The organism is Roseovarius aestuariivivens, from assembly GCF_004761875.1.
Classification (GTDB): domain Bacteria; phylum Pseudomonadota; class Alphaproteobacteria; order Rhodobacterales; family Rhodobacteraceae; genus Roseovarius; species Roseovarius aestuariivivens.
The window spans coordinates 220,758-264,877 of record NZ_SJEY01000006.1; the positions used below are offsets into that span (position 1 = coordinate 220,758).

The 44,120-nt window shown below is 59.6% G+C and carries 39 protein-coding genes and 1 tRNA gene (1 of these 40 only partly in view); 20 read left to right on the forward strand and 20 right to left on the reverse strand.

The features are described from left to right. Together EZV60_RS11765 and EZV60_RS11770 are read right to left on the reverse strand one after the other, a co-directional pair. A protein-coding gene (locus tag EZV60_RS11765; protein WP_135505677.1) for a DUF6902 family protein crosses the window boundary here: on the reverse strand, positions 1 to 791 show its 5' portion. 295 nt of this gene lie to the left of the window's left edge; only the first 791 of its 1,086 coding nucleotides appear in the window; it begins with the start codon at positions 789 to 791; its stop codon lies off the left edge, out of view. A gap of 42 nt (positions 792 to 833) precedes the next feature. Further along, on the reverse strand, positions 834 to 1,184 hold the full coding sequence (locus EZV60_RS11770; RefSeq protein ID WP_135505679.1) for a DUF6749 family protein: 351 nt from the start codon (positions 1,182 to 1,184) through the stop codon (positions 834 to 836). 321 nt (positions 1,185 to 1,505) lie between these two features. Between EZV60_RS11770 and xth the strand changes: the two genes are divergently transcribed. After that, positions 1,506 to 2,288: an exodeoxyribonuclease III gene (gene xth / locus EZV60_RS11775; protein ID WP_135505681.1), complete on the forward strand. Its 783-nt coding sequence runs from the start codon at positions 1,506 to 1,508 to the stop codon at positions 2,286 to 2,288. 131 nt (positions 2,289 to 2,419) lie between these two features. Here the strand turns inward: xth and EZV60_RS11780 are convergent, their stop codons facing one another. Continuing rightward, entirely contained in the window at positions 2,420 to 2,686 is a 267-nt protein-coding gene (locus EZV60_RS11780) for a hypothetical protein (protein ID WP_135505683.1), read from the reverse strand. Further along, positions 2,679 to 5,474: a bifunctional [glutamate--ammonia ligase]-adenylyl-L-tyrosine phosphorylase/[glutamate--ammonia-ligase] adenylyltransferase gene (locus EZV60_RS11785; RefSeq protein WP_135505685.1), complete on the reverse strand. Its 2,796-nt coding sequence runs from the start codon at positions 5,472 to 5,474 to the stop codon at positions 2,679 to 2,681. The genes EZV60_RS11780 and EZV60_RS11785 overlap by 8 nt, the downstream gene beginning before the upstream one ends. A 189-nt stretch (positions 5,475 to 5,663) precedes the next feature. On the opposite strand from EZV60_RS11785, the gene EZV60_RS11790 reads away from it, so the two are divergent. The 3 genes from EZV60_RS11790 to EZV60_RS11800 all read left to right on the forward strand — a co-directional run bounded on the left by EZV60_RS11790 (position 5,664) and on the right by EZV60_RS11800 (position 7,521). Beyond that, positions 5,664 to 6,095, forward strand: a complete 432-nt coding sequence (locus EZV60_RS11790; RefSeq protein ID WP_135505687.1) for a DUF2852 domain-containing protein — start codon at positions 5,664 to 5,666, stop codon at positions 6,093 to 6,095. 70 nt (positions 6,096 to 6,165) lie between these two features. Continuing rightward, positions 6,166 to 6,615, forward strand: a complete 450-nt coding sequence (locus EZV60_RS11795; RefSeq protein WP_135505774.1) for an RDD family protein — start codon at positions 6,166 to 6,168, stop codon at positions 6,613 to 6,615. Positions 6,616 to 6,690: 75 nt separating this feature from the next. Further along, positions 6,691 to 7,521, forward strand: a complete 831-nt coding sequence (locus tag EZV60_RS11800) for an arginyltransferase (RefSeq protein WP_135505689.1) — start codon at positions 6,691 to 6,693, stop codon at positions 7,519 to 7,521. Between the two features lie 6 nt (positions 7,522 to 7,527). Here the strand turns inward: EZV60_RS11800 and EZV60_RS11805 are convergent, their stop codons facing one another. From EZV60_RS11805 to EZV60_RS11815, 3 genes are all read right to left on the reverse strand, one after another. Next, positions 7,528 to 9,882, reverse strand: coding sequence for a TRAP transporter large permease (locus EZV60_RS11805; RefSeq protein ID WP_135505691.1), 2,355 nt, complete (start codon positions 9,880 to 9,882; stop codon positions 7,528 to 7,530). Between the two features lie 14 nt (positions 9,883 to 9,896). Continuing rightward, complete coding sequence (locus EZV60_RS11810; protein WP_135505693.1) at positions 9,897 to 10,790, reverse strand: TRAP transporter small permease subunit; 894 nt, start codon at positions 10,788 to 10,790, stop codon at positions 9,897 to 9,899. Positions 10,791 to 10,878: 88 nt separating this feature from the next. After that, the gene (locus EZV60_RS11815; protein WP_135505695.1) at positions 10,879 to 11,961 is read right to left on the reverse strand and encodes a TRAP transporter substrate-binding protein; all 1,083 of its coding nucleotides are present in this window, start codon (positions 11,959 to 11,961) and stop codon (positions 10,879 to 10,881) included. Positions 11,962 to 12,424: 463 nt separating this feature from the next. On the opposite strand from EZV60_RS11815, the gene EZV60_RS11820 reads away from it, so the two are divergent. The 6 genes from EZV60_RS11820 (at position 12,425) to EZV60_RS11845 (ending at position 18,620) form a co-directional block, all read left to right on the forward strand. Beyond that, positions 12,425 to 14,179: an acetolactate synthase 3 large subunit gene (locus tag EZV60_RS11820; protein WP_135505697.1), complete on the forward strand. Its 1,755-nt coding sequence runs from the start codon at positions 12,425 to 12,427 to the stop codon at positions 14,177 to 14,179. 34 nt (positions 14,180 to 14,213) lie between these two features. Further along, positions 14,214 to 15,101, forward strand: a complete 888-nt coding sequence (locus tag EZV60_RS11825) for a class I SAM-dependent methyltransferase (RefSeq protein WP_167853516.1) — start codon at positions 14,214 to 14,216, stop codon at positions 15,099 to 15,101. Positions 15,102 to 15,128: 27 nt separating this feature from the next. Continuing rightward, a complete protein-coding gene (gene ilvN, locus EZV60_RS11830; protein ID WP_135505701.1) occupies positions 15,129 to 15,689 on the forward strand; it encodes an acetolactate synthase small subunit in 561 nt (186 codons plus the stop codon). Between the two features lie 626 nt (positions 15,690 to 16,315). Next, positions 16,316 to 17,140: a helix-turn-helix domain-containing protein gene (locus tag EZV60_RS11835; RefSeq protein WP_342588793.1), complete on the forward strand. Its 825-nt coding sequence runs from the start codon at positions 16,316 to 16,318 to the stop codon at positions 17,138 to 17,140. Positions 17,141 to 17,247: 107 nt separating this feature from the next. Continuing rightward, on the forward strand, positions 17,248 to 18,408 hold the full coding sequence (locus EZV60_RS11840; RefSeq protein WP_135505703.1) for an aromatic ring-hydroxylating oxygenase subunit alpha: 1,161 nt from the start codon (positions 17,248 to 17,250) through the stop codon (positions 18,406 to 18,408). Then, positions 18,408 to 18,620 carry a hypothetical protein gene (locus EZV60_RS11845; protein ID WP_135505705.1) on the forward strand — a complete coding sequence of 71 codons (213 nt, stop codon included), beginning with the start codon at positions 18,408 to 18,410 and terminating at the stop codon, positions 18,618 to 18,620. The genes EZV60_RS11840 and EZV60_RS11845 overlap by 1 nt, the downstream gene beginning before the upstream one ends. 7 nt (positions 18,621 to 18,627) lie before the next feature. On the opposite strand, the gene EZV60_RS11850 is transcribed toward EZV60_RS11845, so the two are convergent. The 3 genes from EZV60_RS11850 to guaB all read right to left on the reverse strand — a co-directional run bounded on the left by EZV60_RS11850 (position 18,628) and on the right by guaB (position 23,736). Beyond that, positions 18,628 to 20,970: an ATP-binding protein gene (locus EZV60_RS11850; RefSeq protein WP_245306285.1), complete on the reverse strand. Its 2,343-nt coding sequence runs from the start codon at positions 20,968 to 20,970 to the stop codon at positions 18,628 to 18,630. A gap of 93 nt (positions 20,971 to 21,063) precedes the next feature. Then, positions 21,064 to 22,242, reverse strand: coding sequence for an RsmB/NOP family class I SAM-dependent RNA methyltransferase (locus EZV60_RS11855; protein ID WP_135505707.1), 1,179 nt, complete (start codon positions 22,240 to 22,242; stop codon positions 21,064 to 21,066). Between the two features lie 45 nt (positions 22,243 to 22,287). Beyond that, positions 22,288 to 23,736 carry an IMP dehydrogenase gene (gene guaB / locus EZV60_RS11860; protein ID WP_135505709.1) on the reverse strand — a complete coding sequence of 483 codons (1,449 nt, stop codon included), beginning with the start codon at positions 23,734 to 23,736 and terminating at the stop codon, positions 22,288 to 22,290. A gap of 128 nt (positions 23,737 to 23,864) precedes the next feature. Between guaB and EZV60_RS11865 the strand changes: the two genes are divergently transcribed. From EZV60_RS11865 to EZV60_RS11875, 3 genes are read left to right on the forward strand one after another with little or no spacing between them, the layout of a single operon-like run. Next, positions 23,865 to 24,335 carry a hypothetical protein gene (locus EZV60_RS11865; RefSeq protein WP_135505711.1) on the forward strand — a complete coding sequence of 157 codons (471 nt, stop codon included), beginning with the start codon at positions 23,865 to 23,867 and terminating at the stop codon, positions 24,333 to 24,335. Between the two features lie 2 nt (positions 24,336 to 24,337). Beyond that, complete coding sequence (speB, locus tag EZV60_RS11870) at positions 24,338 to 25,291, forward strand: agmatinase (protein ID WP_135505713.1); 954 nt, start codon at positions 24,338 to 24,340, stop codon at positions 25,289 to 25,291. A 4-nt stretch (positions 25,292 to 25,295) separates the two neighbouring features. Then, positions 25,296 to 26,231 carry a cation diffusion facilitator family transporter gene (locus tag EZV60_RS11875; RefSeq protein ID WP_135505715.1) on the forward strand — a complete coding sequence of 312 codons (936 nt, stop codon included), beginning with the start codon at positions 25,296 to 25,298 and terminating at the stop codon, positions 26,229 to 26,231. Here the strand turns inward: EZV60_RS11875 and yidD are convergent. Genes yidD through rpmH form a run of 3 tightly spaced genes read right to left on the reverse strand, consistent with a single transcriptional unit; the run spans position 26,228 to position 27,019 of the window. Further along, on the reverse strand, positions 26,228 to 26,467 hold the full coding sequence (gene yidD, locus EZV60_RS11880) for a membrane protein insertion efficiency factor YidD (RefSeq protein WP_135505717.1): 240 nt from the start codon (positions 26,465 to 26,467) through the stop codon (positions 26,228 to 26,230). The two genes, EZV60_RS11875 and yidD, sit on opposite strands and share 4 nt — an antisense overlap. After that, positions 26,464 to 26,859 (reverse strand): ribonuclease P protein component, encoded by a 396-nt coding sequence (gene rnpA / locus EZV60_RS11885; protein WP_135505719.1) that lies wholly within the window; start codon positions 26,857 to 26,859, stop codon positions 26,464 to 26,466. The genes yidD and rnpA overlap by 4 nt, the downstream gene beginning before the upstream one ends. Before the next feature lie 25 nt (positions 26,860 to 26,884). Next, positions 26,885 to 27,019 (reverse strand): 50S ribosomal protein L34, encoded by a 135-nt coding sequence (gene rpmH / locus EZV60_RS11890; protein ID WP_012177012.1) that lies wholly within the window; start codon positions 27,017 to 27,019, stop codon positions 26,885 to 26,887. A 306-nt stretch (positions 27,020 to 27,325) separates the two neighbouring features. On the opposite strand from rpmH, the gene EZV60_RS11895 reads away from it, so the two are divergent. From EZV60_RS11895 to EZV60_RS11910, 4 genes are all read left to right on the forward strand, one after another. After that, complete coding sequence (locus tag EZV60_RS11895) at positions 27,326 to 28,057, forward strand: TVP38/TMEM64 family protein (protein ID WP_135505721.1); 732 nt, start codon at positions 27,326 to 27,328, stop codon at positions 28,055 to 28,057. Between the two features lie 2 nt (positions 28,058 to 28,059). After that, entirely contained in the window at positions 28,060 to 29,478 is a 1,419-nt protein-coding gene (locus EZV60_RS11900) for a dihydrolipoyl dehydrogenase family protein (protein ID WP_135505723.1), read from the forward strand. Between the two features lie 17 nt (positions 29,479 to 29,495). Then, the gene (locus tag EZV60_RS11905; protein ID WP_135505724.1) at positions 29,496 to 30,890 is read left to right on the forward strand and encodes a sensor histidine kinase; all 1,395 of its coding nucleotides are present in this window, start codon (positions 29,496 to 29,498) and stop codon (positions 30,888 to 30,890) included. A gap of 81 nt (positions 30,891 to 30,971) precedes the next feature. Beyond that, positions 30,972 to 31,048 (forward strand) — tRNA-Arg (locus EZV60_RS11910). A gap of 51 nt (positions 31,049 to 31,099) precedes the next feature. Here the strand turns inward: EZV60_RS11910 and EZV60_RS11915 are convergent. The 6 genes from EZV60_RS11915 to EZV60_RS11945 form a co-directional block, all read right to left on the reverse strand. Further along, positions 31,100 to 32,155 carry a site-specific integrase gene (locus EZV60_RS11915; RefSeq protein ID WP_135505726.1) on the reverse strand — a complete coding sequence of 352 codons (1,056 nt, stop codon included), beginning with the start codon at positions 32,153 to 32,155 and terminating at the stop codon, positions 31,100 to 31,102. Positions 32,156 to 32,354: 199 nt separating this feature from the next. After that, complete coding sequence (locus tag EZV60_RS11925) at positions 32,355 to 33,431, reverse strand: tyrosine-type recombinase/integrase (RefSeq protein WP_245306289.1); 1,077 nt, start codon at positions 33,429 to 33,431, stop codon at positions 32,355 to 32,357. Positions 33,432 to 33,436: 5 nt separating this feature from the next. After that, positions 33,437 to 35,134 (reverse strand): site-specific integrase, encoded by a 1,698-nt coding sequence (locus EZV60_RS11930; protein ID WP_167853517.1) that lies wholly within the window; start codon positions 35,132 to 35,134, stop codon positions 33,437 to 33,439. 163 nt (positions 35,135 to 35,297) lie between these two features. Beyond that, positions 35,298 to 35,528: a MerR family transcriptional regulator gene (locus EZV60_RS11935; RefSeq protein ID WP_167853518.1), complete on the reverse strand. Its 231-nt coding sequence runs from the start codon at positions 35,526 to 35,528 to the stop codon at positions 35,298 to 35,300. 208 nt (positions 35,529 to 35,736) lie between these two features. Next, the gene (locus EZV60_RS11940) at positions 35,737 to 36,504 is read right to left on the reverse strand and encodes a hypothetical protein (protein ID WP_135505734.1); all 768 of its coding nucleotides are present in this window, start codon (positions 36,502 to 36,504) and stop codon (positions 35,737 to 35,739) included. A gap of 2,123 nt (positions 36,505 to 38,627) precedes the next feature. Further along, complete coding sequence (locus EZV60_RS11945) at positions 38,628 to 39,020, reverse strand: ester cyclase (RefSeq protein ID WP_135505736.1); 393 nt, start codon at positions 39,018 to 39,020, stop codon at positions 38,628 to 38,630. Positions 39,021 to 39,345: 325 nt separating this feature from the next. Between EZV60_RS11945 and EZV60_RS11950 the strand changes: the two genes are divergently transcribed. The 3 genes from EZV60_RS11950 (at position 39,346) to EZV60_RS11960 (ending at position 43,661) form a co-directional block, all read left to right on the forward strand. Further along, positions 39,346 to 40,053, forward strand: a complete 708-nt coding sequence (locus EZV60_RS11950; RefSeq protein WP_135505738.1) for an IS6 family transposase — start codon at positions 39,346 to 39,348, stop codon at positions 40,051 to 40,053. 438 nt (positions 40,054 to 40,491) lie between these two features. Beyond that, positions 40,492 to 42,108 (forward strand): hypothetical protein, encoded by a 1,617-nt coding sequence (locus tag EZV60_RS11955; RefSeq protein ID WP_135505740.1) that lies wholly within the window; start codon positions 40,492 to 40,494, stop codon positions 42,106 to 42,108. A 14-nt stretch (positions 42,109 to 42,122) separates the two neighbouring features. Further along, positions 42,123 to 43,661 carry a Dyp-type peroxidase gene (locus tag EZV60_RS11960; protein ID WP_135505742.1) on the forward strand — a complete coding sequence of 513 codons (1,539 nt, stop codon included), beginning with the start codon at positions 42,123 to 42,125 and terminating at the stop codon, positions 43,659 to 43,661. A 151-nt stretch (positions 43,662 to 43,812) separates the two neighbouring features. On the opposite strand, the gene EZV60_RS19560 is transcribed toward EZV60_RS11960, so the two are convergent. Next, positions 43,813 to 44,016, reverse strand: coding sequence for a transposase (locus EZV60_RS19560; protein WP_425353566.1), 204 nt, complete (start codon positions 44,014 to 44,016; stop codon positions 43,813 to 43,815). Between the last annotated feature and the right edge of the window lie 104 nt (positions 44,017 to 44,120).

Sequence of the window (44,120 nt, forward strand, 5' to 3'; positions counted from 1 at the left end):
GCCCAGTTCACCATCAGGTACGGATGGTAGTCATCCTGTGCCCATCCCAACTCGCCCGCTTCGACAACGAACCGACGCGCCTGGGAAAAAAGCCAGTCTTCCCATTCGAATGGTGGCGTCTCACCCGCAAAACGCAGGGCGATGCAGAATTCCGACAACAGATCAGTGTTCAGCTCAAGGAATGCAAGCGTTCCGGCATGAAGAAGGCTTGCGACAGTACCCGGGGCAAGATCCGGCATCGCGCGACCATATTCGGACAGGTAAAAAACGATGTGGGTCAGTTCGTACGCCGCTTTCTTATTCGGAAGTGCGAACGTCTCTTTTTGCGAAGCAAATCGGCGCAGTCGCGTGTCAAGAGCACCGTCCCCGTTAACTGGGTCAATACCGCGGCGAAGGCAAAGCCGTCGCGCTTCGGCGCGCTGTAGGTCGGACAGTTCGGCTGTAACCAGACCCTGCTTTGCGACCCACGCAACGGCTTCCTCGCCTTTCCCGCCAGGCAGTCCAAGGTCCTCCAGATCGAGGCACAGTGACAACAGGAAGCGGTAGTACTGAGGAAAAAAGCCGAGGCGCTTTTCAAAATCACCGTAGAATGCCTCAAGTGGAGCAAGCGCGAAATCATCGAGCTTGGCGTTGGTGCAATCCAGCAGATTTAGCAGTTCGGCATTTTCCTTAAGCCAGAACACATCATTGTCCACGCGGCGTTCCTGCGCAAAACGCTGGATCATGGCCGATTTACGCGCCGCAGGAGTGGTTTGGCGGAACGGAACGTCAAGGTGAAGAACGGATCCCATATCACTGACCTTTCTTTTGAATTTCCATTCCGCCGGAAGCGCTCAGAGGCTAGAAGTGAACATCTGCACCGCATCACCTGCATCGCTTTGCGCGGCACGGACCGGGCCGAGGCTCGAGGTGAAAAGTTCTACGGCGTCGCCTTCCGTTCCGCTGGTTGCGGCACGCACCAAGCTCGAGGTATACATCTCGACCGCTTCACCGGTCGCGATTTCGGTTGAACGCGGTGTAAGGCTCGAGGTGAAAAGACCGGCCGCGTCGCCGTCCATAATGTCGGATCCGGCGCTCGGCATAAGCGATGACGTGAACGCCTCGACAGCAGTCCCGTCATGAAGGTTTGCAAGCGGTGCAGAAGCAGTATCGTGGAAGGTCTTGATCTTGAGGTTCGAGCTCATTGGAGCACTCCGTTTAAGGTTAACAGTTCCAAAACGGTTACACGCTATGCGGGTTTTTCCAAGGTAGTTTTCTCGCTTAAGAATTATCCACAAAGCTATGCACACCCCGGTTCCGGCCCGCCGGTCCTGAATTGCGGATCGCCCACTCAGATTTCCACAGGGAGAAAAAATGTTATCCCCAGATGCTCTCAACTCATTTCGAACGGTTCGCGCGAGTTCAAATTAAGAAATCAACCTTAAGATGATTCGCCTGAAGCAACTTCTCGCCTCTTGCCTAAGCCGCCGCGCTGCGCGACAAGACACCAACGACGGGAGACAATCATGAAAATCGCCAGTTTCAACATCAATGGCATTAAGGCCCGTTTGCCCGCTCTGACCGACTGGTTGGACGAGGCGCAACCCGACATCGCGCTTTTGCAAGAGATCAAATCTGTGGACGACGGGTTTCCGCATGAACCATTCGAGGACCGCGGATACCACGTGCATACCCACGGTCAGAAAAGCTTCAACGGGGTTGCGATCCTGTCAAAATCCCCGCTCGAGGACATAAGCCGCGGACTGCCCGGCGACGACGAGGATGAGCAGGCCAGATGGATCGAGGCGACTGTCGTGCGTGACAAAGCCGCCTTGCGGATCTGCGGGCTTTATCTTCCGAACGGCAATCCCGCCCCTGGGCCAAAATACGACTACAAACTCGCATGGATGGACCGTATGCGCGCCCGAGCGCAGCAGCTTCTGGACGCCGAAGAGCCGTTCTTGATGGCCGGTGACTACAACGTCATCCCTCAGGACGAAGACGCCAAGCGACCCGAAGCTTGGAAAGAAGATGCGCTTGCCCTGCCCCAAAGCCGCGCCGCGTTCCGCCGTCTGCTGCACATGGGTTTCACCGAGGCGTTCCGCGCAACGATCACGGCGGGCGGGCATTACACATTCTGGGATTATCAGGGCGGAGCGTGGAACCGAGACGACGGCATCCGCATCGACCATTTCCTTCTTAGTCCGCAAGCCGCCGATCACATGACCGGATGTGGCATCGACAAGGAAATCCGCGGACGGGAAAAGCCGTCGGATCATGTACCGATCTGGGTCGAAATGGATATCTGACGGCCCGATCCGGGCCGAATTCGGATCATGGCGCGTGATCATTTTGATCGCGTTGACGGGACATGCGACGAAATTGAACGGCGGCGCGCTTTTGACACTTCGCCATGTTCGATGGCTATTCCCCTACCGCGTCATTCTGAACGTGGCCGGGAACGCCATCCGCCGCGCCGTTTCGGCGCCTGCGAAGCCTGAAGCCCCTCCTGCAAAACCTTGGTCATAGGATGGTCCGGATGGTCCTCGCCGTAGCGCGCGATCAAGCCTGCGATATGACCGAGATGATCGTCGGCCTCAATCGACAGCGCCCAATCCAGAAACACCGACCGGCATTCCCCCGCCGAAATTCCTTCCATGCGATAGGCCTCGCGGATCAGGCCCTTCGGATCAATCGGGTCAGCCATGGCCTTCTTTCCCTTTGGGCAGACGCGCGAGACACGCATCTATGACATCTGCTGCGCGTTTCGTCACTTCACCCAGTCTGTCTTCCAGTGCTGACAAGGTTTGGCACCCGGTCTGGCGGAGCAGGAAAGCCTGCCCTCCTTCGCCAAGAGTCTTAGCCTCCAGCGGCTTGTCGCTGAGAAGGCGCGCCACCTGCAGCAGAGTCCAGCAAAGCGCATAAGCCTCTACAAGCGCTGTGCCATCCGCGTCGCTCAGCCAACCGATTGCGACGCCCGCATCAATGCCTCGAGAGACGCCCCGATCGGGAATACCGGCCATAAGCGCCCCGGCTTGCGCCACAAGCTCGATCTCCTGCAGTCGCCCCGACCCAAGCTTGGTGTCCCAGAAGCCCGCTGGAGATTTCGCCTCGTTGATCCGTGTGCGCATCTCCACGACCTCTTCAAGAACGCGTGCAGGCGTCCCTTTCCGGGTCATCAAGTGTCGGCGAAAGGTTTCCACATCTTCGGCAAGATCGGGCGGACCGGCCATCACCCGCGCACGCGTGAGCGCCAAGTGTTCCCAGACCCAGGCTTCCGATTGCTGATAGGACTGAAACGCGGCCCAGCTCGTGGCCACCGGCCCCTGATTTCCGGACGGACGAAGCCGCATGTCCACCTCATAAAGCCGGCCCTCGGCCATGGGCGCAGTCAACGCGGTTATAAGCGCCTGCGTCAGGCGCGCATAATAGGCCCGTGCATTGAGCGGCCTGCGCCCCTCTGATGTAGAATCGCCCGGTGCGTCGTAGATCACGATGAGGTCCAGATCCGATCCGGCATTTAGCTTGCCCGCGCCAAGCGATCCCATGCCAAGAACAACTGCGCCGCGCCCCGGCGCCGCGCCATGCTTTTCAGCGAACTTTTCCTGAACGGCATGCCAGACCGGCCCGAGAACGGCCCCTGCCAGATCGGCATACTGAGCCCCCGCGGTATCGGCGTCGATCAAACCGCGCAGGTGATGAACCCCGATGCGAAAGTGCCATTCCTTGCGCCAGCGGCGTGCGGCATCGAGTTTACGCTCGTAATCGGCTTCGGGCTCTAGCACTTTCGCAAGACTATTCTCCAGCGCCTCCCGTCCCGGCCAATCAGCGAAAAAGTCACCGGCAATCACCGCGTCGAACACGCCAGCATGGCGCGACAGATACGACGCCAGAGCAGGAGACGTGCCCGCAATATCGACCAAAAGGTCGATGAGGTGCGGATTGGCCTCAAAAAGAGAAAAAACCTGAACACCCGCCGGCAGGCCGGCGAGAAAGCCGTCGAAGGCCAGAAGCGCCTCGTTCGGGTTTGCGCTGCGTGCGAGTTGACGCAGGATTTCGGGGCGTAGACGCTGAAAAATCTCCACCGCGCGGTTCGACCGCAGGGCAGGATACGATCGCCAGCGTGCGATGACCCCTTGATCGAGGTCCGCAGGCTCCACCGGTTCCGGCGTCTCTTCCGGCGCGAAAAAGCTCTCGATCAGCTCGTGCACCGCGGTCAGGCGCGAAAGAATTTCGTCCTTAAGCTCTGCGGTGTCACGGTCACAGAAGGCTGCTAGCCGGTTAAATTCGGACTCTGATGTGGGCAAGGTTTGCGTCTGAGCGTCTCGCAGCATCTGCAATCGGTGTTCGATCTCGCGGTGGAAGCGGTAGTGCTCCGTCAGCGTCCGCGCGGCATCGTCTGGCACCCAGCCTTTCTCGGCAAGCCGGGCAAGACCCTCGACAGTCCCTCTGACGCGCAGATCCGGATCGCGCCCCCCCGAGATCAGTTGCCGGGTTTGCGTGAAGAATTCGATTTCGCGGATACCGCCACGGCCCAGCTTCATGTTGTGTCCCGGAAGCGTCAATGGGCCCCCAAGACCCTTATGCTCGCGAATGCGCAAGCGCATGTTGTGCGCGTCCTCGATGGCCGCGAAATCCAGGTGCCGGCGCCAGACGAAAGGGCGCAATGTCTCGAGGAACCGCTGTCCCGCCGACAGATCGCCCACGGCCGCTCGCGCCTTGATATATGCGGCGCGTTCCCATGTGCGACCCAAGCTTTCGTAATACGTTTCCGCCGCGGCCATCGCAAGGCAAACCGGGGTGACACTGGGATCAGGACGCAGCCGAAGATCGGTGCGAAAGACATATCCCTCGGCGGTTCGGTCGCTCAATGTGGCCGCCATCTTGCGCGTCGCGCGTACGAAGGCTGCGCGCGCCTCACCGAAATCGTCCGGCGCGAACCGGGTTTCATCGAAAAGACAGATAAGATCGATATCCGAGCTGTAGTTCAGTTCATGTGCGCCCATCTTGCCCATCGCCAGAACGACCATGCCGCACGCATTGTCCAGCGCGCTCTCGTCCATGCCGGGAACCTTGCCGCGTCGCAATTCTGGCAAAAGCGCCGCACGCAACGCCTGTCTTACCGCCAGATCCGCGAACCGCGTCAGCGCGCCGGTGACCGTTTCAAGGTCCCAAACACCGCCCAGATCCGCCAGCCCGATTAAAAGGGCCACCCGCCCTTTGGCGCGGCGCAGCTCACTTGTTACGGAGTCAAGAGGCGCCGCCGAAACGTCCGAATACAGCTTCTCAAGGGCCGCTTCGGGATCGTCGAAAGCCTCGCTTATCCACGTCGCTTCCCGGTCGCAAAGGGTGCAAAGGTACGGGCTGCAGCCCACGGCGCCTGCAACGAGGTCGCGCAGCTCGGGGGCGATCCCCTCCAGCTTGGCAAGCGGGGCTTCACCTTGCGCGCTGTCAAAGGCTCTTGGGGCGCGGGTCATGCGGGCGGCAAATGTCATGCTACTCTCATACCGCGCCGCAACGTGCGGTCAATCCTTGCCGCACCAAGCGTTGGGCATGACAAGGACGCCAAGATGTAAAAAACCTTAACATCACCCCTTGCACGCTGAGATTTGAAGCACCATCTTCCCAATGTGAACGGCATTCACATCAACGAAGGTCTCTCTTGGAAGAAAGGACAGTTCCTCATGACCACAGTTACCCACGACACGCCGAGAACGGGCTTTACGGGTTGGATCCTGCGCATCGAAACCTGGCTCGATGACAAGGGCACGCCCGCGTGGATCGCGGTACTTGTGCTGACATTGATTCTCGCCTGGCCGCTTGGCCTTGCCCTTCTCGCCTACATGATCTGGAGCCGCAAAATGACATGCACTTCGCGCCGCTCGACCTCTGGACGGCACTCGATGTCTTCCACCCGCCCTAGCGGAAACAGCGCTTTCGATGCCTACCGTGAGACGACCCTGCGCCGTCTGGAAGAGGAACAGCAAACCTTCGAGGCCTTCCTGGCCCGTCTGCGCGCCGCGCGGGACAAGGCAGAGTTCTATCAATTCATGGAAGAGCTGGCCGGCGCCGCGGCAAACACCGAAGAGACCGATCCGAACTTCGGCCGCGCCTGAACTGACTGCGCACGCGACCCTCGCGGCCCGGGGGCTTTCACCCCCCGGGCCAGTCCCTTATATGACCGTCATGACCGATAGTAGCTGGCACCTTCCCGACCCCCAAACGCAGCCCGAATTCTACGCGGACGTGCCTCTTAAGCGTTTGCTGGCATGGGGTGTGGATACGGTCGTGATCCTGATTGCGACCTTGCTGATTTTGCCTTTCACCGCCTTTACAGGTCTCTTCTTTCTGCCGCTTCTCTTTCTGACGGTCAGTTTTGCTTATCGGGTTGTCACCATCGCGCGGAGCTCGGCGACCTGGGGCATGCGGCTTTTGGCGATAGAGTTCCGCACCGCGACGGGCGCACGTTTCGACACCGCACACGCCCTGATGCACAGCGCGGGATACACGTTTTGCTGGATGGTTCCCCTACTTCAACTTGCGTCGATCATCCTGATGGCCACGTCAGAGCGCGCGCAGGGCCTGAGTGATCTTGCCCTTTCAACCGTCGTGATCAACCAGCGGGCGGCGTCGTAAACCGAACCGGGTATTCGGCCTTGGCCCAGCCCCGCTTCGTTGCTATCGTGACGCGAAACCCGGACTGATCTTCACATGCGCCACACTCTTCCGATAGCGCCGCAATTCTATGTGACGGCCCCGCAACCTTGCCCGTATCTCGAAGGACGGCTTGAGAGAAAGCTGTTCACTGCGCTGCAGGGCGACGGTGCGCAAAAGCTTAACGACACGCTTTCGAAACAAGGCTTTCGCCGGTCGCAGAACGTGCTTTATCGGCCATCTTGCGCGGATTGTGCGGCCTGTCTGTCGGCGCGGATCAATGTCGCCGCGTTCGAACCGTCGCGCGGACAGCGTAAGACGATGCGCCGCAACGCCCATCTGGAACGTCGGGCCACGTCACCTTGGGCCACCGAGGATCAATACGCACTTTTCCGCCGATATCTGGAAGAGCGCCACGCCAAGGGTGGCATGGCCGATATGGACAGCTTCGAATTCGCCGCGATGATCGAGGAAAGCCCGATCCGGACCCGGGTGATCGAGTATTGCGACCAGAACAGCGGTGACTTGCTTGCGGTGTGTCTTACGGATGTTTTCGACGACGGCGTGAGCATGGTCTATTCGTTCTACGATCCGGATGAGAGCCGATTGTCCCTTGGCACCTATGTCATTCTCGATCACATCGAGATCGCCCGCGAAGCAGGTCTGCCTTACGTCTATCTGGGCTACTGGGTGCCCGGCAGTTCCAAGATGGGGTACAAGGCGTCGTTTTCCGGGCTTGAGGTCTATTCGAACGGTACGTGGCAAGTCATGCGCAACCCGGCTGATTACGACGTCACACGCCATCCGCTGTCCAACGATCCGATCGCCGAGCAGGTTGCCAACATCTCTCTGCCCGACAGCCGCCCGTTGCGCGGCACGCGCGGCTGATCCCGGTCAGTTTCCGATCAGGTCCGGCAGAATTGTCACGATGCCCGGGAAAAACCACAGGATCGCCAGCCCCAGCACCTGAATCACCACGAATGGCGCCACGCCGCGATAGATGTTGCCCGTCGTGATCCCGGCGGGTGCGACCCCTCGCAGATAAAACAACGCAAAACCGAATGGCGGGGTAAGAAAGCTGGTCTGAAGGTTAACGGCGATCATGATCGTCACCCATTTGGGGTCAAAGGTTCCGCCGTAAATCACCGGACCGACGATAGGGATCACGATGTAGATGATCTCCAGAAAGTCGAGAACGAAACCCAGCACGAAAAGAACCAGCATCACGATGAGGAAAACCGTGAACTCGTTGTCAAAACTCTTGAGAAATTGCTGGATGTAGTGCTCTCCGCCAAAGGAGATGACGACAAGGTTCAGAAGTTGCGAGCCGATCAGGATGGTGAAAACCATGCTCGTGACCTTCGCCGTTTCGCGCACCACAGGGGTCAGAACGCCGCCTGCGAACAAAACCCAGGCCGAAAAGAGAAGACCAAATAGTGCAAAGAGATAAGCCGCCTGCGCTGCAATGAACGCCAAGACGGTTTCGGTGGACACATCCTCGACATTCACGCGCAGATCGAAATTGATCCCCAAAAGGATCGCCGCCACAATCGCAAGCGTGGCGCCTATGATAATCCGGGCCGAGCGGTCTTCGTCGCGCAGTTTGCGATACGCCGCGAGCATGATCGCCCCCCCTGCCCCAAGCGCCGCGGCCGGGGTCGGGTTCGTGATACCGCCAAGGATCGACCCAAGTACTGCGACGATCAGCACGAGCGGAGGAAAGACCACACGAATGAGCTCGTTCCCGGCCAGACGCCGCGCCGCCGCCGCGCATCCGTAAAGCGCCAGCGCATGGGGTAAAGCAAGAATAAGCAAGGCCTGGCCCGACGACATCAGCGGGCCGATCAGCAGGATATCGGCAAGATAACCAAGCACGACCCCCAAGCCCCCGACCAAAAGGGGCGTGGATGGCGCATCAGGCTGAACGCCGCGCGCCGCCACGAGAACCAGCGAGAGCACGCTGAGGATTGTCGCCACTCCGGTACCGATTGGAGCCGCTGCGGCGATTTTCTTCGTCAAACGAGCGGACTGTTCATCCTCGCTCAAGGCAACGGAAGGCGCGGTTCCCCCGGCCGCCACAATGGCGCGCTCTTCGGCAACGGCGCGATCCCACGCCGCCTGACCGTGCAAATCAATCATCGCGGCGCGGCAATCCTCGCTGACATTGGTGCGCAAGCTCGCGGTCTCGCCGCGAGTCGAATAGCTGTCGACAGTAACGTCCTGCGAGCCGACGACACCGAGATTGCCAAGAATCAGCACCCCGGCAATCAACGCAGCCGGTGCACCGATGAACCAGGTGAACGCCTCTCCACGTGTCACAGGCGCGCCTGTCGAGCCGCCCGCACGGACCGCCGGCGCGCGCGACGGATTCAATATCGCGTAGATAAAGGCATATCCCGCATAAAGGAATGCCAGCAGGACCCCCGGCAAGAGCGCGGCCTGAAAAAGCGTGCCTACGGACACGACAGCCGGTTCGCCCAGATAGGTCAGCGCGTCGGTGCAACCGGCTTCGCGCGCGCGGGTTTCCTGCGCGACCGAGTAAAGATCGCCCGCCAACGTGCCCAGTAGCACGATCACGATTGATGGTGGGATGATCTGGCCAAGGGTGCCAGACGCCGCGATGACACCTGTCGCGATCTGGGGCGAATAGCCGTGTCGCAGCATCGTCGGCAGGCTTAAAAGCCCCATGGTCACAACGGTGGCGCCGACAATGCCCGTAGAGGCCGCAAGGAAGGCACCGACCACAACAACTGACACCGCCAGCCCCCCGGGCAAGGGACCAAAGACCCGGGCCATCGTGGTCAGCAGGTCATTGGCGATGCGCGAGCGTTCCAGCGTGATACCCATCAGCACGAACATCAGCACGGCCAGCAGTGTTTCGATGGATTGCCCCGCGAAGACGCGTTCATTCATGCGATTGACGATGAAGCTGACATTCCGGTCCAGCGCGACTTCCCAGCCCTGCGGAAAGACCGGCGTTTCAGTCCTGGGCAGGTCCGGATACCGAAAGACCGAGATCGCGTCGGATCGCACGCCTTCGGCCACCATTGCGCGGTAGGCGTCGCTGCCCGTATCGATAGCCTGATGAATCAGAAGACCCGCGTTGTCGAGCGCGGCGATGATCCCGAAGGATAGGACCCCGGCCCCGCCGATCGCGAAGGCCACGGGAAACCCCGACAGGATCGCCCCGAAAAGGCAAAGAAACACGATGATCAGGCCGATTTCGACGCCATCCAGTCCGAAAAGCATGGCAGGCGTCCCTTCTACCTTGCAGCCTCGGGCGCGGTCTCGCCCGAAGAACCGGTCTGGTCACTGTCGAGATACCGTCCCGCGCTTTCCTCACCTTCGGACCATTCGAGATACGATCGGAAAAGAAACGCCACAGCCTGAATGAAGACCATGCCGGCAAAGGCCACAAGCAGGATCTTGAACAGGAAATAGCCATTGAAGCCGCTCGGGCTGAAACCGATGGTTTCTACATTCCAGCGCAGCGCGCGGGATTTCATCAAAAGCCGGTCGAGGGTGTCGCTGGCCGAGGGTTTCGGCGTGATGAGGTGTCGCCACATGAAATACCAGCCATACATCCACACAAGCACCGCCACTGGCATCATGAAAAAGACACTGCCCAGCATGTCGATGACCCGTTTCGTGCGAAAGCTGACGGCGGAATAGATCAGATCGACCCGAACGTGACCGCCCTGCACGAATGTGTAGGTGCAACACAGCGCGACGACCAGTGCGTTGTGGAACTTGAGCATCTCGGCCCACCAACTGATATCTTTGGTCAGGGTCATCCCGAACCCGAAGGCAATGTCGGGACGGGCAAAGATGCGCTGGATGAAGACGATCACGATCTGCTGGAACACCATCAGCAGACCGGCCCACGCGAAGAACCGCCCGGTGATGTTGGCAAAGCCCTCCATCACCCGCACGCAACCCCACATGAAACTTCGTTGCCACAGCCCCACACCGGTCAGTATCAGAACGCCCGTAAACACGACGAAGAAAAACTCCACCGAGCCGCCGTAATAGACGACGCGCATGATGGCGTCCTTATCGGACCAGTTCAGCCAGCTTGCCGGACGGGTGAGCGCGTAGGCGAAATTGTAGAACGCCAGCGCGATGTTCTGGAAAACCCAGAGCAGAGCGTCGAGCATGTCGTCCCCCACACCGTTATTCCGAAATATGTCCCGGCAATTATCCGGGCAGCCCCATTAGGGGTCTGCCCGGCCGGAAAACCACGTCTCAGCCCAAAACCCGATTACGTTGACGCGTGTAAACTCCGTCCGCCTTTTCGATCCACGACGACGAGGCGCGCAGCGAGTCCATGTAATCCTCGTAGACACGCTTGTAGATGTCGTCGTCCATGTTCTCGGAATGCACCTCTTCGGATGCTTGTCCAAAGGCGTCCCAGACGCTGTCGGGAAATTCCAGTGCTGTCACACCCGCCGATTGCAGACGTGCCAGGGCAGCCCCGTTATTCGACAGGAACTGCGCCAGGTTCCACTGGTGGGCCTCGGCGCTGGCGATCTCGATCATCTTCTGCTGCGACGGCGTAAGGCTGTCGAAAACATCGCGGTTCATCGCAACCGATAGTGCCGGACCAGGCTCATGAAAACCTGCCGTGTAGTAGAATTTGGTAATCTCCTGGAACCCAGCCTTTTCGTCCGCCCAAGGGCCGATCCACTCGGTGCCATCGATCGCGCCAGAGGCGAGCGCCTGATAAACTTCGGCCCCTGGAAGGGTTTGCACACTTGCGCCCAGCTTGGCCAGTGCCTTGCCACCCAGCCCCGGCATCCGGAATTTCAGCCCGTTAAAATCTTCGGGGCCCGTAATCTCCTTGGCGAACCAACCGCCCGCCTGCGCGCCTGTGTTGCCACCGAGAAAGGATTTCAAACCGAAGATCTGGCCCAACTCGTCGTGAAAGGCGTGACCATTGCCATGATAGTACCAATTCACCAGTTCCTGCGCCGTCATGCCGAAAGGAACAGATGTGAAGAAAGCGTACGCCGGATGCTGACCTACGAAATAGTAATCAGCCCCGTGATACATATCCGCCTGGCCCGCGGTGACCGCGTCAAAAACCTCAAATGCACCGACAAGCTCCCCTGCGCCCAGAACCTCAACCGTAAGCGTCCCGTCGGCCATAGCGTTGATGTTATCGGCGACCTTTTGGGCCGCGTCAAAAACCCCGGCAAGCCCCCGCCCCCATGTCGTGACCATGGTCAGCTTGCGGGCGCCCTGAGCCAGTGCAGGTGCAGCCAAGGTGCCAGTCGCTGCGGCAGCGCCGCCCAAAGCGGACTTCTTCAAGAAAGATCGACGATCCATGCAGTGTCCTCCCATGTTTACCGTAGCGCCCGCCAGCCGCCTTGATCTGCTTACCCGCGGGGCGCGGATTGTTCCTGTGGCTCCGACCCTAGCTGGCGACCTTCCAGTTGGAAATAGCAACAGCGCTAACCTTGCGTCACCTGCCAGAGTTGTGCGGCATTTCGCCCGCCTTGCACGGCACATCCCCGAAAATGACCGCGCCGCGCAACAATCGCAAAGCCTGCAAGGCATCTTGCGATATTTCTCTGTTCGTTTGCGGTTGACGCGTCGGGCGCACCTCCATAATGTCCCGCGCACACGCAATCAGGAGTCGCCCGAGATGGCAACGCTAATCGTAGTCGTAGGTAAGTGGCGCATGGGCCGGTAACGGACACCATAACGGTACCCCATGCGCCCCCGGATCTTCCCCGGGGGCTTTTTTGTGCGTGAAACTTGAGATTGATGTCATGAACGGAGCAAACAGATGACACGTCAGATGACCGGAGCGAAAATGGTGGTTCAGGCCCTCAAGGATCAGGGCGTGGACGTCGTATTCGGATATCCCGGTGGGGCTGTACTCCCGATTTATGACGAGATCTTCCAGCAAAACGACATTCGCCACATTCTCGTACGGCACGAACAGGGCGCCGTTCATGCCGCGGAAGGTTATGCGCGGTCGACCGGAAAGCCCGGCGTTGTGCTGGTGACCTCCGGGCCGGGTGCAACAAACGCCGTCACAGGCATCACCGACGCACTGATGGATTCGATCCCTCTGGTCGTTCTCACTGGTCAGGTCCCAACCTTCATGATCGGGTCCGACGCGTTTCAGGAAGCCGACACCGTCGGCATTACCCGGCCCTGCACCAAGCACAACTGGCTGGTCTCCGATACGGCGCGCCTTTCCGACACGATCCACCAGGCGTTTCACGTAGCGACCTCGGGCCGCCCCGGCCCAGTTCTCGTCGACATACCGAAAGACGTGCAGTTCGCCCGTGCCGAGTACACGTCCCCCGCAAAGGCCAAGGTGTCTCACTATCAGCCGCAAACGAAAGGCGATCTCGACACGATCACAGAACTGGTCGAAGCGCTGGAAACCGCGGAAAAGCCGATATTCTACACTGGCGGCGGCGTGATTAATTCCGGTCCGGCAGCAAGCGCGCTCTTGCGCGAACTGGTCGAAGAAACCGGAATCCCGATCACGTCCACGCTGATGGGTCTCGGGTGCTATCCTGCCTCGGGCAAGAACTGGCTTGGTATGTTGGGCATGCACGGGCTGTACGAAGCCAACATGGCGATGCATGATTGCGACCTGATGATCAACATCGGCGCGCGTTTCGATGACCGGATCACCGGCCGCATCGATGCGTTCTCGCCCAATTCACGTCGCGCGCATATCGACATCGATCCGTCTTCGATCAACAAGGTGGTCAAGACGGACTTTCCGATCGTCGGTGATGTGACGCAAGTGCTGACCGACCTTCTCGAAGTCTGGAAGTCGCGCGGGCGCAAGACCAACCGCGAGGCGCTCGAGACTTGGTGGTCCGAGATCGAAAACTGGAAGAAGGTCCGCTGTCTCGCCTTTACGCAAGAAGGCAAGACGATCAAGCCGCAATACGCCGTTGCGCGTCTCGAAGAACTCACGAAGGGCCATGACCGCTATATCTGCACTGAAGTGGGCCAACATCAGATGTGGGCGGCACAGTATCTTGGCTTCGAGGATCCCAACCGATGGATGACCTCGGGGGGACTTGGCACCATGGGCTATGGCATGCCCGCCTCGTTGGGGGTGCAGGTCGCCCATCCCGACGCGCTCGTGATCAATGTCGCGGGCGAGGCGTCGTGGCTGATGAACATGCAGGAGATGGGCACAGCGGTGCAGTATCGCCTGCCGGTCAAGCAGTTCATCCTCAACAACGAACGCCTTGGCATGGTGCGCCAGTGGCAGGAACTTCTGCATGGCGAGCGCTACTCGCAATCCTGGTCCGAGGCCCTGCCCGATTTCGTGAAGCTGGCCGAGGCGTTCGGATGCAAGGGCATCATGGTCAAGGATCCCGCCGATCTCGATGACGCGATCATGGAGATGATCAACTACGAGGGCCCGGTGATCTTCGATTGCCTCGTCGAGAAGCACGAAAACTGCTTCCCGATGATTCCGTCGGGCAAGGCGCATAACGAGATGCTGCTGGGTGAGGCGTCGACGAAGGACGCGATCGATGACAAAGGGGCGGTGCTGGTTTAAGCCCGCCCTGTCCCGCCAAAGGACATCGTCCGATATGGTCAAGCGCCTGCTGCACAAACTCTCCGGCCGCAAATGGAAAGCGGCCAAAAAGGGCACCCGGTGGCAGGATAATCCGCAATTCGTCGCCTATTTCGACCAACAGATCAGTCCCGGATCCGCCTCTGCGGATCCGGGTACCGGGCGCAACAGCATCCACGACGCATTGCGCAAGGCGACCCAAGGGCAAGCTTTGAACCGGGCTGTGTCAATCGGGGCCGGAACGGGCGACAACGAACGCGCCCTGATCAAAGCCGGTCTAGTAAAGCACTTCGATCTCTTCGAGGTCTCCGCGGACCGCGTGGCGCAGGCGACAGAGCGCGCTGCGACCGAAGGTATGCAGAATCAAGTCACTGTGCATCTGGCCGATGCGCTCGAACGGGACGTGCATGAAGAGTACAATTTCGTTTACTGGGACAGCGCCCTGCATCACATGTTCGACGTGGATCGCGCGCTCAGATGGTCGGTGCGTGCTCTCAAACCCGGCGGCGTGCTCCTGATCAGCGAATATATCGGTCCGACACGCCTGCAATGGACGCGCGCCGAAGTGTCTGCCGTCCGACGTTTTCTGGCCGAGAACCGTGACGTGATCGGCGCCGAGCCCATGCGCGTGCGTCCCGGAAGCCCTTTTCGCCGTTTCAAACAGTTTCTGCGCGACCCGTCCGAGGCGCCGCAATCGGATCGGATTGTGCCCTTGTTCAAGAAGCACACAGGACAAGAACTGACTATTTTGGGGGGATCTGCGATTCACCTCGCGGGCGGGTTTCTCACCGGGCTCGAAGATCGCGACCCTACCCTCCACGATCGCCTGATCGCTCTCGACCGGACTCAACGCGAAAAAGGCCACTATCATTTCGGCTTCGGTCTGTGGCAAAAGCCCGCCTGACCGCCGCCCAGCAAAAGGACGAAAGACATGTCAGCCCTGCACATCAAGAAAGGCGCTTCGAGCCATTCCGCCTATAACCTGCGTCCGACCTTTTCCGACGCAGAAGAGCGCCATACCCTTGCGGTGATTGTTGACAACGAGCCCGGCGTGCTGGCCCGGGTGATCGGCCTTTTCTCGGGCCGCGGTTACAACATCGACAGCCTGACCGTGGCCGAGGTCGACCATAAGGGCCACCAGTCGCGGATCACCATCGTCACGACAGGCACACCTCAGATCATCGAACAGATCAAGGCGCAATTGGGCCGCATCGTGGTTGTGCATGACGTGCACGATCTGACCGTCGAAGGCCCATCTGTCGAACGTGAACTGGCGCTTTTGCGCGTCAGCGGAGGCGGCGAAAAACGTGTCGAAGCACTGCGCCTGGCCGATATCTTTCGCGCCAACGTGGTCGACAGCACGCTCGACAGCTTCATTTTCGAAATCACCGGCACCCCTGAAAAGATCGACGCGTTCGCTGATCTGATGCGGCCCTTGGGCCTGTCCGAAGTGGCGCGCACCGGCGTCGCGGCCTTGCGCCGCGGGAACTGAGGCACTCTGCGTCCTATCTGGAGGTCATCCTCTTTTCGAATTTGCCGAAGCACGTGGCACCGAGCGACGCGACCGCGTGTTTCTTCCGGGAAATGGAACGATTTTCGCCTGTGGGGTGAAATTGACCAGTGACGGTGACGGCGCCCGCTTCGCCTCAAGAAGCGATCCGGCCAGATCGGGATAGACTTGCGCCGAAACCACAGACAAGTTTTGTGCATGCCGTACCGCCGCGTCCTCGAACACGTCGAACTGAACCAAGTCCCCCTTGCTCAGGCCGCGCTCGCTTTGTCCGCGGCCAGAATAGTAGGCAAGGCTTCCGTGATCTTCGCACCAGATTATCGTGCGATCACCAGTATGATCGCTCCATAAAACTACTCCGTACATGTTTTCCCCGGTCTTCAAGAGTGTGAGTGTTCCCCAGACTCAACGTTAGAGCGAACAGGATGTTTCAGCACGATTCAAATTTGAGAAGGCGCTACTCAGATTTGTGCCAGATTTCTAGCTAATTGACGCCAATCAGCGCCAGATGCGTCTCTTATCAGCGTCATTATGGGTGGTTTAAACCCTTCGCCTTCGCTATTTGCGTTGTAAACTGAGGCTAAAATCGAAACGAGTGGACGACGACCTTGTCGCGAAAGATGCAAACTAACGCCACGTCTCGCGCGGCGGATCCTGCCGCGCTTCGCGGAATCTTCGGCACCAATCTGCGCCGGCTGAGCGCTCAATATCCATCGGTTGCCGGTCTGTGCCGCGAACTCGGCATCAATCGCACTCAGTTCAATCGCTATCTTTCTGGGGAAAGCTTTCCCCGGCCTGACGTTCTGTACCAGATCTGCAAGTTCTTCGATGTGGATGCGCGTATTCTCCTCGAACCGGTCGAGGATATTCGGCCCACCGCCGCCGATCTTTTGTCGCATCCTTTTCTCGACGGTTTCTTCGGAGACGGGCCAACGCATGTCCCCGAAGAGATTTTCCCAAGCGGCTTTTACAGCTTTGTCCGGCGCAGTTTCATCGACGACGCGCAGTTCACAACGGGGCTGGTCTTCGTCTCGCGCGAAGATGGCTACACGTTTCTGCGCGGCTTTGAACCGCGCGATGCCTTACGCGGTCAGGGCCTTTCGACTGCTGCGTCGAATCGACAATTCCGCGGACTGGTCATGCGGCAAGAGGAGGGGGTCATCGCTCTCGTCACGCATCGCGGCTCTCTTGCGGCCTCGTTCAATTTCCTGACGCCGGAAACGTCCTTTCAATCAAATATATGGGAAGGCTACGCGACCCGGACCGTACGAGAAAAAGTCACCGGACGCCGCGCGGCGCGCATGGTCTACGAGTATCTCGGACATGACCTTGGGCTCGCCCTGCGCATGGCGCGGCGCGCGGGGCTCGTCCCCATGGAGGAAGTTCCCCCGTTTCATGCCCGGCTATTGCGTCTCAACGAGGAATTTCGCTAGGCGCGACCGAGATATGTCGCCTTGCGAAAAACCCGCGTCGCGAACCGGCGCGCACGCGGCGCTTTTCGCTGACAGGTGTGACGCCAAGAATGCGAAAGGATGCCAGCATGACCGCCACCGTCACAGATCTATCGAATGTGCGCACCAGCGTGGACAAGGCCAATGGCCTGCCCAATGCCCACTATATCGACCCGGTGATTTTCGAAGAGGAAAAGCAGGCGCTGCTGTTTTCGCAATGGGCAGGCCTCGCCGTTGGAGCGGATGTCCCGCACCCCGGCGACGCGAAACCGATCGAGTTTCTCGGCATGCCGCTCTTGCTGCTCCGCGACAAGCAGGGCGATGTTCGGGTGTTCCAGAATATCTGCCGGCACCGCGGTATGATCCTGGTCGAAGAGCCGCGCCGGATCGAAGGCGCGATCCGCTGTCCTTATCACTCCTGGTGCTATTCGACCCAAGGCAAGCTTGTCTCAACCCCTCATGTGGGCGGGCCGGGCCAGAACACGCACGACGCGATACGCCGCGACGACCTCGGGTTGATAGAAATCCGGTCGCATGTGTGGCGCGACGTGGTCTGGATCAACGTCAACGGTGACGCGCCGGCCTTCGAGGAGGCCATGGCGGATCTGATGGCTCGGTGGTCCGAATTTGACCTGCCCGTTTTTCACGGCGGGCATGACAGCCGCTTCTCGCTCGAAGTCGCGACAAACTGGAAACTTGCGGTCGAGAATTATTGCGAAAGCTATCACTTGCCCTGGGTGCATCCCGGTCTGAACAGCTATTCGAAGCTTGAGGATCACTACAACATCGAGAAGCCCGGCAGGTTCTCCGGTCAAGGCACCATGGTTTACCGGCAATTGACCAATGAGAACGGCGCCACCTTCCCCGACTTCGAAGAGGTCGGCACAAAATGGAATGAGCAGGCGGAGTATATCGCGGTCTATCCCAACGTGCTTCTGGGCGTGCATCGCGATCACGCCTTTGCGATCATTCTTGAACCAAAAGCCCCCGAGCGCACGGTCGAGCACATTCATCTCTACTATGCCACACCCGACAGCGATGAAGGGCTGCGCATGCGCAATACGCAGCTTTGGAAAACCGTGTTCGAAGAGGATATCTTCGTGGTCGAAGGCATGCAAAAGGGACGCCACGCGGCCCAGTTCGACGGCGGACGCTTTTCGCCGGTGATGGACAGCCCCACCCACTGCTTTCATGACTGGGTCGCCGAGCAGGTTCAGAGCTACCGTGCAATGGCGCACGTCGCCGAGTAATGCGGGATCTCGACGCGCTGATGATCGCGGCGCACGAGTCGCGCGACCTCGTGGCCCTGATTGATCTCTACACGCGGGCCGCAGACACGGTGAACGACATCGACGCGGCCTGTTTCTACCTTACCCACGCCTATGTCTTCGCGTTGGAAGCGGGCGCGGCACAGGCCCCGGACCTGCACACTCGGCTGGTAGTCCACGGGCGCGAGGAATAGACCGGCGCTACGCGTCGCCGTGCTGTGCAGGCGAAACAACGGACGAATTGCCGTTGGCCAACTGCCGTTGCACCGTGTCCGTCAGTTCGGTGAGCGAAAACGGTTTGGGCAAGAAAACGGAATTCGGAATCCCCGCCTGAATCTCGCCGAATGTCTCCTCCGCGTAGCCGGACATGAAGACGACCCGCGTATCCGGCCGCGTTTCGAGGGCCTGCAAAACCCAACTGGGCCCGTCAATTCCGGGCATCACCACGTCCGACACGAACACATCGACATGAAGCTCGGGATCGTCGAGCAGCTCAAGCGCCGCTTCTGCGGAGTCAGCCTCCAGAACCGTGAGGCCGCGCATTTGAAGGGCCCGGCTGGCAAAGGCCCGGACCGGCGCTTCATCCTCGACAAGAAGCACGATGCCTTCCTCAGGCGGCGCCAGCGGGGCAGCCTCGGGCACGGGAACCGTGGCTGGCGCTATCGCGTCATGGGCGGGAAACAAGACCTGGAACCGCGCGCCCTCTCCCGGACGGCTATCGACAAAAATGAACCCGCCCGTCTGTTTCACGATGCCATATGCGGTCGAGAGCCCAAGCCCCGTCCCCTCGCCGGTCCGCTTGGTCGTATAAAATGGCTCGAATACCTTCTGGATCTTGTCGGCGGCGATGCCCACGCCATCGTCCTCGACGGTCACGCGGACATAGCGGCCCGGAGAAACGACAGCCCTGTCCCGGCGCAGAGCGTCCTCGAGCACCATGTTTTCGGTCGCGATGCGGATTTCGCCGCCTTCGGGCATCGCATCGCGAGCATTGACGACGAGATTCATCAACACCTGTTCAAGCTGGCGCTTATCCGCCCGGATCGACCACAGAACAGGATCATGTTGCAGAGACAGCGTCATCTTCTCGCCGACAAGCCGATTGAGAAGGTGCATCAGGTCAGAGAGCATATCCCGAAGGTCCATGACCTCCGGACGCAGGGTCTGCTTGCGCGAATATGCCAGAAGTTGGCTGACAAGTGCCGCCGCGCGATTCGCATTCTGATTGATCTGGACAAGGTCAGAATAGTCGCTGTCGCCCTGATCGTGTCGCAGAAGCAAAAGATCGCAGTGCCCGGTGATCGCCGTCAGCAGGTTGTTGAAATCATGCGCCACGCCGCCCGCCAACTGACCGATCGCCTGCATCTTCTGGCTTTGCACGAATTGCGCTTCGAGGGATTTGAGTTTGGTCGCGTCGTTTAGAACCGCGATCAGCACTGTTTGACCAGCTTCGGTTGCCCGGTTGAGCGTGACCTGTACGAAGGTTTCCTTGTCATCCCGGCGCACGCGCAGGAATTCGGAAGCCATACCGCCACGACCCATCGCGGCGTCCTCCAGCCAATCCGGAATCGAACGTCCCAGCCCCTCCATCAGGTCGCTCAAAATCCTGCCACCACAGCTTTCGACCCCCAAAAGGTCACGCGCCGGGCGATTGGACAGCTGGATATCCCCGTGCCGGGTCAACTTGAGCAGAGGCACGGGAAGCTCGTCGAAAAAAGCCCAGCCATCGGGCTGTCGCTCGGTTGGCGCCACGCCCGGCAACAGGAAAATCTCCCGTCGGCCCGCGATTCCTTCCAGTTCGACCGCGAGACATGCGATCACGCCTTCCCGGCCATTGATGTCGTTGATCTGGCCAGACCTCAGCGGCAGCTTCGGGAAGATCCGGTCGAGCGATCTGGCGCGCTCTCCGACAAGCTGGCGCGCGGCGGCGTTCATGAACAGGATTGCATCGTTGCGCCCGACGGTCAGCATCGGCAGCGGCACCGGGTCGCTTTCACGTGACGGGCGGTCGGCGGAACGTTCGATACGCCACAGGAAACCGGCATTGTCCGCCCGGTGAACCGACAGCCTCAGGTGACCTTGCCGCGTGACAAAATCTTCCTGCGCCGACCCACGCTGCGCCGCACGGCTTTCTAGGCGGTACAGGGTCGGTCCGGGATTGGCCAGGGATTGTTTGAGCAGCCCGGCTAGCGTCCCGGTTTCGGTCGCGCCAAAATCACGGACCGCTGCAAGATTGGCATAAAGGACGCGACCGCCTTCTCGTGTGGCAACGACCGGAACGGCGTCTTCATCCAAGATGCCGAAAGCGGATATTTCGGACACAAAAACTTCAGGCGCGGTGTCGCGGCGAAACCGCAAACTCGCCAGCGACAAAAGGGCAAGAACCCCCGCCAACACCATCAAACCCAAGGGAAAAAGTCGCCCAGGCGCGAATGGCGCCGCCGCAAATGCCGCAACGGCAAGCCCTGCCAAGATGAGCGCGTGCTTGCGCAACTGCGTGCGCGCCACGTTTAGTGGTCGAAAGGAACCTGTCAGACTGGTCAAGCGAGTCTTCCCGTGCCGAGGCGTCTCGCCGGTAAACTGCGCGGGACCTCTTAATATGACGTTAAACCAAGCTGATTTTACCCGTCAAGGTTGTTACGCCGACGCTTCACGCTCGAAAACGCAGAGGTAAAATCCATCTTGCGTCTGCGTAACCGGCCATATGCGCGAAAAACATTGGTGCCAGCCCGGTGAGGACGCCAGGAAAGCAGCCACCGTCTCCTCGTTTTCCTCCGTCAGGATGGAACATGTGACGTAGGCCAGCCGGCCCGCCGGTGCGACAAGGCTTTCGGCGTGCTGCAGGATCTGCACCTGCGTGTCGTGAAACCGCTCCAGATCCGTCTCGCTCAGCCGCCATTTCGCCTCTGGACTACGCCGCCATGTGCCACTTCCGGAACAGGGCGCATCGCAAAGCACGAGATCGAAGGGCGCTGCCATCTCCAACTCGTTCGTCGCCAGGGTCGTGACCGTAGTACCAGCCCGCGCCGCGCGCGCGGGAAGGTCTCTCATGCGCTGAACGGCTGTGTCGTGCACGAACCACTTGGCCTCTGCTTGTCCAGCAAGCGCAAGCGTCTTGCCCCCGCCGCCCGCGCAGTAGTCCAGCACCCTACCCCCGGCGGGAACATCCAACTGCGCCATCGCCGCTTGGCTTGCAATGTCTTGCAACTCGACGACGCCATCGAGATATGCATGACTGGTCCTGATTTTCCGCGCACCGTCGGTGACGACAAGCCCGGTTTTAACTTCGTCTATCGACCGCGCAGAAATTCCGTTCTCTTCGAGAATTTCAATAGCTTGCGTAACGGTCTTCATCTTCGGATTCACGCGCAGGGCGACCGGCGCACGTTGCCGAAGCAACTGCGCCGTCCGCTCCGCCGCCTCTTCTCCAAGAGAGACCACAATCCTGTTCCAAAGCCAGTCAGGCAGATCCATCGCCTCAGTGCCGGGACGCGGGGTGCGACCGGCGGCCCTCTCCACGTCGTTCACGGGAGGCGGGCCATGACCGACGCCGGAAAATAGCTCGTCGATGGGCAGATGTGAGTCGCGAAGCTGTCCCAGCATAAGACCCCGGCCCGTCTCATCGCCGCCAAGCGCGGCATAGCTGCGTCGGCAGCGCAAGGCTTGAAATACATGATCGCGAACCGCCGCGCGATCTTTGGACCCGGCATAGCGCGCGCCTCTGGCCCAACCGGTCAGGGCCTGTTCCGCAGGTGTTCCGGCCAGAACCGCGTCAAGAATGTCTATCGCCGCCTGAACACGCGCCGCCGGGGTCATGCGCCAGCCTTAAAAAAGGTCCCTATGTCTCTGGCTAAAAACAACTTATCCAATCCGGTAATTCGGACTTTCACGTGTGATCTGCACATCATGCACGTGGCTTTCCTTCAATCCGGCGCCGGTAATCCTTACGAAGGTACACTGGTTGCGCATCTGTTCAACGGTGGCGCAGCCGGTATAGCCCATCGCGGCGCGCAAACCGCCGACCAATTGATGCACCACCGTGCCAGCCGACCCCTTGTAAGGCACCTGTCCTTCAATTCCCTCTGGAACAAGCTTGTCACTCGCCGCGTCTTTCTGGAAATACCGGTCCGCGCTTCCCTGTGCCATGGCCGCAAGGCTGCCCATACCGCGATAGGCCTTGAAGGACCGTCCCTGAAACAGGATCACTTCACCGGGGCTTTCATCCGTTCCCGCCAGCATCGAGCCGACCATGGCGCAGGATGCGCCTGCCGCAATCGCCTTGGCGAAATCGCCAGAGAACTTGATCCCGCCATCCGCGATCACCGGCGTGTCACCGGCCGCCTGCGCGCAATCCATGATCGCGGTCAGTTGCGGCACGCCGACACCCGCGACCATCCGTGTGGTGCAGATGCTGCCCGGGCCGATGCCCACCTTGACCGCATCCGCACCCGCCCCGATCAGCGCCCGGGTCGCCTCGCCCGTCGCCACGTTCCCAGCCACGATCTGAACTTCGTTGGAGAGCTTCTTGGCGCGTTCCACGGCGGTCGCCACGCCTTCTGAATGGCCGTGGGCGGTATCGATCACGATCATGTCCACGCCCGCATCGACCAGTGCCTCGGACCGCTCGAACCCTGCGTCGCCTACCGTGGACGCCGCGGCGACCCGCAACCGGCCCAGCTTGTCCTTGCACGCGCTGGGATTAAGCACCGCCTGTTCGGTGTCCTTCAGCGTCAGAAGGCCGGTCAGCTTTCCGCTGCCATCGGTCACCAGAAGCTTTTCGATCCTGCGCGCCTTCATCATGTTCTTGGCTTCTTCAAGATCGGCCGGTTCAGTCAGAATTGCCAGCTTGTCCGAGGTCATCATCACGTGCACCGGCGTGTCATCCGAGGTGGCGAACCGCATGTCGCGGTTGGTCACAATGCCCATCACGTGGCCTTTTTCGTCAACAACCGGAAAGCCCGTGAAATTGTAGCGTTCGATCAACGCTTTGGCGTCTCCCAACGTCTGATCGGGGCGGAGGGTCACGGGGTTGTAAACGATGCCGCTTTCAAACCGCTTCACCCGCCGCACCTGCTGCGCCTGCTCTGCGACCGTAAGGTTACGATGGATCACACCCATGCCGCCGGCCTGCGCCATAGTGATGGCCATCCGAGCTTCCGTGACGGTGTCCATGGCCGAACTGATAAGTGGGATATTCAGATCGATGGATCGTGTCACACGCGTCCGCGTGTCGGCGGTGGTGGGCAGCACGCTCGACTTGGCGGGAACCAGCAGTACGTCATCGAAGGTCAGAGCCTCACGAATCTCCATGGCGCTTCTCCTTGAGCGGGGATCGTTTGGCGCTTCCCTATCGCATGGATCGTCCAAGGGCGAAAGGCCAATTCGTCGCTGGACCGAGGCGGTGTTTGAGGTAGGCTCAGGCAAAGACAGCGATAAGGGTGACCGATTTAATGCTTCAGTTCCGCCTGCCTTTGCTGATGGCCCTCTGTGCCGGTCCATGCGTCGCGGCCGATGACAGCGTGCCGACCGGTTGGTTTGCATCCGGCTGGCCCGCGGCCCTTGCTGACGCGGCATGTGACGATGACAGCGCCTGCTTGGACAAGCTGCGATCATGCGGCCCGCAGGCGACAGATTGCGCCGCCGGTGTGTCGTATTGCAGTTTGACCCGCGCCGGCACGCTTGTCTACGAAACGGCTTGCCAGACGGATCGCTCAAACGACAGTGTAACCGCCTACGTCCCCAGCCGGACGGTAGTGCGCATGCAGTTCGGCACCGCACCGGCACTCGACGGCGCAGAAGCATCGGTCGCCGAGGACGACTGTCTTTACCGTGCCGATACCAAGGAGACATTCTGCGCCCGTCCCATCACGCAAGAACACACTCTGCGGGCCTGGGTCAAAGAGGAATAGCCATGAGTCACGGCTACGAAACAGGACGCCTCGATCTGCCTTTCGTCGGCATCTCGACCTTCGCCAAGCGGCCCTACATAAGCGACTGGACGGCCATCGAGGCCGACGTAGCGATCCTGGGCGCGCCTTTCGACGCCGGGACGCAGTGGCGCGCTGGGGCGCGCTTCGGCCCGCGTGGCGTCCGCGAGGCCTCGACGCTTTTTTCCTTCGGACATGCCGGCGCGTATGACCACGAAGACGATGTCACGTATCTTCCCGGCTCGGTGCGGATCGTGGATATCGGCGACGCCGATATCGTGCACACCGACACGCGCGCCTCACACGCCAATATTGAGACCGGTGTGCGGGCAATCCTCAAGGCCGAAGCCCTTCCCGTGGTCATTGGCGGCGATCATTCAGTCAATATCCCCTGCATCAACGCATTCGAGGATCAGGGTGACATTCACATCCTGCAAATCGACGCACATCTCGATTTCGTCGATGAACGTCACGGCGTCCGCTATGGGCACGGCAACCCGATGCGCCGCGCCGCCGAAAAGCCCTATGTCACAGGCCTCACGCAGCTTGGCATCCGCAATGTCAGCTCTACCGCCAAAGAAGGATACAAGGACGCCCGCGCGCGCGGTTCGGACATCCTTTCGGTGCGACAGGTTCGCAGCCTCGGGTCGCAAGCGACGGCCCGTAGGCTTCCCGCCGGGGCCCGCGTGTACATCACCATAGACATCGACGCCTTCTGCCCCTCGATCGCACCCGGCACCGGCACACCCAGCCATGGCGGATTTCTCTATTACGAAATCCTCGAAATTCTGCAGCTTGTGTCGCAGCGGCACGAGGTGGTGGGCATCGACCTTGTCGAGGTCGCGCCGGATTACGACCCGACCGGATCCACATCGATTCTCGCCGCGCAACTCTTGCTGAACACGCTCGGCTTCATTTTCCACGCGCGCGGTCGCTAACCTTTTGGGACACGGGCATCGCCACCACCACGAGGCCGATCAAGGCGACGGGCGGCTTTTCCTCGCGATTACGGTAAATCTGGGCCTGACGGTGGCGCAGGTGATCGGAGGCCTCCTGTCCGGTAGCCTCGCACTCATTGCCGATGCCCTGCACAATGCCTCGGACGCGGTGTCGCTCATCATCGCCTTCGGCGCGCGGCGCATCGCCCGCAAACCCGCCGATTCAGCGATGACATTCGGATATGGCCGGGCCGAAATGGTGGCGGCGCTGATCAACTACACAACGCTGATCGTGCTGGGCCTCTATCTCGTCACCGAAGCGGTGATGCGCGCCCTGGATCCACAGCTGGTCGATGGCTGGCTGGTGGTGATCATCGCCGGGGTCGCACTGGCCGTGGATGCCGCAACCGCCCTTCTGACCTTTGCCATGTCGAAAAAAAGCGCCAATATCCGCGCGGCCTTCCTGCACAATCTGGCAGATGCGCTCGGCTCGGTCGCGGTGATCGTTGCGGGCACGCTCATACTGCTCTTCGACTGGCGCCTGATCGACCCGGCGGTCACGCTGCTCATCGCAGGATACATTCTATGGATGTCGCTCTCCGAGATTGGTGGCGTTGTGCGCATGCTGATGCTTGGGACACCTCCAGACCTTGACCCGCACGAGGTCGTCGATCGGCTTTCCGGAGTGCCCGAGATCGAACGCATTCACCATGTGCATCTCTGGCAGATGCAGGAACATGAAGCAGCATTCGAAGCGCATATCGTCGTGGCAAAGATGGACTGGGCAAAGGCCGAAGAAATCAAAAACGCGCTTCGGGACAAGCTGTTACAGGAATTCGGCATCACCCACAGCACGCTCGAACTGGAGCGCGCAACGCAACCCAAAGCGCAGGACAGCACAATCGGCCACGACGCCCAAGACGGTGAGGAAGTCGCCTAGTCCTCGTTGACGCCCGGTTCCGGCACGGGATCATAACCCGACCTGCCCCAAGGGTGACACCGCGCGATCCGCCTTGCCGCAAGCCAGCCGCCCTTGAGACCCCCATGCTTTTGCAAGGCATCCAGAGCGTACCGGCTACAGGTTGGCTCGTACCGGCAGTTGAATCCGACCCACGGGCTGAAAATAAGCCGATAGGCGCGCACCGGAAGTGCCAGACACCATGCAAGCGGCGTCACTGCGCGTGCACCTTCTTCAGGGCGTAAACTAGATCCTGCTGCAACGCCTGGAACTCGCGCGCCGCAGTCGCCTCGGATCGACCGATCAACACATAATCCCACCCGGGACGTCCGTATCGGGGCAAAACCAGCCGTGCGACCTCACGCAAACGTCGCTTGGCACGATTGCGCGCCACGGCGTTACCGACCTTTTTGGAGCAGGTGAACCCGACCCGCATCGTGTCCGTCCCGTCACCGCGCTTGCGGGCCTGCACCATCATGCCCGCCGTCGCCTGCCGCCGCGCACGGGCCGCAGCCAGAAAATCGCGCCGGGTTTTGATTACCTGCAGACAAACGGAAACCGCCGGGGGCTTTTCTCCTGCTGGTGCTGCAGGGGCCTCCGGCGGTGTCATGTCCGTTTGTCCCGGTACGCCGCGCTTACGCGCTCAGCGACTTGCGGCCACGGGCGCGACGCGCGTTCAGGATCTTGCGGCCGGCCTTGGTGGCCATGCGCGCGCGGAAACCGTGGCGCCGCTTGCGGACCAGGTTCGAGGGTTGAAAGGTGCGTTTCATCGCTCCGCTCTCCGGTTTGTCGTGCCCGATCCGTCACAATGGTGGAATCGCGGCCGGGCTGGCATGTCTCTTGAAGCCTGCTCTATAGGGATGGCGCAGCGCGAAGTCAAACCATGGCCTTGGCTTTTGCAACAAATTTCGCCAGCCTGAGGCCGTGGTCTGTCACAAGCTGTAACAATAGCGGTCCCGGGTGCAATTAATCAGGGGGCACGCTTCACCCTTCATCACCCCCGCGTGAGAGGCATGGTGCAGGATCGGGTTCTGACGCATGTAGGGAGAAACGCGATAAAGAGAAAGCCCGACGCCATGGACCACGCCGAACGCCCGTCCCGCAATCCGCTTCTGCGCCATGCGCCGCTGGCAATCATCCTGACCGCCGCGGTGGTCGGCTACTTCACGCTTGGTGACTACCTGTCCTTCGACACCCTTGCGAAGAACCGCGAGGCTCTTCTGGCGTTTCGGGACAGCCACTACTGGCTGATGGCCGCCGGGTTCATCGGCCTTTATTTCGTGATCGTGGCCTTTTCCCTGCCCGGCGCGGCCGTGGCCTCCGTCACGGGTGGTTTCCTCTTCGGGCTGACGCTTGGCACCGGGTTCAACGTTCTGGCGGCGTCGTTGGGCGCGATGACGATTTTCCTCGCCGCGCGCTGGGGTCTTGGCCGCACTCTGGCCGCCCGCATGGAGGCGTCGGAGGGCACCTTGCGAAACTTCCGGCACGGCCTTCTGGAAAACGAGGTCAGCGTGCTTCTTCTCATGCGTCTCGTGCCGGTGGTGCCGTTCTTCGTCGCCAATCTGTTGCCGGCGCTGGTCGGCGTGCGGTTTGCGAATTTCGTATGGACGACGGTGATCGGCATTATTCCCGGCGCGCTGGTCTACACATCGATCGGCACGGGTCTCGGCGAGGTTTTCGACCGTGGCGAGCGGCCGGATCTGTCGCTCCTCTGGGCGCCCGAGGTGATCGGACCCATCCTCGGCCTCTGCGTGCTGGCCGCCCTGCCGATGGTCATCAAGGCCGTCCGCGGTAAAAAGGAACCCTGACCATGACCACGCTGACCCCCGACCTCCTGGTCATCGGCGCCGGCTCAGGCGGCCTTTCCGTCGCTGCCGGTGCGGTGCAAATGGGGGCCTCCGTCGTGCTGCTGGAAAAACACAAAATGGGTGGCGATTGCCTGAATTACGGCTGTGTCCCGTCCAAGGCTCTCATCGCGAGCGCCGATGTGGCCCACACACAGGCCCATGCGGCCCCGTATGGCATAGCCAACCAGAAACCACGGCCCGATTACGCCGCCGCCAAGGACCACGTTGCCGACGTAATCGGTACGATCGCTCCGCATGACAGTCAGGAACGGTTTGAAGACCTTGGCGTGACCGTGATCCGCGAAGAGGGATACTTCATTTCCGATCGCGAAGTGCAGGCGGGCGACACTGTCATCCGACCGCGCCGCACGGTCATCGCCACGGGATCCTCGCCGCTGGTGCCGCCCATTCCGGGTTTGGACAAGATACCTTACCTCACCAACGAAACTCTCTGGAACCTGCGTGAAAAGCCCGATCACCTGCTCGTCATCGGCGGCGGTCCCATCGGCATGGAAATGGCGCAGGCACATGTGCGGCTCGGCTCGAAAGTGACCGTGATCGAAGGCGCCAAGGCGCTTGGCAAGGACGATCCCGAACTCGCCTCCATCGTGCTGGAGCGCTTGCGCGAGGAAGGTGTCGACATCGCCGAGGACGCGCTGGCCCAAGAGATCAGCGGCAAGGCCGGCGAAATCACGGTCAAGGTCGAGGACGGACGCAGCTTCACAGGCAGCCACCTTCTTGTGGCCGTGGGGCGCCGCGCCAACACCGAACGCCTCAATCTCGAGGCCGCCGGGATCAAGACGACCAAAAGCGGTATCCAAACCGAGGACAGCCTGAAAACGAGCAATCCCCGCGTCTACGCCATCGGGGATGTGGCGGGCGGTCTGCAATTCACGCATGTGGCCAGCTATCATGCGTCCGTGATCCTGCGCTCGGCGCTTTTCGCCCTGCCGGCGAAAGCCAGCACCGCGCATATTCCCTGGGCCACCTATACCCAGCCGGAACTGGCTCAAGTCGGGCTGACCGAGACCGAAGCGCGCAAGAAACACGGCGACACTCTCGAGGTGGCGCGCTTCAGTTACGCCGAGAACGACCGCGCCATCGCCACGCGTAAGACCACAGGCCTGATCAAGGTGATGGTGGTCAAAGGCCGGCCCGTGGGCGCGTCCATCGTCGGTGCCCAGGCCGGAGAGCAGATTGCTCTCTGGTCGCTGGCCATCGTCAACAATCTGAAGATGAGCCAGGTTTCCGCGATGATCGCGCCCTATCCAACGCTGTCGGAGCTTTCCAAACGCGTCTCGGGGGCGTATTTCACGCCAAGACTTTTTGAAAACCCGTGGGTCAAGCGTGTCGTGGGTTGGGTGCAGCGCTGGCTGCCCTGAAGACGTGAAAGGCGGAAATGCGGTATCTGCGATCACTTTCGGGACGGTTTCTGATCCTGACGGTCGTTTTCGTGATGCTGGCCGAAGTGCTCATTTTCGTGCCATCCATCGCCCGCTTTCGCGAAGATTTCCTGATGAATCGGCTCGAGCGGGCGCAGATCGCATCTCTTGCCCTTCTCGCCAATGATGAAATCTCGCCCGAACTGCAGGAAGAACTGCTCATGAACGCGGGCGTCTTCAACGTGGTGTTACGACGGAATGAGGCGCGTCAGCTCATGCTGTCCTCACCCATGCCCTCGGCCATCGCCGAAACCTTCGATCTGCGCAACGCCACGCCGGTCAGCCTGATTTCCGACGCACTGAGTACCCTGACGGACCCCAGCCCGCAGATGATCCGGGTGATCGGCGAGCCGTCGCAGATGGGCGGGCTCTTGATCGAGATAACGCTGGAGTCCCGCGATCTGCGTGACGCGATGATCGACTATGGCTTGCGTATTCTTTGGCTCTCCGCGGTCATTTCGATCCTGACGGCTGGCCTTCTGTTCCTTGCAGTGCGGGGGGTTCTTGTAAAACCGATCCGCCGTTCGGTGCGCGCCATGCAGGCCTATGCAGAAGCCCCCGAGGACGCGCGCCGAATCATCACGCCGTCATCCTCCACCACCGAGCTGCGAGAGGCTGAAGAGGCGCTGCAAACGCTGCAGACACAGCTGACCTCGGCGCTCAGACAGCGCGAGCGGCTCGCGAATCTGGGCGGTGCGGTCGCCAAGGTCAGCCACGATTTACGCAACATCCTCACCTCGGCACAGCTTTTTACCGACCGGCTGGAACTGTCCGACGACCCCAAGGTCAAACGCATGGCGCCCAAGCTGGTGGGCTCGATCACCCGCGCCGTGCATCTTTGCGAAGCAACGCTGGCTTACGGCAAAGCCGAAGAACCCGCTCCGCGGCTGGGCCAGTTTCAGTTGATCGATATCGTCGCCGACGTCATCGAAAGCGAACGGCTGGCGGTGGGCGACGCAGATGTCAGCTTTGCCGAGGACGTGCCCGCGACGCTCACCATCCGGGCCGACGCCGAACAGCTTTTCCGTGTGATCGCCAATCTGGTTCGCAACGCGCGGCAAGCCATCGTCAATAGCGGCAAGAGCGGCGAAATCTCGATCTCGGCCAGCGAAACCATCGACACCTGGATCATCACAATCGCCGATACCGGCCCGGGCCTTCCTCCCAAGGCAAAAGAACATCTCTTTCAGCCGTTTCAAGGGGGTGTGACCAAGGGGGGCACGGGCCTTGGCCTCGTGATCGCTGCCGAACTGGTGCGCGGGCACGGTGGCGTACTGACATTGGAAAGCTCGGATGCGACCGGCACGGTCTTTTTCATCACCTTGCCGCGCGGCGAAATCAGCACCGAGTGATTTGCCGACACGGGAAAATCCGTCAAACGCCGGCAGCCCCTCTTGCAATGCCGGGCGCTTGCGTCTAACCCCTGCCGGCACGGACCGATAGCTCAGCTGGATAGAGTACCTGACTACGAATCAGGGGGTCGGGGGTTCGAATCCTCCTCGGTCCGCCACCTTGAAGGCAATCGTTTGATTTCGCGTGCAACGCCCCCCAAGTTGGACCTTCAGCCTTTTGAAGTTGGAACTTTTGTTCCTGTTATGACCCGTCTGAGGTCGGCGCTTTTGCTGTAATTGTCGGCCTGGGCTTCGGTTTCATGACCCAAAATGGCCATGCGCTGTTCCTTTGTGGCTCCGTTTTCCTTGAAGACAGCGGCACGTCCCTTGCGGATACCGTGAGCGGTGAGTCCAGTAAGACCCGCCTTGGCACATGCACGGGAGAACCATTGCGCTGCGGCCTTCCCGGATCGTGCTGCGCCACGGCTGGTGACGATAAAAGTCATGTGTCGCTCTTGTACCGCGAGACACTGTTCGAGACAGTCATCAGGCTCATACCAGAGCGGACCCCCGGTCATTGGCACCACGGCTACGCTACCGCTTTTGCCGCGCTGATAGCTCAGCCATCCATCCTTGATCATCGCGGGCCCCATGCGGCAGGCGTCGCCTATACTTGCGCAGGTCCGGTACATGAGCTCAAACGCCAGACGTTGGGGAGACTCGATGGGCCAGTACTCGCGGAAGGTTTTGAAGTCTGCGCGCGACCAGGCCTTGTGACCGGTTGTCATGGGCGTCTTACGCGCCTTGACACCCGTGGTCGGGTCTTCTTCGACAAAGCCGAACTCGAGCCAATAGGCGCCGAGGGATCGCCAAACCTTACGGCGGGTGTTGGCAGGGTGCGGTTCGAGATTTGCAAGATCCTTGCGGATATGAACCGGGCGCAGATCCGCAAGCATGGCGATGCCATATAGAGCCTCGATCTTTTCGACCTGACGGCGCCAGACAGCGCGTGTGGTGGGGGCAAGCCCGCGATAGGCATCAGAGGCCAGATAGTGCCGGCACGCCGCCCCGATTGTTCCGGTCCTGTGCCGCACCGTCGGCGGCATGCGGCGCTGTTCGTGCGCCTCGTAAAGCTTTGCGTATTCCGCGATGAACGTCGGGTGATCCGCAGGAAGGTCGGGCAGCGGCACACCCTTCTTGCCCTTTGGGCGGAAGTAAAGGCGGGGATTGCCACTTGGCCAATGGCCCGAGCGGTTGAGGTGCTTCAGGCGAACAGGGCGTCGCATGTGTTTTCCTCCTGTGGGGTGCTGTCGTAGGGCAAACCGTCAGCAAAACGGTCGAGATCGGCTCGATCATAAACGCGTTTGGCACCCAGCATCCGGCGGGGCAGTCCAAGGCTGCGTAAGGTTGTTTCCGAGACGCCGAGGTAATGCGCTGCCTGGGGAGCGGGCATGAGCCGGGGTGGAAAGTCACGCGCGACAGGCATCAAGTCCCCCCGCGTTTCGGCTTGCGCTGACGCGAGCCCGCCTTCGGCACCGGAGCCTCTTTGAGCGCATCAAGAGCTTCAGCTAGCTTGCGGCCTGCAGCAATCGTGTCAGCTTGAATGTAATGCTGCTCAGCGGTGCGGGTTGTGGAGTGCCCCAGAATCGGCGGGATCATGCGGGCTGCTCCGGACGCGGCGCGGGCCAGGGTTGTGGCCGCGGCATCGCGGAACAGATGAGGAGAGACGGCCGTGCCAAGATACGCCTCGGTGCGTTTGCACAGGATCCGCGTGAAGTGGTTCACGTGCATTGGGTGCCCCGAACGGCCCAACCAGAGAGCAGTTTGGGGACCAGACCCCCGGGCCTCGAGTAAAGGCCTTGCGCACTCGAGGTAGACCTGCAAGGCCGCACGCGCGGCGTCGGGCACCACCGCGTCCCAGGGCTGGCCGGTTTTGGTCATCGACGCATCGAGCCAGACTTCCATATTCGTGCTGGTGACGCGCAGAGAGGTGCCAAGCGCCAATTCCGACAGGGCTCGCCGCCGCATGGGCATCAAGGCCAGCAAGCAGATTATGGCCCCATCCCGGATTTTTACCGCCGACTGCAGGTCGGGATCAGGACGGGCGTTCTCCTGCAAAAGTCTCTGACCAACGTCCAGAAGCACTTCGCTGGAATAAATGCGCCCGCTCTTGCGCGGACTGCCGTGCTTGGTCTTCGCGTGATGCAGATGCGCCAGGAGCCGCTGGTGCAGACCAAAGTTCGCTTCCGGTGCCAGGTACTTGCACAGGCGCACCACGGTGCCAACGTGACCGAGCAAGGTAGCCGGAGCGAGGTCCGACTCCGACAGACACCAGTTTCTGAGGCGCTGTGGCGTTGCGCGATCTACCGGATCGAGAACAAGGGCTTTCGGGTCCTGCTTGGAGACCCATGCCAGCCAGCGCCCGTATTGCCGTCCCATGCAGACACGCGAGGTCTCCCGCCAATGGGCGAGCGGCCCCCGCTCATCCAGCGGGCTGCCCTTTGCAAAAAGCGCCTGGAAGGCCGTGCGATCAGCGGCAGGCCAGTCCTGGAATGGAAGCATCTGTCTCACGACGTTCCCTTCTTCAGGTCATCGACCACTTCAGCAAAAACCTTGGTGGCGCTGGCGGTTTCCAGACCCCTGTAGACGCTCAGCGTGTGGCTCAGAGCAGAATGCCCCAACAACTGACGTGCCACCTCGTAGGCACCTGGATGGGCATTGAGCAGCTGGTAGACAGCGAAATGGCGAAAGAGGTGCGCGTTCATCGGAACGCCGATTTCTTTCAGTGCGCGCTTCTTGAGGCGTTCGGAGAGAGAGTTCCCGGTACTCGCATGCGCTTTGCGCATGGCCGGAAAGAGATAAGGACAGTCCGCTTTGCAGATCTCCGGAGACCGTGTTGCGAGATGGGTGTCGATCATCTCGACAAGAGACGCGGGCAGCTCGAACTCCATGGGCGTGTTGTTCTTCACTTCATGGGCGGGAAACACGAGATAGGCTGTTCCATTCCCCGGGCGCTGCAGATGGCGCTCGATCTCTATGGACGCGATGTTGCTGATCCGGAGCGGGCAATAGAGCAGGATCGCGATTGCAATGGCCTCTTCGCGTGCACGAAGCGCACGGACACGATGCACGCCCAGAGGCCGGGCCATGATCTGCTCGGGCAAGGCCAGAAGACGGGCTTGCGTTTCCGGCACCGTGAGTGCCCGGAGGCGTTCGCGGTTCTTGGGCGTCAGGGAACGGTTGTCGGGAAGCTGGAACCTGTCACTGAAGTGCTTAAGCTGAGCGCGTGTATCCTCGGGCAGATCAAGGTGCCCCGCAACGGTGAGCAGAAGACCAGCTGTTTTGCCAATCACGCGGCTGGTCTCTTCACCATTCGAGGCCCACATGCTGAGCAATCCTAGCTTCACGCGATCCGGTTGAAGAAGGTCCGCCAGAGACATGATCTCTTTCGCCGGGACACCCGATTGAACGACATGGCTTGTGAAGCGCAAAAGCATGTAGCGATAAGTCGTCGCGGAGGACGAGGTCAGGCGGCGCAGGTCCGGTCCGTCGCCAAGAGGATCGGGATCCACCCGTGCCGCAAGATAGCTGTCCAGGTCTTCAATAAAGCTCTGCGGATACTCCCCCTCCGGAAGCATCACCCGTGTGCCGCGGGACGGGCGGGTCAGACGCTGTCGCGGCCAGGTCGCCACGCGATCCACAGCCCGGTTCCAGCCCATGATGGCGTCGACATGGGCATTCTCGGGGTTCTTGCTGATCTCATTGACTCTGACGGCTTCGAAATAGAGATCGGCATGCGCATCGCTGACCTCTTCGGGTGCCACATCAAGACGGTTCAGGAAATGCACGAAGCGCGGCAGCGAACTCAGAAGGCTTTTATCCTTCGAAGCACGGATGTCTTCCCAGAGCGCATGCCAGTCATCGGAGAGGTCCGAGACTCGGCGATGACGCTTGCTTACGATCCCGCAGGCCGCCATGGCATTATGGGCGTTGCTGACTGTGTTCTGCCAGGTTTTCGGAGCAAGATTCAGGGCTGCAGGTTCGATACGTGCAAGACGGGGTTGCAACCAGCGAGGGTCCGCGGGGACCTGTGCTGGCATGCGCTTGAGCGCCTTGGCAACCCCACGCAATCCGGAAAGGAGATCGCGGCAGCGCGTCTTCGACAGGGTGGTGTCCGCCTTCACCTGTACCATCAAATCCTCGAAGCTGGGCGTATCAGGTGCGACGAAGATCCTATCCATGTCTTTGGCGGAAAGATTGGTCATCGGGAAGGCCTTATTCTGGTCAGGAATAGACATGGGTGGACGGGCGGTGTCGGGAGGTATGATTCGGGAATACCCTACCCATAAAACAGACCCGGTTTAGCGATTGGGGTCTTCCCGAGAGGATTTTAAGATACTGACACCATTGGACATTTGAGGTCATGGGTTACGCCTTCCCGCCCCGGCGATAGGCTGCGTGCGCATCGGGATGGATGCGGATCAGGCGCTTCCCAGGGCCCACGCGTTCGACGTCCAGAAGTCCCGCGTCGATGGCGCGGCGAACGGTCTTCTCACTGACCTGATCCACGATGGCGACATCGCGCACGGTCAGATACTGAATAGGTTTCTGCGGCGTCTGTGCAACGTCCTTGATCTTGGGGACTGGGGATTTGGTCATAAGCTTCGCTCTCCTGTCTCAAGCTTTTGAGCAGACAGGCGGCGCGAAGGTGGCTGGTCATGTATCGCGTGTGATGAGAACCCTTATGAGTCCGCTGAGTCCGCTGCGATTGGCCACCTTCGCCACCACATGTCGCAGGACATGCAAAGCGCAACTCGGGCCATCATGACCAAGTGTATTGATTGGATTAAAATATCGACTTGCTGCGTCAGCGACCGTCGAGCAGTTCCGGTCGACGGTCGATCAGGTCCCGAAACCGGTCAATGTCCTTCCGGATGGTCTCATCAGACGGCAGTTGGTCTTTCGTCAGAACAAAGCCCATCACCGCGTGAATGAACTCAAAAAGCGGGCCGCCCCTTTGCGCCTCGGCTGGATAGTCCGGGCGGGTCGTATAGGTCAGCTCTCGCCCCGCATCCAGCCAGGCGTAACAACAACTCCGAACGACATGGTCTCGACGCCCGTCGTACAATCGGCGTTTGTCAGAGGGAGAAAGACGTGCCACTGACCCAGGTCTGTCCAGGAGGTCCCGTGCTGCTGCAATCAACTGCTCCAGCGCGGTTTCAGGATCACGTGCCAGCTTCTGGGCGTGGTTTAGCCGAGCTGCATCCTTCTCCGAGCCTGCAAAGCAGGAACTGCTCTCAAGCAGAACCTTCTCTAGCTTCTTGCGATTATTGGAGGTTTCGGGCTGCGCGGCGACATGCCGAAGGGCCCGCCGCAGGTCATGTGTGCCTTCGACGATGGCTTTCTCCGGCACAACTTCGGCAAGGTTCATGAGGCTTTCGACATCCAGCGTATTCCCAATCCACAGGGAGAGTTTGGACGCGGTCTCGACGGATAGATCAAACCGAGAAGCCAAGTCCTCCACCTGCTTTCCGGTAAAGATGCCTCGCTCTTTGTAATCTGCAATCGGCCAGAGCTTGCTGCGCGCATGACCGTCAAAATGAATCCATGCCATCTCGTGCACCGTTGACTTCATGGAAGGTGCTCAGCGGACACCGCTAAAGGCCATGCGGAAAGCAGGTCGACTAAGCCAAAGATTCCATTCCGTTGGATTATTCGCCCACGGAAAAAGCGAATTATGCAGTGCCACGGTAACTGCCAAATGTAGCCCAGCAAAGGGACTGAACCGCAAAATGTGGAAATCTTTACGGCGTAGTGTAAGTTTGAATCCGATCCGCTCCGCTGGGACTGGTAGATGGCAGCCGGGTCGTGGCCCGCAATGGTAAAGGGTTGTTGGCAGCGATTCTCCGCGTCACAGATACGGTTGTCAAATGTACCACGGTTCTGGAAGGGAAGTACTGGTGGAACACCTGTGAAGACGGTTCGCCCGTCTCGAACCGCTTGGCTGAAAGCAACTGGACAGAGGGGGGGGCAACCCACCTTCAATGACATTTTCGTAGAGGTGAGTGCTACAAGATGAGGTCAGCGAAGCCCGTAAAATGGACGGCTACAAAGTCCCGCACATCTGTCACCGCCCTGATTTCGATGAACGTCCGATGTCGGTAGAAGCCGTCGCTTATGGCGGAAACGTCGATATTTACGTCTACGAAGGGTGCTTGCCGCGCTTGTCCGGTCGTCCGATGAAAACACTCAGATGACCGAAACGAGCCCGTACCGGAAGTGCTCTGTTGTTAAAGTTTGCAGGTGCAGCAATTTGACCGACCAACGTTTTCAACGGCGCCGAAGAAAGAAAAGCGTCCGTTCGCCCAGCTAGGATATGCTCAGGAGCAATCGGTTTTTTTTGCCCGTCCTTCTCGGCGCCCTCCGTTCTAGACTGCAGAATGCTTAATCTCTCTGTCGGAGGCTACCTTCGACTTCTTTTTTGAAGAGTATGCAGCCAAGGAATGCTCGGTGATGATCCGTTAAAAAATGATGCCGAAGGCATCCGGCGAGGGCCGAAAGACAATTCGAAAGAACTTGTGACACGCGCCATAATTTCGCCTCACTTGGCCATATTTTTGTACCCTTGGAATCATGATTCTGCGTGCCCAGTATTAGTGTTTGACCAAATGGGTTGCTGGCAATTGTCTGCACTCAACAATCTTCTGTTAAATGCATAATCCCGGGGGGGGTAACGCACAATGCGAGACGGAACGTACTCGGCAACTGCGAGATCAAAATGGCACGGGGTAAGTTTGCTGAGGTCGATTGATCCGGACGTTCAAGCTGTAAGGCTCTTTACAGTGTCAGAAGATAGCCAGCACGCAACCAAATCCGGTGTATGCGCAAACAGTGAGAACCGCACGGTACCGCGCCGTAGCTTTGTTCAGTCTTCAAGACAATTCAGCAAGAAGACACTTTCTGCGCGCGGAACAGCTTCGTCATTCACGGGCTTCCTTACCGCTACAAGGCTTTTCGCTTATCTGCTGGTAGTGGCATGTTTTGTTCTTAACTCCGCCACTGTCCACCCTTTCAAATCAGCACAACTAGAACGCTTAGAACTCCGACAACCAGGAGAGCAATCTGGCGCATCTCACGCTTTTTGACGACATGATGTGGGGGAAAAGTCCTGTCGACATGGTCGATTTCGGAAGGCCTAGGTTTCGTCATTTTTAACATTTCACTTGATAAAAGCATTACTCACTCGCGACCCAACCGGCATTCCGATGAACCGAGGCCAATCTTGGCGAATGGCCCCGGCGTAACATCAATCAAAACTCACACTCAGGTTGCCTTTCACACTGGAACTCAGAACACTCGTTACGCTCAGGCCGGCTACCTCATATGAGCCTGATTAGAGTATCTTATGATCAATTAATATGACTAATCTAGGGTTGGGGGACTTTAAACCCCGCACAGTCTCTTTCCAATGGAGAAACAACTTCAAGTGACTGATTCGATTTCATTAATGGTGCGCGCGTCCGTAAATCTTCGCGAGCGAAGACGTTTTTCCAGGAAAGAATCCGATCGAATCTGACGAATCTTTGGCGCACTTGGGTTGATCTGGCTGCGTCATCAGGCAGGTCTGTCCGCAACTCGGACGTCGGCGCTACTCAGACAAAGGTCCGGTTCTTCGCGCAAGCGGTCATTACGAAGTCAAAGCGGACGCCGCCCCGATACGATACACGACGATTCGGATGCCGGAAAAAGGCCCAGTGTTCATCCTGCAACCTGGCGATCGTATTCCTCACCGTCGAACCACCCTAAGGAAGACGTGACCTTCATCTCGTCGTTCAATTCCCATTCCTCCCAGCCCTGCACATTGAGCGAGTTGCCCGTTTGAGCGTGGTGTCCAGTGAAGGTCCACATGTAAACGACATGAGATCCCGCGCCGCGGATACCATCACAGGTAAGCTTGAGATCGGGGACATCAGCGTGAAAGCCAGCTGCCATTGCCGTTAGCCCCTCATGACCGACTGAAGGCTCTCCCCGATTGATAACGATGCGGCTGTTGGGCGTATGAAAAGCTGCGACGTTCTCGGGCACTTTTGAGTTCCATGCGTCGGTGTAACGGCGTGCGAGGTCGTCCAGTTCGCTTAGTGAGTATCCCATTTCTGTCTCCCCTCTTTTCCAAAAGGGTAATGCTAGTGCTGTGACCATGGCAATAAGCCGCCAACCGTCAGTGTGCCAAAAAGGTCCGCTTGGTCCGCAGAGCGGTCATCGAACACAAATGGAGCAAGGTCTGCTACCCCAAGGAGCGGCCGTTCGTGTCTGAAAGTTCGGACAAACAGTTTGAAATGACGGACGGCTGGTGCCGTCCGCCAAACTCTCAAATGTCGATCTTCTCGGCGATGCTTAACGCGTCGTCGATTTCGACCCCAGGCAGTGTCAGTGGGATGATCTTGCAACCGTCTTGGTCGGCCCCTACCCTTCCTGAATGAGCAAGCCCAACCCGTTCCGCTACTTCCGAACCAGCCGCGAGGTTATCCGCCTGGCGGTGATGATGTATGTCAGGTTTCCGCTGTCGCTGCGCAATGTCGATGACCTCCTGCATGAGCGCGGCATAGACGTGAGCCGCGAGTCTATCCGATTTTGGTGGATGCAGTTTGGCCCGCTTTTCGCCTCTGAGATCCGCAAGGCCAGGATCCAGCGGATGCATTGTTACTCGAACTACCGGTGGCACCTCGACGAGGTTTTCGTGAAGATCAACGGCGAGACCCATTATATGTGGCGTGCCGTTGATCACGAAGGCGAAGTTCTTGATGCCCTAGTCACCAAACGTCGAGATCGCAAAGCAGCATTGAAATTCCTCAGAAAATTGATGAAGCGCTACGGTCAGCCGGAAAAGATCGTCACCGACCAACTGCGCTCCTACGGGGCCGCGATGAAGGAGATCGGAAATGCGGATCGGCAGCACACAGGGCGCTGGCTGAACAACAGGATAGAAAATTCACACCTGCCCTTCCGACGAAGAGAGCGGGCCATGTCTCGCTTCAGGCGTATGCGAAGTTTGCAGAAATTCGCCGTCGTCCACTCTTCAGTCCATAACTTGTTCAATTCGGAGCGCAGCCTCTACAGCAGACAAAATTCCAAGCGAAACCGCACCGCTGCTCTTGCTGAGTGGAGCGATCTCTGCACGGCATAAAGGGCAGGCTCACTGTCCAAGCTGAGACGAGTTCGAATCCGTCTGACAGCTCCTGAATGAGAGCTTCCGCCGGTCGTCGTTCGTAGCCATTGAGGAATTATGAGGTGCAAGAACGGCTCAACGAGCTGATGGCGCAGCCCTTCTGTCCTTGCTGAGACTGGTTCGAATTCGTCTGCCAGCACCTGATGCCATAGTTGTCCGGTTGTACGGTGCTTCGTTTGCCTTTTTCGAGCGGTTAGGAAGTTGTTTCGGCTTCGACACCGGCGGCCTCGGCAATTGGAAAGAACTGGCAGCACCTGCTAACCGTATGGTCGCCATACCCCGCCAGAGCACCTTTAGGGTTGTTTTTCTTGACTGAACTCGCCGATAGAGACGACATTAGGAGAATTCGTTCGATCGATTTGCGCAAGAGGCATTTTCCGAGGGACAGGAGACATTATGTTACAAACAACTCTTTCGGTACCTTTGGATGTCAAACCCGAAAGCGCAGAACGGCTCAGCTCTCTTATCGATGCTTTTCGCCAAGTCGAAGACACGGGCAAAGATCCGTCCTCGGTCAACTTCGGCCGGCTGATCGAAGGCATCCCGACACTTCACTTCATGTCGATCAGCGTCTTCGAGGATCCGGCGTACGATCCGATATTCATCCTTGAGATCAATTGCGACGGGCCGCCAGGCCCATTCTGGAAGCAACTTGAGGCGCTTGCAGGATCCGAGCTTCGAGAAATGCTACGCTGTTGCAAGGAACCGCTTGATCGGAATGCCAAGCTCTATCGGGACGTCACGGCAGATGGGTTGACGGCCCCGATCGCGCCTTATCTGCAGGCCATGACCCAGCCGCCGAGTGTGTTTCACCACGGCAATCGGGGTCTTCGCAGGCACCGGATCCTCGCTGAGGCCACTCTGTTCCGGGATGTCCGCGCCGAACTCGACAAGAAACAGGACAATTCCTATTTCGGATTGTCGGCGCAGGATATCCACAAGGCCCTTCGAGAGCGACTATTAGAGACGTACCCTTGGCTCGATGAGGATCCGGAGCCAAGGATATCCCGAAAAGAGCGTATTTTAGATATCGCGCGTGTTGTGGCTTTCGCCGCCGCAGTGCTGATCGTTCTGTCTTTACCGGGTATATTGGCCGCGCTCCTTCTTCCGACGGGGATCTACATTGCGGCTGTGATCGTCCTTTTCGTTGTGATTTCAGTTCTGCTTTACAGGATGCATGAACCTCTGCCCACCACTGAGGTCACCACCAATTTCAAGCTGATGAGCGCGCTTACACGGCAGATTCCGGCGCTGTTTCTCGTGTTCTCCTATCCGATTGTCTTTGCGGTTCTATGGCTTCTCCAACTGGGGCTCGGCTTCATTTTTGGCACCGGTCAGACATGGGTGCCGCAGGTGACGGGGATCATCATGCTGGGCAATCTCGGCCTCTTCGTTGTGCTGCCGGGGCTGGTTCTCTGGTTGCGCACGCTAGAGCTTCGCGACAGCTCGCAGTACAAGGCGTCCATCGACCCGGAGAAAGTGGCCGAGATCCTGCGGCATGAAGATTGGATTTCGCAAAACCATATGGGCTCGATTGTGCATATTCGGCCAGGCGTCCTGCGCACGTTGGTTGCCCGGCTTGGCCATCGCGGGTTGGGGCTCTTGCTGCGCGTGAAGGCGACGGAAGGCTATCTGGGCAGCATGCGCACCGTGCATTTCGCGCATTGGGCATTCCTGAACAATCACAGCCGTCTGCTGTTTTTCAGCAATTTCGATCAGAGCTGGGGCTCCTATCTCGACGATTTCATCGAGAAGGCGCATGTTGGCCTGACGCTCGCCTGGGGCTGCGGTGTTGGCTTTCCGCCAACACGCTTCTTGATTTACGACGGCGCAAGCCACGGGCGCCTATTCAAGAACTGGGCCCTTGCGTCGCGCACGGTGTCTCGTTTTTGGGTCAGTGCCTATCCTGACCTCTCCGTCGATCAGATTGAAAGAAACTTTCGTGTCGCAAGGGGCTTGAGGAAGGCAAAGCTGTCCGCTGAAGAGGCAAAAGACTGGGCGAGGGATCTGTGATGAGCAGCTGGAAATTGCGCAAAGACCTCGCCCAGGACACGCAAGCTATCGTTGCCTCGGGGTTTGGGCGGCTTGAACACGGGATCGCCTTGTTCCTCGAAACCCACCCCGGCTCGGGCGGCGGTTGGCTGCAATCTCTGCAGACCGTGCTGCCGGCGACCGCGGCCATTCAGACCGGCGGAGACCTTTTGCCCCTTGCAGCCTCGATTGCCTTCACCGCGAGTGGTCTGCGCAATCTTGGCCTCACCAAAGAGGACCTCGCCACGTTTTCAAAGCCCTTTCGCGAAGGCATGATGCAGGAGGACCGGCTGCGCCGCCTGGGCGATCGACGCAAGAGCGAATGGCTGAACACCGTGATCGAGGGCGGCCCGATGTGGAGCGGCAATGTAGAGCACGCCGCGCCAGCCGACGCAGACAGATCGGCGAAGGTCAGCGACAAGCAGGCAGGTGAGCCGGTCAGAACCAAGATGACGATCCACGCTATGGTGCTGCTCTACGCGCAAGGTCGTGCGGACGTTGAGACCAAGACGGCAGAGATCGAGGCGCTGCTGTCTGAAAAGAATGTCCGCATCGTTCATAGTTTGCCCCTGACTCTGGATGTCGAGGAGGGGCGAAACTTCAGCCGTGAGCATTTCGGCTTTGCAGACGGCATCTCGCAGCCGATCCCATTCGATGAAACGCGCGCTGTCGAAGTTGCGGGCAAACCGGCTGATACGGCTGATCCGGTGCACGGTGTTCGTTTGGGAGAAATCCTTTTGGGGCACATCAACGGCCACCAGGAAATTCCACCCGGGCCCATGGTGCGAGACAGTTCAGACAATCCATTGCCGGCACATTCTGACGCGCTCGGGTTCCGCGATCTTGGGCGCAACGGAAGCTATATGGTCGTTCGGCAGCTCCAACAGGATGTCGCAGCGTTCTGGCAGAGCATGGAGAAAGCGGCTGAGATGCTCCGCACGCAGGACTCGAAAGCGGACGAGATTACCGCAGAATGGGTGGCCGAAAAGGTTGTCGGCCGAGGCATGGATGGCCGCGCGCTGCGTCCCGATGGCCGTATTCCGAACGGTCCGAACGGGGAGATCGAGAACGCGTTTCGCTACTTTGACGCAGACCGGTACGGTGACGGCTGCCCGCTAGGCAGCCATGTGCGCCGGTCAAACCCGCGCGACAGTTTGGCGCCGAAGGAGGACATGAAGGAAACTCTTTTGAGTTCGGCCAACAATCATCGAATCCTGCGCCGCGCTCGGAAATACGGATCAAAGATTGCGGACAAGCGCACCGATGACGGGGAAGAACGCGGACTTCTATTCATCTGCCTGAACACGGACATCACACGCCAGTTCGAGTTCACGCAGCAGACCTGGCTGATGAATTCGGATTTTTCGACGCTCTATGAAGAAACCGACCCCCTGGTTGGCCCGGATGGTGAAATGACCATCCCTGCAGAACCGTTGCGTTATCGAGCCAAGGTGCAGACCTTCGTTAAACTCGTTGGCGGGGAGTATTTCTTTTTGCCGAGTATGACCGGACTGAAATTCCTGGCAACGCTTTGAAATACGAACACACTTTCGATCGGTAAGAGCAGCCCCTGCGGCAGTATCAGAGGGATGAACTTGCGATGAGGAGGTGTCAGAGCGATGAGCTTGCGACCGAGCTCACCGCCCGCTTCTATGGTTGCCGCCCGTTGTGCAAGATGTGGCATTGTCAGAGCCACTCAGCTTGAGACGGGTTGATCGACGCCCTTCCGCCTCCGATAACCCGTTTCCCGTTACGCAGGCCGCTATTCCGCGCAATCGGCGCAATGCCGACGCGAGCTGCGGTCTTTCGTCGAACGGTTGTGCCAATCCCAGGGAATTCGGCAAAGAGAGTGGCAGCGACGTTCGTGCCAACTCCGGGCACCGACTGCAAGGGATGGCAGTGTCAGAGGGATGAGCTTGCGACCTCGGCAACCGCCCCCTACCCTTCCTGAATGAGCAAGCCCAACCCGTTCCGCTACTTTCGAACCAGCCGCG

Coding starts and splice junctions, on each gene's coding strand:
- EZV60_RS11805 (WP_135505691.1), bottom strand. CDS start 9,882: ATGCTTTTCGGACTGGATGGCGTCGAAATCGGCCTGATCATCGTGTTT.
- EZV60_RS11815 (WP_135505695.1), bottom strand. CDS start 11,961: ATGGATCGTCGATCTTTCTTGAAGAAGTCCGCTTTGGGCGGCGCTGCC.
- EZV60_RS11935 (WP_167853518.1), bottom strand. CDS start 35,528: ATGACCAAATCCCCAGTCCCCAAGATCAAGGACGTTGCACAGACGCCG.
- guaB (WP_135505709.1), bottom strand. CDS start 23,736: ATGGAGATTCGTGAGGCTCTGACCTTCGATGACGTACTGCTGGTTCCC.
- EZV60_RS11810 (WP_135505693.1), bottom strand. CDS start 10,790: ATGCTCGACGCTCTGCTCTGGGTTTTCCAGAACATCGCGCTGGCGTTC.
- EZV60_RS11780 (WP_135505683.1), bottom strand. CDS start 2,686: ATGGCTGACCCGATTGATCCGAAGGGCCTGATCCGCGAGGCCTATCGC.
- EZV60_RS11930 (WP_167853517.1), bottom strand. CDS start 35,134: ATGACCAATCTTTCCGCCAAAGACATGGATAGGATCTTCGTCGCACCT.
- EZV60_RS11905 (WP_135505724.1), top strand. CDS start 29,496: ATGCGGTATCTGCGATCACTTTCGGGACGGTTTCTGATCCTGACGGTC.
- EZV60_RS11940 (WP_135505734.1), bottom strand. CDS start 36,504: ATGAAGTCAACGGTGCACGAGATGGCATGGATTCATTTTGACGGTCAT.
- EZV60_RS11770 (WP_135505679.1), bottom strand. CDS start 1,184: ATGAGCTCGAACCTCAAGATCAAGACCTTCCACGATACTGCTTCTGCA.
- xth (WP_135505681.1), top strand. CDS start 1,506: ATGAAAATCGCCAGTTTCAACATCAATGGCATTAAGGCCCGTTTGCCC.
- speB (WP_135505713.1), top strand. CDS start 24,338: ATGAGTCACGGCTACGAAACAGGACGCCTCGATCTGCCTTTCGTCGGC.
- EZV60_RS11845 (WP_135505705.1), top strand. CDS start 18,408: ATGCGGGATCTCGACGCGCTGATGATCGCGGCGCACGAGTCGCGCGAC.
- EZV60_RS11950 (WP_135505738.1), top strand. CDS start 39,346: ATGAGCAAGCCCAACCCGTTCCGCTACTTCCGAACCAGCCGCGAGGTT.
- EZV60_RS11840 (WP_135505703.1), top strand. CDS start 17,248: ATGACCGCCACCGTCACAGATCTATCGAATGTGCGCACCAGCGTGGAC.
- EZV60_RS11785 (WP_135505685.1), bottom strand. CDS start 5,474: ATGACATTTGCCGCCCGCATGACCCGCGCCCCAAGAGCCTTTGACAGC.
- EZV60_RS11820 (WP_135505697.1), top strand. CDS start 12,425: ATGACACGTCAGATGACCGGAGCGAAAATGGTGGTTCAGGCCCTCAAG.
- EZV60_RS11915 (WP_135505726.1), bottom strand. CDS start 32,155: ATGCGACGCCCTGTTCGCCTGAAGCACCTCAACCGCTCGGGCCATTGG.
- EZV60_RS11825 (WP_167853516.1), top strand. CDS start 14,214: ATGGTCAAGCGCCTGCTGCACAAACTCTCCGGCCGCAAATGGAAAGCG.
- EZV60_RS11895 (WP_135505721.1), top strand. CDS start 27,326: ATGGACCACGCCGAACGCCCGTCCCGCAATCCGCTTCTGCGCCATGCG.
- EZV60_RS11955 (WP_135505740.1), top strand. CDS start 40,492: ATGTTACAAACAACTCTTTCGGTACCTTTGGATGTCAAACCCGAAAGC.
- EZV60_RS11790 (WP_135505687.1), top strand. CDS start 5,664: ATGACCACAGTTACCCACGACACGCCGAGAACGGGCTTTACGGGTTGG.
- EZV60_RS11925 (WP_245306289.1), bottom strand. CDS start 33,431: ATGCTTCCATTCCAGGACTGGCCTGCCGCTGATCGCACGGCCTTCCAG.
- EZV60_RS11855 (WP_135505707.1), bottom strand. CDS start 22,242: ATGACCCCGGCGGCGCGTGTTCAGGCGGCGATAGACATTCTTGACGCG.
- EZV60_RS11945 (WP_135505736.1), bottom strand. CDS start 39,020: ATGGGATACTCACTAAGCGAACTGGACGACCTCGCACGCCGTTACACC.
- ilvN (WP_135505701.1), top strand. CDS start 15,129: ATGTCAGCCCTGCACATCAAGAAAGGCGCTTCGAGCCATTCCGCCTAT.
- EZV60_RS11800 (WP_135505689.1), top strand. CDS start 6,691: ATGCGCCACACTCTTCCGATAGCGCCGCAATTCTATGTGACGGCCCCG.
- EZV60_RS11900 (WP_135505723.1), top strand. CDS start 28,060: ATGACCACGCTGACCCCCGACCTCCTGGTCATCGGCGCCGGCTCAGGC.
- rnpA (WP_135505719.1), bottom strand. CDS start 26,859: ATGACACCGCCGGAGGCCCCTGCAGCACCAGCAGGAGAAAAGCCCCCG.
- EZV60_RS11795 (WP_135505774.1), top strand. CDS start 6,166: ATGACCGATAGTAGCTGGCACCTTCCCGACCCCCAAACGCAGCCCGAA.
- rpmH (WP_012177012.1), bottom strand. CDS start 27,019: ATGAAACGCACCTTTCAACCCTCGAACCTGGTCCGCAAGCGGCGCCAC.